Raw genomic sequence first — 44,892 nt, 5'->3', positions numbered from 1 at the left:
GAAAATAACCCAGATCTTGCTATCTCGATTCAGACCCCTTAACTTAGTGGGTGGTACGTTGGACCCGCCGGAAGGCCGAGGTCCTCAGGCGTACCGCTGGTGGCCGCCAGTTTGAGTCGACGGTTGTCGGGCCATGTGCGGGCTCATGAACGCCTGCGCCGCGGGCATTTATTCTGCGGTTCCTGACGTGCCGGCGGACCGGTATCGGCGCAATGACGCGCCGGTCACGATGTGTAATTTTGCCGCGCGAACACGTGGGAGTGTTGTATGCCCGGAAGCGAACAGGTAGGCCTCGACCATGCGCCGTCGCTGGATGAGTCATCTGCTGACCGCGGCGGCACCGACCAAGACTTCGGCAGCAATCCACTCGAAGTCCGAACCACCGACCACTACAAAGAGGAGTACGTCACCGGCTTCGTCGAGAAGTGGGATGCACTGATCGACTGGAAGAAGCGCTGGGAGAGCGAAGGCACCTTCTTCATCGATCAATTGCGCAAGCGCGGTGTTCGCAAGGTCCTCGACGTCGCCACCGGCACCGGTTTCCATTCGGTCCGGCTGCTCGAAGAGGGCTTCGAGACGGTGAGCGCCGACGGCAGTCCGGAGATGCTCGCCAAGGCGTTCGCCAACGGCCTGGAGTACGGCGGGCACATCCTGCGCGTGGTCCACGCAGACTGGCGCTGGCTCAACCGCGACGTGCATGGCGAGTACGACGCCATCGTCTGTCTCGGTAATTCCTTCACTCACCTGTTCTCTGAACGCGACCGTCGTAAAGCACTCGCGGAATTCTATGCGATGCTCAAGCACGACGGTGTGTTGATTCTCGATCAGCGCAATTACGACTCGATTCTTGACGCCGGCTTCTCGAGTAAGCACACATATTACTACTGCGGCGAAGATGTTTCCGCCGAGCCGGAATATGTGGACGAGGGGCTGGCGCGATTCGTCTACAAATTCTCGGATGACGGTTCGCAATACCACCTCAACATGTACCCGCTGCGCAAGGACTACGTTCGTCGTCTCATGCGCGAAGTCGGTTTCCAGAAGGTGGAGACGTTCGGCGACTTTCAGCAAACGTACGCCGACGACGACCCGGACTTCTTCATCCATGTGGCCGAGAAGGCCTACCGTCGCGATGACGAACTGACCGACCTGTACTCGACGGCGGTGCACACCGCTCGCGATTACTACAACTCTTCCGACGCCGACAACTTCTACGCCATCGTCTGGGGTGGCGAAGACATCCACGTCGGCACGTACGAGCACGAGAACGAGGACATCGGGGTCGCCAGCCGCCGCACCGTGGCCACGATGGCCGAGGCGGTCGAGCTCGATTCGTCCACGAAGGTGCTCGACGTCGGTGCCGGGTTCGGCGGCGCGGCGCGCTACCTGGCGAAGACGTTCGGCGTTCAGGTGACGTGCTTGAACCTCAGCGAGGTCGAGAACGACCGCAACCGCGAGCTGAACCGCGCCCAGGGTCTGGAGCACCTGATCGATGTGGTCGACGGGTCGTTCGAGGACCTGCCCTTCGAAGACAACGCCTTCGACGTCGTCTGGTCGCAGGACGCCTTCCTGCACAGCGGAGAGCGCGTGCGGGTGCTCGAAGAGGTGGTCCGGGTCCTCAAGCCCGGTGGTCAGGTCATCTTCACCGACCCGATGGCCGCGGACGGGTGCCCGACGGGCAAGCTGACGCCGATCCTGCAGCGGCTGCAGTTGGACACGATGGCCTCGCCGTCGTTCTACCAGCGTGAGTTGTACCGCCTGGGCCTCTCCGACGTCGAGTTCAACGACCAGACCGCCAATCTCGCCCGGCACTACCAGCGTGTGCTCGAAGAGACCGAGCGCCGTGCCGACGAGCTGGCCGGCAATGTGAGTGACCAGTACCTGGACCGGATGAAGACCGGCCTGCGGCACTGGGTCGACGGTGGCAACGCCGGCAACCTGGCTTGGGGGATCTTCACGGCGCGAGGCTGACCCCACGTGGTCGACGGTGGCGGCCGGCGCGAGTCACACTCGTGTCGGGTCGCCACCGGTCGACGAGTGGAACCCGCCAGCAGGCGGTGACATGAAAGCGCAACTGGTGTCGCAGGGATTGCGGCCACGGACCGCACGCCGGTCCGGACGACACGACGACCGAGCGCAGTGAGCGCCCGAGCATGCGAAGGATGACTGCCAGATGACATTTCGACGACTGTTCACCAGCGAGTCGGTGACCGAGGGCCATCCGGACAAGATGGCGGACGCCATCAGCGACTCCATCCTCGACGCGCTGCTGGCCAGCGACCCGAAGTCGCGGGTCGCGGTGGAGACCCTGATCACCACCGGGCAGGTCCACGTCGCCGGTGAGGTCACGACCGAGGCCTACGTCGACATCCCGCAGATCGTGCGCGATCGCATCCTCGAGATCGGCTACGACTCCTCGGCGAAGGGATTCGACGGCGACTCCTGCGGTGTTAACGTCGCCATCGACGCGCAGTCGCCGGACATCGCGCAGGGCGTCGACACCGCTCATGAGAAGCGGGTCGAAGGTTCGACCGACGAGATCGCCGCGCAGGGCGCGGGCGATCAGGGCCTGATGTTCGGCTACGCCTGCTCCGACACCCCTGAGCTGATGCCCCTGCCCATCGCGCTGGCCCACCGGCTGTCGCGCCGGTTGACCAACGTGCGCAAGAACGGCGCCCTGCCGTACCTGCGCCCCGACGGCAAGACCCAGGTGACCGTCGAGTACGACGGCGAGCGCGCCGTGCGCCTGGACACCGTGGTCGTCTCCAGCCAGCACGCTGCCGACATCGATCTCGAGCAGATGCTCACCGTCGACATTCGCGACCAGGTGATGGCGCCGGAGGTCGAGGGCCTCGAGCTCGACACGTCGAACACCCGCCTGCTGGTCAACCCGACCGGTCGGTTCGTGACCGGCGGCCCGGTCGGCGACGCCGGCCTGACCGGTCGCAAGATCATCGTCGACACCTACGGCGGCATGGCCCGGCACGGCGGTGGCGCGTTCTCGGGCAAGGACCCGTCCAAGGTGGACCGCTCCGCGGCGTACGCCATGCGGTGGGTGGCCAAGAACGCGGTGGCCGCGGGGCTGGCCGAGCGCATCGAGGTCCAGGTCGCCTACGCCATCGGCAAGGCTGCTCCGGTCGGTCTGTTCGTCGAGACGTTCGGCACCGAGGCCGTGGACCCGGCGAAGATCCAGCTCGCCATCGAAGAGGTGTTCGACCTGCGCCCGGGTGGCATCGTTCGTGACCTGGATCTGCTCCGCCCGCTTTATGCTCAGACAGCGGCCTACGGCCACTTCGGCCGCGCTGACGTGGACCTTCCGTGGGAGCGCACCGACCGGGTCGAGCAGCTGCGTGAGGCGGCCCGCGTCTGACGCCACCCCGGCCCCGACCGCCAGACGTGACCGTAGGCCAGACAGCCTGAGGAGGCTCGCCCGTGCGAATCGCAGTGACCGGATCGATCGCCACCGACTACTTGATGGTGTTCCCGGGGAAGTTCACCGACCAGCTCGTCGCCGACCAGCTCGAGCAGGTGTCGTTGTCCTTCCTCATCGACCGCCTCGACGTCCGCCGGGGCGGCGTCGCCGGCAACATCTCGTACGGGTTGGGGAGCCTCGGCCTGCGCCCCGTGCTGGTCGGTGCCGTGGGCGCGGACTTCGACGAGTACCGCGCCTGGCTCGACCAACACGGCGTCGACACTCGCGCGGTGCACGTGTCCGACACCCAGCACACCGCGCGATTCCTCTGCACCACCGACAGCACGAACAACCAGATCGCGTCGTTCTACTCCGGTGCCATGTCCGAGACGCGCAACATCCAGTTGACGTCGGTCATCGACCAGGCCGGTGCACTCGACCTGGTGTTGATCGGGGCGAGCGACCCCGAGGGCATGATCCAGCACACCGAGCAGTGCCGCGAGCTCGGCTTGCCCTTCGCCGCGGACTTCTCTCAGCAGATCGCCCGGATGGAGGCCACCGAGGTCGCCAAGCTCGTGCCCGGGGCGGCGTACCTGTTCACCAACGAGTACGAGGCCGGGCTGCTGCTCGAGAAGACCGGGTGGACGCGCGACGACGTGCTGGCCCAGGTGGGCACGTGGATCACCACGCTCGGTGCCGCCGGCGTGCGCTACGAGACGCGTGATGCCGACCCGGTCACGGTTCCCAGCGTGCCGGCCAAGCAGGAAGTCGATCCCACCGGTATCGGCGACGCCTTCCGGGTCGGGTTCTTCGCAGCGCAGTCCTGGAAACTGTCGATCGAGCGGTCGCTGCAGTTCGGCTGCCTCCTGGCGACCACCGTGCTCGAGACGCTCGGGCCACAGGAATACCGCATCGACGCTGACGCCTTCGTCCGGCGCCTGGCTGATGCGTACGGAGAGGAATCCGGCGCCGAGCTCAAACCGTTCCTAACAACGGGTTGATCAGCGATGATGATGAGTAGGCCCACTGAAAGGAGCACGGTGCAGTCATCGGCGTTCTTGGATGCCCTGAACGAGCGGATACTCGTGGCCGACGGTGCCATGGGCACGATGTTGCAGGCTCACGACCTGAGCCTGGACGATTTCGACGGTCTCGAAGGGTGCAACGAGATCCTCAACGTCACGAGGCCGGACGTCGTGCGTTCGGTGCACCGCGGCTTCCTCGAGGTCGGCTCCGACCTCGTCGAGACGAACACGTTCGGCGCCAACTGGGCCAACCTGGCCGAGTACGACATCGCGGACCGGATCTACGAGCTGGCCGAGGCCGGCGCCCGGCTGGCGCGAGAGGTGTGCGACGAGTTCACCACCGCTGACAAGCCTCGGTTCGTACTCGGTTCGGTCGGACCCGGGACGAAGCTGCCCACGCTCGGTCACGTCAGCTATGCCCACATCCGCGACGCCTACATCGAGCAGGTGCGCGGCATGCTGGCCGGAGGTATCGACGTCGTCCTGGTCGAGACCAGCCAGGACCTGCTGCAGACCAAGGCCGCCGTGCTCGGCGCCAAGCGGGCGATGGCCGCCGAGGGACGCACAGTGCCGATCGTGGCCCAGGTGACCGTCGAGCTGACCGGCACCATGCTGGTCGGCAGTGAGATCGGTGCGGCGCTGACGGCCCTGGAGCCCCTCGGTATCGACATGATCGGCATGAACTGTGCCACCGGGCCGGCTGAGATGGGTGAGCACTTGCGCTACCTGTCGCAGAACGCCCAGGTGCCGATTTCAGTGATGCCGAACGCCGGGCTTCCCGAGATCGGTAAGGACGGCGCGGTGTACCCGCTGCAGCCGGACGAACTGGCCGAGGCGCTCACCGGCTTCGTCAACGACTACGGCGCCCGGATGGTCGGCGGTTGCTGTGGCACCACGCCCGAGCACCTGCGTGCGGTGGTCGACGCGATCGCTGACGCGTCGCCGGCCACTCGCCAGCCGAAGTACGAGGCGTCGGTCTCGTCGGTCTACCAGTCCGTTCCGTTCCGGCAGGACGCCACTGTCCTGATGATCGGTGAGCGGACGAACGCCAACGGCTCGAAGGCCTTCCGCGAGGCGATGGCCGAGGAGCGGTGGGACGACTGCGTGGAGATCGCCCGGGCACAGACCCGCGAAGGCGCGCACATGATCGACCTGTGCGTCGACTTCGTCGGCCGCGACGGTGTCGCGGACATGTCCCAGCTGGCCTCCCTGCTCGCCACCGCCTCGACCCTGCCGATCATGCTGGACTCCACCGAGCCCGAGGTCATCGAGGCGGGCCTGGAGCGCATCGGCGGCCGGTGCGTCATCAACTCGGTGAACTACGAGGACGGCGCCGGTCCGGGCTCCAGGTTCCAGCGCGCGATGACCATCGCCTCCGAGCACGGTGCTTCGGTCGTGGCGCTGTGTATCGACGAAGAGGGCCAGGCCCGCACGGCGGAGTGGAAGGTCCGGGTGGCCGAGCGCCTCATCGAGGATCTCACCACCAACTGGGGCCTGGGGGTCGAGGACATCATCGTCGACACCTTGACCTTCCCCATCTCCACCGGGCAGGAAGAGGTTCGTCGAGACGCGATCGAGACCATCGAGGCGATCCGGACCCTGCGTGAGAAGTACCCCGGCGTGCAGACCACGCTCGGTGTGTCCAATGTGTCGTTCGGGTTGAACCCTGCCGCTCGCCAGGTCCTCAACTCGGTGTTTCTCAACGAGTGCGTCGAGGCCGGGTTGACCACGGCCATCGTGCACGCGTCGAAGATCCTGCCGATGGCGCGGATTCCCGACGAGCAGCGCGAGGTCGCGCTCGATCTGGTCTACGACCGGCGGCGTGAGGGCTACGACCCGTTGCAGAAGTTCATGGAGCTGTTCGAAGGGGCCACGGCGTCGTCGAACAAGGAGTCGCGGGCCGAGGAGCTGGCCGCTCTGCCGTTGAACGAGCGGCTCGAGCGGCGGATCGTCGACGGAGAGCGCAACGGTCTCGAAGCCGACCTGGACGAGGCGATGAAGGAGCGCAAGCCGCTCGACATCGTCAACGACACCCTGCTGTCGGGGATGAAGACCGTCGGCGAGCTGTTCGGCTCCGGCCAGATGCAGTTGCCGTTCGTGCTGCAGTCCGCCGAGGTCATGAAGGCCGCAGTGGCCCACCTCGAGCCGCACATGGAGAAGGAGGACTCCAGCGGCAAGGGCAAGATCGTCCTGGCCACCGTGAAGGGCGACGTCCACGACATCGGCAAGAACCTCGTCGACATCATCCTGTCGAACAACGGTTACGACGTCGTGAACCTCGGCATCAAGCAGCCCATCAACACCATCATCGAGGCTGCTGACAAGAACCAGGCCGACGCCATCGGCATGTCGGGGCTGCTGGTCAAGTCGACGGTGGTGATGAAGGAGAACCTCGAGGAGATGAACGCCCGCGGCGTGGCCGAGAGCTGGCCCGTGCTGCTCGGTGGTGCTGCGTTGAACCGCTCCTACGTCGAGGACGACCTGGCCGAGATCTACCAGGGCGAGGTCTCTTATGCCCGCGACGCGTTCGAGGGCCTGCGCCTGATGGACTCGGTCATGGCCCGCAAGAAGGGCGGGGTCATCGAGGCCGACCCCGAGGTCGAGGCCAAGCGGGCCGAGCGCAGGGCGCGGCGAGAACGCTCGAAGAAGATCGCTGAGGCTCGCCGCGAGCAGCAGGAGCCGGCCGACGAGCTGCCGGGCGGTCGGTCCGACGTGGCGGCCGACGTCCCCGTGCCGACACCGCCGTTCTGGGGTTCGAAGGTCGTGCGCGGCGTCCCGGTGGCCGATTACTCGGCAATGCTGGACGAGCGCGCGACGTTCCTCGGCCAGTGGGGCCTGCGTGGCGCCAAGGGCGGTGACGGGCCGAGCTACGAGGAGCTCGTCGAGACCGAGGGACGGCCGCGGCTGCGGGCCTGGATCGACGAGCTGACCACGCGGGGTGTGCTGGCCCACGCCGCCGTCGTCTACGGGTACTTCCCGGTGGTCTCCGAGGGCAACGACCTGGTCGTGCTGGAGTCGCCGACGCCCGACGCCGCCGAGGTCCACCGGTTCAGCTTCCCCCGGCAGCGCCGCGACCGGCGGTTGTGCTTGGCCGACTTCTACCGCTCCCGCGAGCTCGCCGTCGAGAAGGGCGTGGTCGACGTCCTGCCGCTGCAGCTGGTGACCATGGGCCAGCCGATCGCCGACTTCGCCGGCGAGCTGTTCGCGTCGAACTCCTACCGCGACTACCTCGAGGTGCACGGCTTGGGCGTGCAGCTCACCGAGGCGCTGGCGGAGTACTGGCACCGCCGGGTGCGCGAAGAGCTCCGCTTCGACGGCGACGTCCCGGTGTCCGCCGAGGACGCCGACGACGTCACCGAGTTCTTCCGGTTGGGCTACCGGGGTGCGCGTTACTCTCTGGGGTACGGCGCATGCCCCGATCTGGCGGACCGGGAGAAGATCGTCGCCCTCCTCGAGCCGGAACGAATCGGGGTGAAGCTCTCCGACGAACATCAGCTCCACCCGGAGCAGTCGACCGACGCCTTCGTGGTGCATCATCCGGAGGCCAAGTACTTCAACACCTGACTCGACGCGGCAGCCCGCGACCCGGGCCGGCCGAGTCCCGGCGGGCAGGTGCCACGGACCAACCACCGTCTACTCGAGGAGCCACCGACCTATGTCCACCGACAAGTTCCGCAGTCTCAACGGCATCGACTTCGCCGTTGCAGACCTGTCCCTGGCTGAGTTCGGGCGTAATGAGATCCGGCTGGCCGAGCACGAGATGCCCGGCCTGATGACGCTGCGGCGCGAGTACGCCGAGTCCAAGCCGCTGCTCGGCGCCCGGATCTCCGGCTCGCTGCACATGACGATCCAGACCGCCGTGCTCATCGAGACGCTCGTCGCGTTGGGTGCCGAGGTGCGCTGGGCCTCGTGCAACATCTTCTCCACCCAGGACCACGCCGCCGCGGCGGTCGTCGTCGGCCCGAACGGCACGACCGAGGCGCCGGCGGGTGTCCCGGTCTTCGCCTGGAAGGGCGAGACGCTGGAGGAGTACTGGGCCTGCACGGAGAAGATGCTGACCTGGCCCGAGCTGGACGGGCCGAACATGATCCTCGACGACGGTGGCGATGCCACCCTCCTGGTGCACAAGGGCGTCGAGTACGAGAAGGCCGGTGCCGTCCCGTCCGCGAACGACGACGACCCCGAGGAGTGGAAGGTCATCCTGGGCGTCCTGCGTTCGTCCATCGCGGCCGACGCCTCCAAGTGGACGACCGTCGCAGCGGGCATCCGCGGTGTCACCGAGGAGACCACCACCGGTGTGCACCGGCTCTACCAGCTGGCCGAGGCCGGCGAGCTGCTGTTCCCGGCCATCAACGTCAACGACGCGGTCACCAAGTCGAAGTTCGACAACAAGTACGGCTGCCGGCACTCCCTGATCGACGGCATCAACCGCGCCACCGACGTCCTCATCGGCGGCAAGACCGCCGTCGTGTGCGGTTACGGTGACGTCGGCAAGGGCTCGGCGGAGTCGCTTCGCGGCCAGGGCGCCCGGGTCATCGTCACCGAGATCGACCCGATCTGCGCCCTGCAGGCCGCCATGGACGGCTACGAGGTCACGACCCTCGACGACGCCGTCGACCGCGCCGACATCGTGATCACCACCACGGGCAACAAGGACGTGATCACCCTCGAGCACATGCTGAAGATGAAGCACCAGGCCATCGTCGGCAACATCGGCCACTTCGACAACGAGATCCAGATGGCCGAGCTCGAGCGGTACCCGGGCATCAAGCGCACCACCATCAAGCCGCAGGTCGACGAGTGGACCTTCCCCGACGGCAAGTCGATCATCGTGCTGTCCGAGGGCCGGCTGCTCAACCTGGGCAACGCCACCGGGCACCCGTCGTTCGTCATGTCGAACTCGTTCTCCGACCAGACGATCGCCCAGATCGAACTGTTCACCAAGCCCGAACAGTACGACCGGCAGGTCTACGTGCTGCCCAAGCACCTTGACGAGAAGGTCGCTCGCATTCACCTCGAGGCGCTCGGCGGCAAGCTCACCGAGATGACCAAGGACCAGGCCGACTACCTGGGTGTGCCGGTCGAAGGCCCGTACAAGCCGGATCACTACCGCTACTGATCTCTCTCCCGCCGGCCGCCGGCCGGCCCGCGTGATCGTCGGCGCCCTTCCCGCAGTACGCGGGAAGGGCGCCGGCGATCTTGTTGTCGCCGGTGCCAGCCGCGGTTGGGTGCGAGCACGTCAGCCGACGTACGGGCGCCACCGTCGCCTACGTCGATCAACGTAGGTCATCACCCGCATCTGGCGGACGCGTCCGGCCGGGCCGATGCGTCAGGCTCACAGCCATGCCATCCGCACCATCGCAGATGGCAGGAGCGAAGGAGCTTCGATGCCGCGCAACCAGTGGGTGCTGAGCGAGCGATGCGAGCGGATCGTCGCCGCAGAGCTCGATCGCCTGCGCCGCCGCCTACCTGAGTTGGGTCCGCAGGAACTCGACGTCGTCACCGAGACGCTCGAGCGAGTCAGCGACCAGTTGGTGATGGTCCCGGTACGGCGGCACCCGCAGTACGAGGACGCCGTCGAGGCTCTTTTCGCCGTTCCGGCCGACACGACGCGGAGAGACCATGAGCGACCCAGCTGACACCAGGACCGATACCCGCCTCGACGACACGCATCGCATCAGCCGGGTTCGCACAGCCGCGCTGGCAGTGTTCCGAGTGCTCGCCTTCGTGACGCTGGCCGCGGTGGTCGTGCAGATCGCCTTCGCCGGTCTGGGCGCGTTCGGCGCGAGTTTCGACCCGCACCGTGACCTCGGCACCGCCATTGGCGCACTCATCCTGCTCCTACTGGTCGTGATGCTCGTCGCGCGATCGAGCCGAACTGCCGTACTGCTGACCGCGCTGCTCGTCGTGCTGGGGATCGTGCAGTTCGCCTTCGCCCGCCTGGGCGACGACACCGATGCGTGGTTCGGTGCGCTGCACGCGGTCAACGCGCTGGCGATCATGGGCGTCACCGCGCGCCTGGCCACGTCGGCCCGCGGCGCGGTGTACCGGCGTGTGGCGCGACGATGACGACGATGTCGCGGCGTGGCTTCCTCCGGGCGGCCGGTGGGCTGGCGTTGGCCGGTCCTGTCCTGGGCAGCTGTTCGCTGTCCGAGGTCGGCGGGGTCACCGGTGTCGTGGTGGACAGCGAACTCGACCTACCGGAACCGTTCCAGGTGGCGTTGCCGATTCCGCCGGTACTCCAACCGGTTCGGCGCGACGAGACCACGGACTACTACGAGATCGTTCAGCGCGAAGCCGCTCGAGAGACCCTGCCCGGGCTGCAGACCCCCGTGTGGGGCTACGAGGGCAACTTCCCCGGCCCGACGATCGTGTCGCGGAGCGGGCGGCGAACCGTCGTACGGCACACGAACCGGCTGCCCGTGCCGACCGTGGTGCACCTACACGGCGGGCGCACCCCGGCCGACAGCGACGGCTACCCGATCGACCTCGTCCTTCCGCCCGGGAGCGAGGCGGAGATGTACGGCCACCACGCGGAGATGGTGGGCGAGGTGTCACACGGTTTTCGCGACTACGTCTATCCGATGCAGCAGCGCGCCGCGACGCTCTGGTATCACGATCACCGGATGGATTTCACCGGCCCGGCGGTGTGGCGCGGCCTCGCGGGGTTCCACCTCGTCGTCGACGACGAGGAAGAGTCGCTGGGGCTGCCGGCCGGCGCCAACGACATCCCACTGATGATCTGTGACCGTTCGTTCGACTCCGCCGGTGCGTTCCGGTACCCGGCCCGCGATCCGTCGCTGACCGGCGCGCCCGGGGTCACCGAGGACTTCATGGACGGGGTCCTGGGCGATGTCGTTCTCGTCAACGGCGCACCCTGGCCGGTGCTCGAGGTGACGGCGTCTCGGTACCGGTTCCGCATTCTCAACGCCTCGAACGCGCGCCGGATGGAACTCGCGCTCGACCCGGAGCCCGACGAGGCGCCGTTCATCCAGATCGGCAGCGACGGCGGGCTGCTCGGGGCGCCGGTACGGCACGAGAGCATCCCCATCGCCCAGGCCGAGCGGTTCGACGTCGTCCTCGACTTCACCGGACAGCCGGCCGGCAGCGAGTTCACCCTGGTGGACAGGCTCGGTGAAGGCTCGACCGAACAGGTCATGCGCTTCCGGGTGGCCGGCCCGGGCGACGGCGAGGGCGGAGACGTCCCGGATCGGCTGGCCGACATGAGTGACTTCGATGCGCTGACCGAGTCGAGCTCGGTCGCCACCCGCACCTTCGACTTCGACCAGGCCGGAGAACGCGACGGCATGTCGATGTGGACGATCAACGGCGAGATGTTCGATCCGCGCCGTGCGGATGCCGACCCCGTTGCCGGTACGAGCGAGGTGTGGGAACTGCACAGCGATCCCGCCCACCCGGTCCACCTGCATGTCGTGTCGTTCAAGGTCCTGTCGCGCAACGACGATGAACCCAAGCCCACCGACGCCGGCTGGAAGGACACGATCGACCTGGTCGAGGGGGAGCGGGCCCGCATCCTGATCCCCTTCGACGCAGAGCCGGGGCGATACGTCTTCCATTGTCATAACCTCGAGCACGAGGACATGGCGATGATGGCCAACATGGAGATCCGTTGATGGTGGTGGGACACCGGGCGCCCGATGTGGATTCGCGCACCACTGGTGCGACACTGACTGCTGTGCGCCAGAGTGATCAGCCGCCGGTCGTCGCCGTGGTCGGCCCCACGGCGGCCGGCAAGAGCGATCTGGCCGTCGACCTCGCCGTACGCGTCGGCGGTGAGATCATCAACGCCGACTCGATGCAGATCTATCGAGGCATGGACGTCGGTACGGCCAAGCTCCCGGTTGCTGAGCGGCGTGGCGTGCCGCACCACCTGCTCGACCTCTACGACGTCACCCGCCCGGCCACGGTGGCGGAGTTCCAGCGGCTCGCCCGCGCCGCGGTGGCCGATTGCCGGCGCCGCGGGGTGGTCCCGGTCCTGGTCGGGGGAAGCGCGCTGTACGTCCGGGCCATCCTCGACCAGTTCGAGTTCCCGGGGACCGATCCACAAGTGCGTGCCCGGCTGAGCGACGAATTGGCCGAGTACGGTGCACCGGCGATGCACGCGCGGCTGCGTGAGCGCGACCCGGCCGCGGCAGCGGCGATCCTGCCCACCAACGGGCGCCGGGTGGTCCGGGCGCTGGAGGTCATCGAGCTGACCGGCCGACCGTTCACCGCAACGCTGCCGCCGCGGCGTTACGCCTACGACGACGTCGTCCAGATCGGCCTGGACGTGCCTCGTCCGGTGCTCGACGAACGCATCGAGCTGCGGGTCCGGCGGATGTGGGAGCTCGGGCTCGTCGACGAGGTCCGCCGGCTGGAGGCCCAGGGCCTGCGGCAGGGGCCCACGGCCAGTCGCGCCCTCGGCTATGCCCAGGTGCTGGCGTTCCTGGCCGGCGAGTGCAGCGAGCAGGAGGCGCAGGACGAGACCGTGCGAGCTACGCGCCGCTTCGCCCGCCGCCAGCATGCGTGGTTCGGCAAGGACGAGCGCATCACCTGGCTGCCATTCGACGCCGCCGACCTCGTGGAGCAGGCGCTGGCTTACGATCGTCGATCGTGACCGGCGCCGTGCGGCGGGTACGGATCGCAGCCGGGCGATGCGCACGAAGGGAACCAGAACGTCGATGGCAACGAGCATCAGCTTCGTCAAGGGCCACGGCACGCAGAACGATTTCGTGCTGGTACCCGACGCCGACGACGTGCTGCGGGAAACACTCGACGCCGCGACGGTTCGGCGGATGACCGACCGGTACGCGGGAATCGGCGCCGACGGCGTCATCCGGGTCGTGCCGACCGATGCCGTCCCCGACTACGCGCATCTCGCTGATGCGGCCGAGTGGTTCATGGACTACCGCAACGCTGACGGCTCCGTGGCCGAGATGTGCGGCAACGGGGTGCGGGTGATGGCGCGATACCTCTGGGAGTCCGGATACGCCGAAGGCCCGGTGCTCACCATCGCCACTCGCGGCGGAGCACGGACGGTTCATGCGGAGACTGACGAGACGTTCACCGTCGAGATGGGGCATGCGCGCCCAGCGCCGACGCGGCAACTGCCGCTCGTGACCGCCGCGGGGCACACCTGGCCGGCCACCGCGGTGTGGGTGCCCAACCCGCACGCTGTGGTCTTCGTCGACGATCTGGCCGCGCTCGGACTGCTGACCGAGCCGCCGGGGATCCGCCCGGCGACGCTGTTCCCGGAGTCGGCGAACGTCGAGTTCGTCGTCGGCCATGGCGAACGGCACATCGCGATGCGGGTGTGGGAGCGGGGGGTCGGCGAGACTCGATCGTGCGGAACCGGTGTGTGCGCTGCCGCCTGGGCGGCGATGCGCCGCGACGGGGTCGGCGCCGGGTTGCCGTACACCGTGGACGTCCCTGGGGGCCGGCTCGTCGTCACCGAACGCCCGGACGGCGAGATGCTTCTGACCGGGCCGGCTGTCCTGGGCATTCACGGCACCATCGAAGTGTGACGCACATCACAGCATCCTGAGGCGGCTCCGGGACGTCTCCTTCAGTAGGAGGAGGGCGACGTGACGACTCGCGGCTGACGTACTCGAAGTCAGGCGGGCCTAGCGTTGTGAATGTGGCCAGGCTGGGTAGCCGACCCACATGGCACGTGCTGATGAGAGGCGGTGTGTCATGAGCGTGACACAGATCCAAAGACGTGAGGCCGTGCTCCAGGAGGTCGCCCGCCGAAGCGAGCGCCGCGCATCCGGGCGAGCCGAGCGGCGTGCGGCCACGTTGCGAGCGGCGGCCAAGTTGCGGTGGGCTGCGTCGACGGGAGCGAGCTACGGTCGGTCGTAGGACGTCGACCGACGAAAAACCGGGGTGACCTCGAAGTCCGAACATGGGATCGTGGATTCACAAGCCCACCCGAGTAGCGGGTCACGCCCGGTGAAAGCAGGAGAATGACCACCAGCCCACGCCGTACCTCTACAGACGACACCACCACATACGACACCTCGACATACGATCCGTTCGCCGATTTCGGCGAGCGCCTCCCGGACGTGGAGGCCGGCGCCGACGTGGAGACGACCGGTGATCTCGAGCTCGACGAGCGCCGCTCCCTGCGCCGGGTCGCGGGGCTGTCCACCGAGCTCGAAGACGTCACCGAGGTCGAGTACCGACGGCTGCGACTCGAGCGGGTGGTGCTGGTCGGGGTGTGGCCCGGTGGCGACAGTACCGAAGCTGACAACTCCCTCGCCGAGCTCGCTGCGCTGGCCGAGACCGCTGGTTCACAGGTCCTCGAGGGCCTGGTGCAGCGCCGGCAGCGTCCGGACCCGGCGACGTTCATCGGCTCCGGCAAGGTCGACGAGCTCCGCGACATCGTTCTGAGCACCGGCGCCGACACCGTCGTGTGCGACGGCGAGCTGTCCGCGTCGCAGCTGCGCAACCTCGAAGACCGCATCGGTGTCAAGGTCGTCGACCGCACCATGGTGATTCTCGACATCTTCGCTCAGCACGCCAAGAGCCGCGAGGGCAAGGCTCAAGTCGAGCTCGCCCAGCTCGAGTACCTCTCGCAGCGGCTCCGAGGCTGGGGTAGCAGCCTGTCCCGGCAGGCCGGCGGCCGCGCCGGTGGGGCGGGCGGCGGCGTCGGGACCCGTGGTCCGGGTGAGACGAAGCTCGAGACCGACCGCCGCCGGATCCGTACCCGGATGGCTCGGTTGCGGCGCGAGCTCGCCGCCATGCGCACGGCCCGCGACACCAAGCGCGCCGAGCGGCGGCGCAACGCGGTGCCGGCGGTTTCCATCGTGGGCTACACCAACGCCGGCAAGTCTTCGCTGCTCAACCGGCTCACCGACGCCGGCGTGCTGGTCGAGGACGCGCTGTTCGCCACTCTCGACCCGACGGTGCGGCGGACCCAGACATCCGACGGGCGCATCTACACCCTCGCCGACACCGTCGGCTTCGTGCGGCACCTGCCGCACGAGCTCGTCGAGGCCTTCCGGTCCACCCTGGAGGAGGTCGCCGACGCCGACTTGTTGGTCCACGTCGTCGACGGATCCCATCCCGACCCCGAAGGCCAGCTCAGCGCGGTACGTGACGTCCTGTCCGAAATCGGCGCCGGCGACGTTCCCGAGATCGTCGCCGTCAACAAGGCCGACGCCGCCGACCCGCTGGCCACCGCCCGGCTGCTGCGCAGCGAGCCGCATGCCGTCGTGGTGTCGGCGCGAACCGGCGAGGGCATCGACAAGCTGCGGACGCTCATCGAGAACGAGCTGCCGCGCCCGGCCGTCGAGATCGACGCGCTCGTGCCCTACGACCACGGCGAGTTGGTGTCCCGGGTCCACACGACCGGCGAGGTCATCTCCGTCGACCACGTCGCCGAAGGCACTCGGGTGCGTGCTCGCGTCCCCGAGAACCTCGCCGCGGCCCTCGAGGCCTACACCGTGTAAATGATCATGTTCACTTGGCGATTCCCTGCTGCACCACCCATGCACGCCTGGTGATGCAGCAGGTCGCCTCGTGGTGTCACGACGAGCGCCCGCCCAGGTGCTCAGCCAGGAACGCCTCGGCGGCGGCATAGAACCGTTCCCGGTTCTCCGGTTTCGCCAACCCGTGGCCCTCGTCCTCGAACAACAGGTACTCGTGGTCGAGCCCCTTGTCCTTCAGCGCGTTCACGATCTGCTCGGCCTCGGCCACCTTCACCCTGGGGTCGTTCTTTCCTTGCGCCACCAGCACCGGAATCCGGATCTGATCGGCCTTCGACAGCGGCGAACGCTCCCACAGCATGTCGGCCTCGGTATCGGGATTGCCCACCCGGGTGTGCATGAAGGCGATCTGCGGCTTCCAGTACTCCGGCACCGAGGCCAGCAGCGTCAACAGATTCGACGGGCCCACGAGGTCGACGGCGCAACGGAAGACGTCCGGGGTGAACGCAGCACCGGCCAAGGCTGCGTAACCGCCGTAGGAGCCGCCGTAGATGCCGACGCGATCGCGGTCGACGGCCCCGGACTCGACGAGGTGGTCGATGGCGTCGAGCAGGTCGGTGTGCATCGCTCGACCCCACTGCTTGTTACCGGCGTTGCCGAACGCCTTGCCGTACCCGGTGGAACCGCGGAAGTTGACCTGCACGCACACGTAGCCGCGGTTGGCGAACCACTGCGCTTCGGGGTCGTAGCCCCAGGTGTCGCGCGCCCACGGCCCGCCGTGGACGTTGAGGACCGCCGGTAGACCAGATCGCGGCACCTCCGGCGGGAACGTCAGGTAGCCGTGCACGGTCAAGCCGTCGCGAGCGGTGAACGAGAACGGCTCCATCTCGGCGAGGCGGTACTCCTCGAGTTCGGGGCGATGGGAGAACAGGTACGTCAGCTCCCGGGAGTCCCGGTCGAAGACGTAGTAACGGACCGGCCCATCGGAGAGCACGTCGGAGACGAGCCAGGTGCGATCGTCGCGTACCGCGCGCGACACGCCGACCTCGCCGTGCAGACGGGAGCGCAGGTGGTCGATCTCGGCGCCCAGCTCCTGGTCGAGGTACACCCACTCCTTGCGCTGCTTGACGAAGGTGACCGCTTGGGGCTCCAGGGTGTCCGGATGCATGGCCACGCCGCTGACGTCGTAGTCGGGGTCCTCGGCCAGCACCGTTTCGGCGCCGGAGGCGAGGTCGACGCGGATGAGGCGGGCGGCGTTCGCGTCGACGCTGGACAGGATGAACGCGGCCGATCCGTCCCGGCTGAAGCCGACGACGTCGGTGGCGGCGACGTCTTCGGCACTGATATCGAACCACGGCTCGTCGGTGCCGTCGTCACGACGCCGGTAGACCACCGCCCCGCCGTCCTCGGTCATGGTCAGCCCGCCGCGGATCTGGAGGTGGGAGTCGACCAGCCAGCCGGCGTAGCCGGGGTTCGTCTCCACCTTCTCCAGCGCTCGGGTGGTCAGGTCCACCCGGTAGACGTCGTGCAGCGCGGGGTCGTCGGCGTTGAGCCCGATGAGCATCGTCGTGGGGTTCCATCGGTTGTGCTCCAACACCCCGGCCGTGACCCCGGTCTGTGGCGTGAGCAGCGTCGACTCGCCGGACTCGAGGTCCAGTGCGTAGAGGCGCCAGTCCTCGTCACCATCGGTGTCCTGCAGGTACACGAGAGTGCGGTCGTCATGACAGAACATGAAGATGCGGATGCCGCGCCCGCGGTCATGGGTGACTGGCCGCGCCGCCGACGGATCATCGGCCGGGCCGACCCAGACGTTGAGCACGCCGTCGTCCGGAGCCACGAAGCCGAGCCGCGTGCCGTCCGGTGACAGGCTGGGTGAGATGCGCTCCGGGTTGCCGAACAAGACGTCCCGGGGAATCAGAGGCACCGCGTCGTAGGTCATACGGCCGATTCCATCATGGCCACGCGGTGATAACGGCCGCGCCCTCGGGCGTCCACGTGCCCGCGCGCGCCGCGCGTCGAGGGCAACCGTGCCGCACTCCGGCGTGGACGATGTGCGCGATCGACAACGTGTAACGTCTCATCGGTGACCCAGGCCGACCCCAACGTCGTGAAACTGCTGGCCGCGGCTGTCGCCTCGGTCGGGGGAGCCGAGCGACCCGGACAGGTGGCGATGGCCGAAGCCGTCCGCCACGCCATCGACAGCGGCGAGCATTTGCTCGTCCAGGCTGGCACCGGCACCGGTAAGTCGCTGGCCTATCTCGTGCCCGCGCTGTTGCACGCACACGAGACCGACGAACCGGTCATCGTGGCCACCGCGACGCTGGCCCTGCAGGCCCAGTTGGTCGATCGCGACCTGCCTGCTCTGGTCGATGCCGCCGGCGGCCTGCTGAGCCGGCCCCCGCGGTGGGCCACTCTCAAAGGGCGAGCGAACTACGCCTGCCTGCATCGCGTTCGCGATGGCGCGCCCGACGACCAAGGCGCGCTCGTCTCGGTGGAGCAGGCTGCGACCGGTCCACTCGGGCAGGAGGTCCTGCGGGCCCGCGAGTGGGCCGAGGAACAGGCGTCGTCCGGCGGTACCGGCGATCGGGACCGGCTGGACCCGGGCGTGAGTGATCGGGCGTGGGCGCAGATCTCGGTCAGTTCGCGTGAATGCCTGGGCGCCAGCCGTTGCCCGTACGGCCAGGAATGCTTCGCCGAACTGGCCCGGGCTCGCGCCGGTGAAGCCGATGTGGTGGTGACCAACCACGCATTGCTGGCCATCGATGCCCTCGAAGGCGTGCCGGTGTTGCCCGAGCATGATGTCGTCGTCGTGGACGAAGGTCACGAGCTGGCCGCCCGGGTGACGAGTGTGGCCACTGCAGACCTGTGGCCCGGGGTGATCGATCGCGCCGCGACCCGGGTGCGCTCGCACGTCGACGACGGCGACGCCGAGGAGTTGCGCACCGCGGGGGAGCGGCTCCGCACCACCCTGGCCGATGCTCCGCTGGGCCGGCTGGACGAGCTGCCAGAGCCACTGCGGATGGCGCTGGTGGACGTCCGCGATGCCGCCCGAGCCGTGCAGTCGGGGTTTGCCGCAACCGCCCGCGACGAGCGAAGTGCCGACGCCGAGTCGGCCCGGCGTGCGGCGAAGGCGATGGTCGACGAGATCTTCGCGACGGCCGAGCGAGTGTCGGCAGGTGGCGAGTTCGATGTCGTGTGGACCGAGGACCGCGACCGGGGCGGCCGCGTGCTGCGGGTCGCCCCACTGTCGGTGGCAGGCGTCCTGCGCGAGCGGTTGTTCGGGACGTCGACGGTGGTCGCGACGTCGGCGACGTTGGAGCTCGGTGGCACGTTCGACGCTGCCGCCGGGTCGTTCGGGCTGCTCGGCGAGGGTGCGCCGGCGTGGTCGGCCCTCGACGTGGGATCGCCGTTCGACTACGGGCGGCAGGCGATTCTCTATGTTGCGCGCGACCTTCCCACCCCGGGTCGCGATGGTCTGCGGCCTGAAGCCGTGGACGCCTTGGTCGAGCTGATATCCGCGGCCGGCGGGCGCAGCCTCGGGTTGTTCTCGTCGCGACGTGCTGCGATCGAGGCCGCCGAGGCGGTGCGCGCGAAGCTGCCCGACATTCCTGTGCTGTGCCAGGGCGAGGACGTCGTGGCCAGTCTGCTGCGGCGTTTCGCCGCGGACGAGCGCACGTGCTTGTTCGGCACGTTGTCGCTATGGCAGGGCGTGGACGTGCCGGGCGGCTCGTGTCAACTGGTCGTGATCGACCGGCTGCCGTTCCCGCGCCCCGACGAGCCACTGAGTTCAGCGCGTCAACGGGCCGTGGAGCGTTCCGGGGGCAACGGTTTCATGACCGTCGCGGCGAACCACGCGGCGCTGCTTCTGGCTCAGGGCGCAGGCCGCCTGATTCGTCGGTCTAGTGATCGTGGCGTGGTGGCAGTGCTCGACCCCCGGCTGGTGACAGCTCGCTATTCGAGCTATCTGCGAGCGTCGTTGCCGCCGATGTGGTTCACCACGGACCGCGCGGTGGTCACCGGTGCATTGCGTCGGCTCGCTGCGAGCGCTGCCTCGGACGACACGCGCGGTGACACCGGCGATGCGGCGGAAGGCTGACCAGCGGGCTCGTCACCACGTCGCGACAAGCCCTGCCTCCCGCCCAGAGGCCGCGACATGGCTCAGATTCGGCGCATCACGGCGACCACGCGTCCGAGGATGACGGCGTCGTCACCTGGAATCGGCTCGTACGCGTCGTTGTGCGGCAGGAGCCACACGTGTCCGTCGCGCTGCTTGTAGGTCTTGACGGTGGCCTCGCTCTCGATCATCGCGGCCACGATCTCGCCGTTCTCGGCGACCTGTTGCTGGCGCACCACGACCCAGTCGCCGTCGCAGATGGCGGCATCGATCATCGAATCGCCGGTGACGCGCAGCATGAACAGCGTTCCTTCGCCGACGAGCTCACGGGGCAGGGGGAACACGTCTTCGACGGCCTGCTCAGCCAGAACCGGACCACCGGCGGCGATTCGGCCGACCATCGGCACGTAGGACGGGATGGGCTTGCCGTCCTGCTCGGACTCGGGTGGCCGGGTGGAATCACCCGGAGCTGAGCCAGGCGGGAGCACTTCCAGCGCCCGCGGACGGTGTGGATCGCGGCGGATGTAGCCCTTCGCTTCGAGCACCCCGAGCTGATGCGCAACGCTTGACGGACTGGACAATCCGGCCGCCTGGCCGATCTCGCGCATGCTGGGCGGATACCCACGGTGGCCCACGGCGTCCCGGATGACTTCGAGTACCTTGCGCTGCCGCACCGTCAGGTCGGCCGGATGCACGTGGGTCTCGGGAAAGCTGTGCACCGAGGCTCCCTCGGACCCTGCCTCCCTGTCCTTGTCACCTTGCGTGGCCACCGCGCCACCTCCACATCGTCGTCTTCATGAAGTTTGAACCCGACCGCGCACTTAGTTCGAAAACGCTCTGCACCGTCGAGTAATGGCGCCAAGCGTAACCGCTTTCAGCGACACGATCAAACATCTGTTCGAAGATGTCTCGACTTTGTCAGTGCCGGGGTGTAGAAATTCGTACAGCCGTTCCATCGAACGGTTGTACGGACGATATCGGGAGGGTCAGACATGGCGACCACGACGGATGTATCGACGCTCGAGGCGCGCACGCGGGTCGTGATCGAGTCCCTGCCGGTCGATCTCGCCGAAGTCGATGGGCCGGCCGTGCGTCGGGTGCGTGTGGCACGTCCGGTGCCGATGGCCTGCCGCGGTTCGGCGGCGCCGAGTGTGCGCGGCGGGCGGTTGACGCGCCGAGGGCGTCTCGTGATGTCGGCGGCGTGGGTGGCCCTCGTGATCGTCGGCGTGCTCGGCGTCGTGCGCCCCTGGGCCGGAGCGGAGGGTCCTGGTGAGATTTCCGATCAGGCCACGGTGCGCATCGTTCCGGGGGACACGTTGTGGGACGTGGCCGGGCGGGTCGCGCCGGAGGCGGACCGCCGCGAGGTGGTGACCGCCATCGTCGAGCTGAACGATCTGAGCTCCGCTGGTGACATCCGGCCCGGTGACCGGCTGCGGCTGCCCAGCGAGCGCTGATCACGGCTCGGCCGGCGTCGCGCCGCGATCGTGGTGGCAGGTCGCGACTGTGGCGACATGGTTCGGGCGGTGGTGAAACCGGCCACCATGATCACGCCGCGCTGCAGGATCCGGGCGCCGAGCCCGGAGCGGCGCGCCCGGCCGTCTCGGCGGGTTGCCGAGTGACCTGCAGGGATGAAGTGCACTTTGGCGGGTGTCGCGAACGTGGTTGAAAACGTGGTGGCTGGGACGTACTGTTACCCCTATATCTAGTAGTTACACAGCTGTAAGTCGTCCACAGATTGTGGTTGAGGGTGCACAGGTTGTCCCCATCTCTTCCACAGGGCGTGAAAGGGGGAGTTGAGCGTGCACTGCCCGTTCTGCCGCCACGCCGACAGTCGCGTGGTCGACAGCCGAACCGCCGACGAGGGCACGGTCATCCGTCGGCGCCGGCAGTGCCTGGCCTGCGAGCGTCGCTTCACGACGGTCGAACAGCTGACGTTGGCCGTGGTGAAGCGTTCCGGGGCGACCGAGCCGTTCAGCCGCGAGAAGGTCATCGCGGGTGTGCGTCGCGCCTGCCAGGGACGCGGAGTCAGCGAAGATGCCTTGGCTCGGCTGGCGCAACGCGTCGAGGAGCAGTTCCGCGCCTCGGGCAGTGCCGAGATCCCCAGCCACGAGGTCGGGCTGGCGATTCTGCCGCCGCTGCGCGACTTGGACGAAGTCGCTTACCTCAGGTTCGCCAGCGTGTACCGCGACTTCGAGAGCCTCGCGGATTTCGAAGCCGAGATCGCGGCGTTGCGAGCAGATCGTGGCGGCCAGACCGACGTCCAGCACGGTGCTGAGCCGGACGACGACGCCCGGCCGGACTCGACGCTGACGGTGGCAGAACAGTAACCGGACCCACGGTCGGCGGGCAGGTTCCTCGACGGCACAACACATTTGACACCCGGTTCGGCCGGGCGGGGGAAAGATGAGGGAGTATTCATGACTGAGACGGTGAGCGGTCCGGCCCGCGGAGGCTCTGGCGGCAAAAGCGCCGGGCGATCCAAGGCCAAGGCGGCCACACGGGGACTCACCATCAACCGGATCTACACCACGCCCGGCGTGCATCCGTACGACGAGGTGACGTGGGAACGCCGCGACGTCGTCCAGCAGAACTGGCGTACGGGTGAGACGGTCTTCGAACAGAAGGGCGTGGAGTTTCCGGAGTTCTGGTCGCTCAACGCGTCCACGATCGTGACGACGAAGTACTTCCGCGGTGCAGTCGGCACCGACGCCCGCGAGTGGAGCTTGCGCCAACTGATCGACCGTGTCGTCAAGGCCTATCGCGACACCGGTGAGCGTGAAGGCTACTTCGCCGGGCCTGCCGACGCCGAGATCTTCGAGCACGAGCTGACCTGGATGTTGCTCCACCAGGTGTTCAGCTTCAACTCGCCGGTGTGGTTCAACGTCGGGACGAATGCTCCGCAGCAGGTCTCGGCATGTTTCATCCTGTCCGTCGACGACTCGATGGACTCCATCCTCAACTGGTACCGCGAAGAGGGGATGATCTTCAAAGGCGGCTCCGGTGCCGGCCTCAACCTCTCCCGCATCCGTTCCAGCAAGGAGCTGCTGTCCTCCGGAGGTACCGCCTCGGGCCCGGTGAGCTTCATGCGTGGAGCCGACGCATCAGCCGGGACGATCAAGTCCGGTGGCGCGACGCGGCGGGCGGCCAAGATGGTGGTGCTCGACGTCGATCACCCTGACATCGAAGAGTTCATCCAGACGAAAGCTCGTGAAGAGGACAAGATCCGTGCGCTGCGCGACGCCGGGTTCGACATGGACCTCGGTGGAAGCGACATCGTGTCGGTGCAGTACCAGAACGCCAACAACTCCGTGCGGGTCTCCGACGAGTTCATGCGAGCGGTCGAAGCCGGCGACGAGTTCGGCCTGCGCGCGCGGTTGACCGGCGAAGTCATCGACACCGTCGATGGGCGCAAGCTGTTCAGGAGCATCGCCCAGGCGGCCTGGGAGTGCGCTGACCCGGGCATCCAGTACGACGACACCATCAACGACTGGCACACCAATCCCGAGACCGGCCGCATCACCGCGTCCAATCCGTGCTCGGAGTACATGAGCCTGGACAACTCCAGCTGCAACCTCGCCAGCCTCAACCTGCTCAAGTTCGTCCGTGACGACGGCAGCTTCGACGGCGAGACCTTCGCCAAGGCCGTCGAGCTGATCATCACCGCGATGGACATCTCCATCTGCTTCGCGGACTTCCCGACCGAAGCCATCACGGAGGTCACGCGCGCCTACCGGCAGCTGGGCATCGGCTACGCCAACCTGGGTGCTCTGCTCATGGCCTCGGGCTTGGCCTATGACTCCGAAGGCGGCCGAGCCTTGGCTGCGGCGATCACCTCGTTGATGACCGGTGCTGCGTACAAGCGCTCGGCCGAGCTGGCCGGGGTGGTCGGGCCGTACGAAGGCTTTGCTCGTAATGCCGAGGCGCACGCCAGGGTCATGCGCAAGCACGCCGCGGCCAACGATGCACTACGCACGGTGCACTCGCTCGACGAAGACGTGCGCAAGCTGGCCACCCAGGTCTGGGCCGAGGGCAACAAGATCGGCGAGAAGAACGGCTGGCGAAACGCGCAAGCCTCGCTGCTGGCTCCCACCGGCACGATCGGCTTCATGATGGACTGCGACACGACCGGCATCGAGCCCGATTTCTCGCTGGTCAAGTTCAAGAAGCTCGTCGGCGGTGGATCGATGCAGATCGTGAACCTGACGGTGCCCCGAGCGTTGGAGAAGCTCGGCTACACCGGCGAGACCATCGAAGCGATCGTCGAGCACATCGCCGAGCATGGCAACGTCGTCGACGCGCCCGGGCTCAAGCAGGAGCACTACGCCGTGTTCGACTGCGCCGCCGGCCAGCCGCGTGCCATCGAGCCGATGGGGCACGTGCGGATGATGGCCGCCGTCCAGCCGTTCCTGTCCGGTGCGATCTCCAAGACCGTCAACATGCCGGAGTCCGCGACGGTCGAGGACATCGAGAACGTCTACATGCAGGGCTGGAAGCTCGGTCTGAAGGCGTTGGCCGTCTACCGCGACAACTGCAAGGTCGGGCAACCGTTGTCGCACGGTTCGTCGAAGGCTACCGAGAAGTCTGGGTCCGACGAGGTCGTCGTCGAGTACCGGCCGGTGCGCAAGCGCCTGCCCAAGTCGCGGCCGAGCACCACCACGTCGTTCACCGTCGGCGGCGCCGAAGGCTACATGACTGCCGGCTCGTACCCTGACAACGGCCTCGGCGAGGTCTTCCTGAAACTGGGCAAGCAGGGCTCCACCCTGGCCGGCATCATGGACGCCTTTTCCATTGCCGTGTCCATCGCGTTGCAGTACGGCGTGCCGTTGGAGACCTACGTCGAGAAGTTCACCAACATGCGTTTCGAGCCGTCCGGCATGACCGACGACCCCGACATCCGGATGGCGCAAAGCGTGGTCGACTACATCTTCCGTCGGCTCGCGCTGGACCACCTGCCGTTCGAGTCGCGGTCGGCGCTGGGCATCTACACGGTGGCTGAACGGACGCAGCAGATCGAGACCGGCGAGTACGCACCGGTCGATGACGTCGACGTGAACGATCTTCGGCAGACGCCTCAGCCGCAGGAGCGCTCCGAAGCTCCGAAGGCAGCGGAGAAGCCGGCACCGGCTGACGCGCACACGTCCGCGGAACTGCTCGAAGCGATCCAGGGCACCAGCACGGACGCTCCGCTGTGCTTCACGTGTGGCACGAAGATGCGCCCGGCCGGCAGTTGTTACGTCTGCGAAGGCTGTGGCTCCACCAGCGGCTGCAGCTGAGGTGAGCACCGAGAAACGCTGACGGCGATGCTCGGCGACAGGGCCGGGAGGCGAAGCGAGAGCCAGCCTCCCGGCCCTGTTCGTCAGAGGCGAGGAGCGACGCCGGAGATGAGGTCGGCGACCTTTCCCGGGGGAACATAGCGCGCACGAACAGCGCCACCGGCCAGTTTGCGCACGAGGTGGTCCTCGGGCAGCGGCTGCTGCGAGGCCACGAGCACCACGTTCCCGTAACGACGGCCCCGCAACTGCGCCGGCTCGGCGATCAATGCGACGTGCTCGAACACCTCCGACGCCGCGGCGGCTTCGACACGCGACTCCCGGACGTCTGCGGTGTCGGCCACGTTGCCAACGTAGGTGCCACCGTCGTTGAGGACCCGGTCCACCTCCCGGTGGAACGTCACCGTCGTCTGGTGCCTGGGCACCTGCTCGCCGTCGAAAGCGTCCCGAACCACGACGTCGGCGCCTCCCGGGGGCATCACCCCCAGGCCCTCCAGCCCGTCGGCGGTGCGTATGCGCAGACCCGGCACCGCCCGCAGCCCGAACGCCTGCCGCATGAGAGTCACGAGGGCAGCGTCGACTTCGAACACCGTCTGCCGCGAACCTGGCCGAGTCGCCGCGAGGTAACGCGCCAGCGTACAGCCGGCCCCGCCGAGGTGTACCGCGTCAACCGGCTGGCCCGGCTGGCCGAGCGCGTCGAGCACGCAGCCGGTCCATTGCATGTACTCGTAATCCAGGCGGGTAGGGTCGTCGAGGTGGATGTACGAGCTCGGCGCGCCGTTGACCAGCACCGACCACCCGCCCGGGTCGTCGCGGTCGGGTATCAGTTCGGCGGTGCCGGAATCGACGTCGTGGCGCCCGGCGAACAACTCCGGACGGGGACGGGCGTGAGCGCGAGAGCGGGACACAACCGGTAGGTTCGCACGTATGGCTGAGCGTCCCGCTAAGAACCTTCATGTCAATGCGCCGTTCCGGGCTGACGAGAGCCGGTATGACACGATGCCGTACCGGCGCAGCGGCCGTACCGGGATGCATCTTCCTGCCATCTCACTCGGGCTCTGGCAGAACTTCGGTGACGAAACCGCGCTGGCCGCACAGCGTGAAATCATCCGGACGGCATTCGAGCGCGGTGTCACTCACTTCGATCTGGCGAACAACTACGGCCCGCCTCCAGGGGCGACGGAGAAGAACTTCGGCCGCATCTTCGCCGAAGACCTGCGGCCATACCGCAACGAACTGATCATCTCCACCAAAGCCGGCTACGACATGTGGCCCGGGCCCTACGGCGAATGGGGCTCTCGCAAGTATCTGTTGGCCAGCCTGGACGATTCACTAGAGCGGCTCGGGTTGGATTACGTCGACATCTTCTACTCGCACCGCTTCGACCCGGACACTCCACTGGAAGAGACCATGGGCGCGCTGGATGCGGCGGTGCGCTCCGGACGGGCCCTGTACGCCGGCATCTCGTCGTATTCCGCGCACCGAACCGCGCAGGCGGTGCAGATCATGCGAGAGCTGGGTACCCCGCTGGCCATCCATCAGCCGTCGTACTCGATGCTCAACCGGTGGATCGAACCCGACCTGCTCGACACGGTCGCCGAGCACGGGCTCGGTGTCATCGCGTTCTCGCCGCTGGCCCAAGGCCTGTTGACGAACAAGTACCTGGCAGGTGTGCCCGAGGATTCCCGGGCCGCCCGCGCGGGGTCGTTCTCGCCCTCGCTGATCACCGATGACGTGATCGCCCGGGTCCGGGCGCTGAACGACATCGCCGCTGCGCGGGGTCAGACGCTGGCGCAGATGGCCCTGTCGTGGGCCTTGCGCGACGAGCGGATCACCTCGGTGCTCGTCGGTGCCCGCACGCCGGCACAGTTGCTGGACAGTCTCGGCGCGATCGAGCACCTGGAGTTCAGCGCGGACGAGCTGGCGCAGATCGACAACTACGCCGTGGACGCGGGCGTGAACATCTGGGCACGGTCGAGCGAAGCGTGAACGAGACGACGAGTGGGCGGAGTGGTCAGCGTGGCTGATCGGGTGCGCCGGCATCCCCGGACCGAGGCGATCTGGACGCAGCTCAACACCGCGATGGCCAGGTTGTGCGAGGTGTCCGGGCGCAGCCGACTCGACGTAGTCGATCTGGGCGGCGGCAGCGGCACCTTCGCCGTCCCGCTCGCCGAGCTCGGCCATCGGGTCACGGTCGTGGACCCGAGCCCGAACGCGCTGGCCACCTTGCATCGGCGTGCCTCAGATGCCGGTGTGGACGCCGAGGTGGCCGGTGTGCAGGGCGACGCCGCCGGGTTGCTGAGCGTCGTCGGTGCGAACAGCGCCGACCTCGTGCTGTGTCACGGCGTCTTGGAAGTGATCGACGAACCTGACTCGGCGATGGCCGGTGTCGCGGCCTGCCTGCGCCCGGCCGGGGTCTGCAGCGTCGTGGCAGCCCAGCGCTACGCTGCGGTGTTCGCCAAGGCACAGGCGGGCCACCTCGCTGATGCACGCAGGCTCCTCGACGATCCGGACGGGCGGTGGGGGCCGTCGGACCCGCTGCCGCGCCGCTTCGACGAGCCCGGGCTCATCTCGATGCTGACCTCGTCGGGGCTGCAGGTGGTGGAGGTTCATGGTGTTCGAGTCTTCACCGACGGCGTCGCCGGGAGTGTGGGCGACGACCCCGCCGACGTGGCGGCGCTGGCCGAGCTCGAGATCGCTGCCGCGCGGCATCCGGCGTTCCGCGCGGTGGCTGCTGCGCTGCACGTCATAGCGCGGCGGAATCCTGCTTGACCGTCCCGCGATGCGCGCTACGCCGGTCGGCTTTCGTCCTTGGCTTGGTCCGCATATGCTGGTCTGTACAGCAGGTGCCCATGTAGTTCCGCGTTCATTGGAGGGGAACGGTGCCACTCTCCGATCATGAGCAGCGGCTGCTCGAACAAATGGAGCAGGCGCTCCTCGCCGAGGATCCGAAGTTCGCCACGGCGATGCGTGGTGCGGACCTTCGGCGGCGGTACCGGCGCCGTGCCGTCGTGGCCGGCCTTGTGTTCGTCGTCGGCGTGGTCATGCTCATGACCGGCGCCGTCACGCAGGTGATCCCGCTCGGAGTGGCTGGGTTCGTCGTCATGCTCGGTTCGTCGTGGTACGCCGTGACCTCCTGGAGGCGGGTCCCACTGACCGACCCCGCTGGTGCGGTGCCTGACGTGCCGGACATCAGCCCCGGATCTGCACGCCGGCAACGTCGTCCCAAGGCGACCAAACGGCCTAAGAACAGCGGAACGTTCATGGAGCGCATGGAGCAGCGTTGGCGTGATCGGCGGGAGCGCGGCTTCGGCCAGTGAACCGCTGAACAATCTTGCGCGGGCCAGCACGCTGGCCCGCGTTTTGCTGTGTCGGGCGGGCTTTCGTTCGGCGGTGGCCGATGGCGTGGGCTTCTGGTCCCCATGTGTGCCCGTGATGTGGGCCCGAGCCGACCATGTTCTGCTGCTCGGTCAGCACACGTCAGGTTCGCGATCGCGCCCCGCCTGGCAGCACGCGATTCAGTGCCGTCCGTAGGCGTTCACCGCTGGCATCGGCCCAGTCGTATCCGTCGGCGACGGCCTTGCTCGCGGCAGCCGCAGCATCTCGCAGCCGTGACGGCACCAGGAAGGCTCGCACTCGCGTCGACAGCGACATGGAGCGAGCGAACCCGCGACGTACCACCGCGGCATCCGACCGCAGGTCTGGCATCGCCAGCGCCTGGGGAGCGTAGCGGGCGCGTTCGGTCGCCGTCACGATGTCGGCGAGCGCCGCTCGGGTGTCGTCGTCGAGGTCAGCTTCGTCAGCCAGGCGTCGCGCACTCGATCGCGGCGTGTCGGCCGCATTCCACCGCAGTCCGGCGTCGCGTACCGCTTCGCGGAACTCCGCCCACGCGGCCTCGGCTGCAGCTGCCGGGTCCGGGGCCTCGCCTTCGGTCTGCCGCCACCGCCAAGCGCGGACCACCTTGGAGTGCAGCCACGGAGTGCTGACGAAGGCGACCATCAGGACCAGGCCGAGCACGGCCAGCGACCACGGGGACGACGGCCCGTCACCCGACGACCCGCCGCCACCGGCGACATCGTCGTCGGGCGTGACACCGGGTTGCGACGCAGAAGGCCGCGGCGTCGGCGACGCAGACGAGATGGACGTGTCGGTGGGCGCGTCGTCGGCCGGGATGAAGGTCCAATCCGGTGCCCGGCCGGTACGCGATGGGGGAGTGGGCTCGAAGCGCACCCAGCCGATGCCGTCGAAGTACAGCTCGGGCCAGGCGTGAGAGTCGTGAGCACGGACGAGGTAGGTGGCATCACCCTGGTAGTCACCGCCGGTGAAGCCGACGGCGACGCGAGCGGGGATGCCCAGAGCTCGAGCCATGATCGCCATCGATGCGGCGAACTGCTCGCAGTATCCGCGTCGGTCGGTCAGGAAGTCCGCGAGCGCCGTCGACGAGTGTCCCGGCTGGGACTCGATGTCGTAGATGAAACCGCCGTCGGATCGGAACCAGCTCTGCAGGGCTGCCGCCCGGGCGAAGTCGTTGCTGGCGTCCTGGGTGACCTCAGCGGCCAGGTCGGTGACGATGCCGGGCAAGTCGCCGGGCAGCTGCAGCAGCGGATCGAGCTCGTCACCGGGTTTGCCGGCCGAACGCAGCGCCTCCACGCTCGGCGCGATGTTCAACCCGGTGACCTGGTAGGTCATCGAGCGAACATCGTCCTCGGGTGACACCACGTCCAGCGTTTCGGCGTGGTATCGCCAGTCGCCTTCGATCTCGATCGCACGCGGCGGGTACGGCAGGGGGAGCCAGCGCGAGCTGTAGTTGTCGGTGACGTCGATGGTGTAGTCGACCGTCGAGGGGTCGGCCACGTCGAGTCCTTGCGGCCACGGTAGGCCGCTGTTGACGGAGTCGGGGACCGGGCGCTCGGAGGTCTTCCACTCCTGGCCGTCGAAGATGTCCAGCGCCACTGTCCGGATGTACTGCGGCTCGTCGACGGACGAGGTGTACGTGAGGACATCGACGTTCTCGGGGCGTTGCAGGTTCTGCTGGAGGTCGACGATGGGGTTGTCGGTGCGGATGGTCTGTCCGCCGCCTCCGCTGCCGCCCCGGCCGCTGTCGAGCACGCCCTCGCTGAGGACGGGTACCACCCCGGGCACGAGAATGGCCGCAGTGAGGGCGACCGCGCTGACGCGACGTCCGTTGCGGGCCAGCGAATCGGTCTCCGGAATGCCCGAATGCGCCGCGGACGGGCTCGCCGCCCGGCCCCACGCCATGATCCGGCTGCGGCCCTCGGAGATCAACAGGGCGAGGAACGCCGCTGCCGGCGGCACGAACCACCACCACGCCAGACCTCCCGGGGTCACCGAGGCCGCGACGGCATAGCACGTCGCCAGGGGAAACCCGGTCAACGCGATCCGCCGCAGCCCCACGGCCACGACGTCCACCAGGAGCGCGACGAGCCCGGCACCGCCGACGAGCATCAGCGAGATGCCGCGCGGAACCGGGATGGGCTGCACGTAGGACGTGATGGCGTCCAGGCCCTCACCGAACACATCGACCAGGCGCGTGGCCCACGCCGTCGTGGGGATGAACCCCAGCAGGGCGACGTCACCGGCGAACAGCACGCCCAGCCAGAGCACCAGCACCGCGAGCTGCGCCACCGGAACGACGACCGCCGGAATGCCGAGCCGGCGCATCAGGAACCCGCTGGCGGCGACCGCGGCCACGGCGACAGCCGCCGGAACGAGCCAGCTGTCGTCGATCGTGATCGCCATCAACGGCAGCACCGAGGCGAGGGCCGCACCTGCAGCGATGATCACCGTCCGGGTGGAGGAGCGCGGTGTCATCGTCGTCCTCCCTCGGGCTCGTGCTCGCGTCCGGCTCGTACGGTCTCGGTCACGCCACACCCGCCTCCGGCTGGCTCGCTGCTGCTGATGGCCGCTGCAGGCCGAGGTGCTCCCACAAGGCCGCCAGGTGATCGCCGCGACGGGCGGTGATGACGTTCCAGCCGGCGCTGTTCAAGATCTGCGCGTGGTTGTGCAGCCGGGCCTGCTCGCTCTCGCGCGCGGCCATCGACGTCCACGACATGGTGTCGAGCATGACGGCCAGCGCGGCGGTCGAGCCGTGGCGGAGACTGGCCACCAGCCGGGCCTCCTGCTCGTCGAGCCGGCCGATGACGGCGATCAGCAGCCCGGTGGCGGAGTTGGCACCGGCGAGCAGATCGGGCCAGCTGCCGACGGAGGCCTCGCGTTTCGGTGCGACGACAGCCAGCGCTTCGAGCAGCGACGCGGTGGCATCACCTGCACCGCTGGCCGGGTCGTGCCACGCCGTGGAGACCGCTGCGCCGTGATCGGTGGCCAGGCGGACGGCGTAACCCCGATCGGACAGGTGGACGCCGATCGAGGCCGCGGCGGTCACGGCCCATTCCAACGAGGAGTCGACACCTTCGCCGGCGTGCCCGGCGGTTCGGTTGTCGAGCAGGACGGTCGCCCGGCTCTGCCAGGGCTGTTCCTCGCGGCGGACCATCAGTTCGCCGTGATGGGCGGTGGCGCGCCAGTGCACACGGCGCATGTCGTCGCCGGTGCGATAAGCGCGGATGGTGGCGTCCTCCTCGCCGGCGCTGGCGATGGCCCGGGGCCGGCTCTCGCCACTGCCGCTCCATTCCCCGACCAGCCGGACCGGCGGCAGCCGGTGGACGGCGGGGGTGACCACCAGGTGGCCGACCTCGCTGAACGGACGGTGGATCTCGACCATGCCGAACGGATCGGTGACCCGGACGGTGAGCGGGCCGATGCTGTACCGGCCGCGCACGACCGGGCGCACGGTGTAAGTGACGTCGCGCCGGAACAGCGACCACACGTGATCGAGGACGAACCGCGGCCGGGTGCCCAGGGTGAACGGGATGCTGTCCTCGACGAGCAGGACCCCGGTGGCGATGCGGGCTCGATTGGAGATCTCCAGGTGCACGGTGGCCGTTTCGTCCACGGCGATGCGCGCCGGCTCGACTCGCCGCGACGCTTTGAGACGGACCCGGCTGCGCAGCGCGATCACCAGGCTGATCAACGGGACGAGCAGGAGCAGGATGCCGGCGCGGAGCAGATCACGCTCGCCCGCGAGCACCGCGGCCAGAGCCGTCCCAACGCCGATGGCGACGAAGGTCCAACCCCGCCGGGTCAGTCCGGACAGTGCGTCGCCCACGCGACTACCTACCTTGGCTCGGTTCCGGCTGGGGCACCTGCTGGACGAGGTCGGCGACGACCTCCGCCGCGCCGCGCCGCCCGATCTGCGCCTCGGCCGTGGGCAGGATGCGGTGCGCCAGGACGGGCACGGCGAGAGCCTGGAGGTCGTCGGGCAGCACGTACTCGCGGCCGTCGAGACTGGCCCAAGCCTTGGCCGCGCGCACGAGGTGCAGGGTCGCGCGCGGGGACGCGCCCAGGCGCAACTCCGGTGAGGTACGGGTCGCGGCGGTGAGGGCGACGGCGTACTGCTTGATCGGTTCGGCGACGTAGACGTGCCGGACCAGGCGGACCAGCTTGTGCACGTGAGCGGCGTCGGTGACGGGCTCGAGCGGGTCGAGACCGAGGTTGGAGCCGTGGGTGTCGATCATGTCGATCTCGTCGCTGGGCGACGGGTACCCCATGGACAGGCGCATCATGAACCGGTCGCGCTGCGCCTCGGGCAGCGGATAGGTGCCTTCCATCTCGATGGGGTTCTGGGTGGCGACCACCATGAACGGGGGCTCGAGGTGGTACGTGGTGCCGTCGACGGTGACCTGGTGCTCCTCCATGCATTCCAGGAGCGCCGACTGGGTCTTCGGGGACGCGCGGTTGATCTCGTCACCGACGACGATGTTGGCGAAGATCCCGCCGGGCTTGAACTCGAACTCGCGGCTTTCCTGATTGAACACCGACACGCCCGTGACATCGCTGGGCATGAGGTCCGGCGTGAACTGGATGCGCCGGACCGAGCAGTCGATGGCCCGCGCGATGGACTTGGCCAGCATCGTCTTGCCGACGCCCGGGACGTCTTCGATGAGGATGTGGCCCTCGGCGAGTAGGGCGGTGAGGGCGAGGCGAGTGACCTCGGGCTTGCCTTCGATGACCGAGCCGATGGCGGCCTGCACCTGCTCGGCGGTCTCGACGAGATCGGTCAGGGCGAGTTCGGCCGGGTGGTCTGCTCCCGGTATGGCCCGGTGCCGGTGGATCAACGGTTCAGGCACGTTTCCTCCCAATGTCCCGATCTCGCCGGCGAGGTTACCCGGCTGATCGCTGAGCCCCCCGACGTGCCCTGAGTCTCGTCAGTATGACGCGAGCCAGAGGGTCAGGTTCCAGCCGACCTTCGTGAGCTGTTGCACAGAAGCCTATGTCGGCCTCGGTGGCCGCGCATCTGCCTGCCGGCCCGGATCTCGGGGGCGGGTGGGGCGTTGTGGAGCTGGATTTCGAGCTGCGAGAGCGGCCGCCGACCTCGTCTCGTCCTCGGTCTTCGAGTGTGTTCGAGCGCGCTCAGGTGGGGCGAGTGGGGCGCGTCAGGGTGCGATTGTGGTTGCAGGTGGGGGAAAGTGGCGTATGGTGGTGCCCAATGGAGTACAGCGGCCTGATCGATTCGTCCGCGAAGACGCGGCCTGGGGAGTCGGCCGGCGGGGAGGTGGGCCATGTTCCTTGGCACCCACACCCCTCGCCTGGACGACAAGGGCCGGTTATTTCTCCCTGCGAAGTTCCGGGACGATCTGGCGGAGGGCGTGGTGATCACACGAGGACAGGAACGCTGCCTCTACGTGTGGCCGCGCGCGGAGTTCGTGCGGTTCACCGAGCAGTTGCGCGCGGCGCCGTTCACCCACAAGGGCACCCGTGATTTCGCTCGCATGCTCGCGGCGGGAGCCAGCGACGAGGTTCCCGACAAGCAGGGCCGCATCACCATCCCGCCCGGGTTGCGGACCTACGCCGGCCTGGAGCGTGAGTGCACCGTCGTGGGTGCGATGACCCGCGTGGAGATCTGGTCCGAACAGGCCTGGGAGGACTACCAGGCCGAGAAGGAGCCGATGTTCGCCGACATCTCCGAGGAGGTGTTGCCAGGGATCTTCTGACCGCCGCAGGTCAGCGACCAACGGACGTACGGCGAGGTCTCCGGCCGCTCACGCCCGGTTGGCGCCACTTCCCCGGCGCCAAGCGGTACGGAGCTGGCAAGCCCGAGCGGGCGGAGACCTGGCCGTACGAACGGCACACGGGACAGGAGACGAGGGCGGCCGATGCCACAGACGGGGTACGTGACATTGGCCGGGGTCCTGTCGCCACGACTGCACGAGACACGGGGGTGTCGATGACCGAGAAGGGGCCGGTGCAGCCGCACGGGGCGTCGCACGTCCCGGTGCTGCTCGAGCGCGTCGTCGGTCTGCTCACGCCGAGCCTGGAGGCCGAAGGCAGGGTCGTCGTCGACGCGACTCTGGGCCTCGGCGGGCATGCGGAGGCGATCCTCGAGCGCAGCCCGAAGGCCAGGTTGATCGGTATCGACCGCGACGCGGCGGCGCTGGCGATGGCTGAACAGCGGCTGCGCCGGTTCGGTGAGCGCTTCACCGCGGTGCACGCCGTCTACGACCGCATCGCTGACGTGCTGGCCGACTTGGGGATCGACCGGGTCCATGGGGTCCTGCTCGACCTCGGTGTGTCGTCCCTGCAACTCGATCAGGCCGAGCGGGGATTCGCCTACGCCAAGGACGCGCCGCTGGACATGCGGATGGACCAGTCGAGCGGTCCGACGGCTGCGGACGTGCTGAACACCTACGACGCCGCGGAGCTCACCAGGATCCTGCGCACCTACGGCGAGGAGCGCTTCGCCTCCAGGATCGCTGCTGCCATCGTGCGCGAGCGGGCCAAAGAGCCTTTCGTCACCAGCGCGCGCTTGGTCGGCCTCGTTCGCGACGCCGTCCCTGCACCGGCGCGCCGCAGCGGAGGCCACCCGGCGAAGCGGACGTTCCAGGCTCTGCGTATCGAGGTCAACGGCGAGCTCGCGACACTGGAACGAGCCCTGCCGGCGGTTCTGGCGGTCCTGGCGGTGGGTGGGCGAGCCGTCGTGCTGTCGTACCACTCACTCGAGGACCGGATGGTCAAGCGGGTCTTCGCCGCCGGTGCCGCCAGCACCGCGCCGCCCGGGTTGCCCGTGGAGTTGCCCGAGCACCGTCCCAGGTTGAAGCTGCTCACCCGTTCCGAAGCGCCGACCGAGGACGAGATCGCGGCCAATCCGCGGGCGGCGTCGGCTCGCCTGCGTGCTGTCGAACGAATCCGGGAGGCTGCCGCATGAGTGCCGATCGCGCCTTCGTTCCTGCTGGCCGCCGGACGATCCCGGCGACGCGCCGCCCGACCCTGCGCAGCGTGCCCGGGGGAGTCACCCGGATGCCGCGTGCGCCGTTCGTGGTGCTGGTCCTGTCCGTGCTGGGCGTGGGGCTGATCGGGCTTCTCCTGCTGAACACGGCCATCCAACAGGGTTCGTTCGCGCTGGACGAGCTCGAGGCCGAGACCGCGGAACTGCGCGACCGGCAGACCACGCTCGCCGACGACGTCGCCCGGCGCGCCGCGCCGGACTCGTTGGCCGAAGCCGCACGCCGACTGGGCATGGTCCCGGCCGAGAATCCGATCTTCGTCGAACTGCCGCCGGCCCAACCGGCTGGTGGACGCCCATGACCGACGAGCGGTCCGGCGCGCGGCGCGGCGGCCGTACGCCGGAGGGTCGAGGCCGTCCCCGTTCCGCCGCCTCTGAAGCGTCCGGGGCGCGCTCGCGTGGCGGGACGAGCACGCCCCGGTCGGCGCGGAGCGCGGGTGGCACGACCACGCCGAGGCCACGTCCCAGTTCGTCGCGCGCGACCCCGAAGTCGCGCGCGACGCCGAAGTCGCGCCCCGCGCCGAAAAGCGCACCCAAAGCCGCACCCAAAGCCGCGCCGAAGGCGTCGTCCACGAGCAAGCGGACCACACCGAGCGGCGGACGCGGGACATCGCAGCGACGACGTGCCACGCCAGCGGCCCGGCGTGCGGCACCGGAGAATCGGCGTACGGTCCCCACGGACGCGCGGACACCGAACCCGAGAACGGCGACACGCGCTCGTGCCATGCCGACGTCGAAGCCCAGCGTGCGGCGCCGACCCCGGGAGGAGGCCGGCGCGAAGGCCGGGGCCGGCCGCAAACCCCGGGCCCGGGCCGCGAAGCCGAATCCACCCCGGGCGCCGAAGCCGCGGCCCAAGCCGGCCCCGAAACCCAAGGTGCCCAAGCCCCCGCGGCCGGTCCGGCTGGCCGATCCGCGCAAGCGCCTGCGCGTCAGCCTGATCGGCGTGTGCGTGGTGCTGTCGTTGTTCGGCGGGCGGCTGGTCCAGCTGCAGGGCTTGGACGCCTCGACGTATGCGGCCACAGCCAGCGAGATCGGCCGCGACCGGTTCTCGATCAAGGCCGAGCGCGGCGAGATCCTCGACCGCAACGGCGCGGTGCTCGCGAACACTGCCGAGGCCTACGACATCGCCGTCGACCAGACCCAGGTCACCAACCCGGCCGCGTACGCGCTCCAGCTCGAGGAGCACCTCGACATCGATGCCGGCACCCTGCAGCAGAAGCTCACCGGCGACGACCGGTTCGTGTACCTGGCCAAGGCCGTGCCCGGTGCCACGTGGCGTGACATCAAAGCGCTGGGTCTGGCCGGGCTGTACGCGCACGACGCGGCCGCTCGTGACTATCCGGCCGGTGGGGTGGCCGGGAACATCGTCGGTGTCCTCGGTGCGGACGGCGTCGGGCTGACCGGCCTGGAGCAGTCGATGAACGACCTGCTCGCCGGTGAGGACGGACAGGCCTCTTATCAGTACAGCCCAGCCGGGCAGCGCATCCCCACCAGCGCCGAAGACAGCGTGCAACAGCCCGTCCCCGGTACCGGCCTGCGCCTGACCGTCGATCGTGACCTGCAGTGGTTCACCCAGCAGGCGCTGGCCGAAGCCGTCGATCACGCCGGTGCCGCGGGGGGAGCAGCGGTGGTCATGGACGTCGACACCCAGGAAGTGCTGGCGATGGCCGGGACGCCGGATTTCGACCCGAGCGAACCGGGCCGTACCGATGCCGAGGACCGCGGCAACAAGGCCGTCGAGGACTCCTACGAACCCGGCTCGGTGTTCAAACCGCTCACCCTGGCGGCGGTGGTGGAGGAAGGGCTGGCCGACGCTTCCACGGTGTACTCCGTGCCGGACCACATCAGGCGCAGCGGCGAGACGATTCACGACTACTACAGCCACGGCGAGGACCAGATGACTCTCGCCGGCATCATGGCGAAGTCGAGCAACGTCGGCACGGTCCTGGCTGCCCAAGATCTCGACAAGTCCACGTTCCGCAGCTACCTGGAGAAGTTCGGTCTCGGCACGCCGCCGGGGATCGGCCTGCCCGCAGCCACCGGAGGCATCCTGCCGAAGGAGTGGGCCGACCTCACCCGCGACAACATCGCGTTCGGTCAGGGCGTCTCGGTCAGCGCCCTCCAGATGGCCTCGGCCTACGCCACGATCGCCAACGGCGGCGTGCGTGTGGAGCCCAGCATGGTGGCGGCCACCATCGGTCCCGACGGTGAGGAGACCCCCGCCGAGCCGGGCAAGACGACCCGCGTCATCAGCGAGGAGACCGCGGCTGAGATCACGATGATGATGGAAGCCGTGATGGGCGACGACGGCACCGGCGAGCCCGCCCGGGTGGAGGGCTACCGGGTGGCCGGCAAGACCGGTACCGCGCAGCGAGTCGATCCCGATTGCGGGTGCTACGCGAAGTACAACTCGTCGTTCATGGGTTTCGCGCCGGCCGACGACCCGCAATACGTCGTGGTCGTCTCCCTGTTCGCCCCGACCAACGGAAACTCCGGCGGTGGCCTGGCCGGTCCGGCCTTCGCGGACATCATGCGATTCGCGCTCGAACAGGGTGGCGTGGCACCGTCGGGTACCGAGCCCCCGCAGGTACCACTCTTCGCCGAGTGACCGAGTAGATTGCTCTGTCGTGCCCGACCGCCCAGGACTGCGTCCCCGTCACGTGCCGCCGCGCCCGCTGGCCGAACTGCTGGCCGAGGCCCGCGTCGTCGCGACGGGCAGCGACGACAGCGTGCCGCCGGGCGCGGAACTGCCGCTGGTGACGGGCATCACGCATGACTCGCGCCAGGTCCGCCCCGGCGACGTCTACATGGCGTTGCCGGGAGCCAAGACGCACGGCGCGCGATTCATCACCGCCGCGATCGAGCTCGGCGCCGTCGCGGTGATCACCGATCCGGTCGGCGTCGAGCACGCCGACGCCGCGGCGGTGCCGACGGTCGTGGTCGACGACCCACGGGCCCGGATGGGCGAGCTGGCAGCGGCGGTGTACGGGTACCCGGCCCGCGAACTGCTGATGCTCGGTGTCACCGGGACCAACGGCAAGACCACCACGGTGTACATGCTCGACGCGGGCCTGCGCTCCGCCGGCCGGCGGACGGGGCTCATCGGCACCGTGGGCACCCGCATCGGCGACGATCAGCTCGACAGCGTGCGCACGACGCCGGAAGCCACCGACGTGCATGCGCTGCTGGCCGTGATGCGCGAGCAGGGCGTCACCGCTTGCGCCATGGAGGTCTCCAGCCACGCCATGGCCTTCGGCCGGGTCGACGGCATCGTGTTCGACGTGGTCGGGTTCACCAACTTGAGCCAGGACCATCTGGACTTCCATGCCGACCTCGAGGACTACTTCGCGGCGAAAGCAGCGCTGTTCACCGCCGACCGAGCGCGGCGAGCCGTCGTCATGGCCGACGACGAACACGGCCGGCGGCTGGCCCAACAGACATCGATCCCGACCGTCGTCGTTCGGTCCGGACCAACGGGAGCGCTGCCCCCGGACGACTGGCACGTCGAGCGAGACGGCGACACGGCGGTCCTGATCGGTTCCGACGGCAGCAAGCTCGAACTCCAGGTGCCCCTTCCCGGTGAGTTCAACATCGCCAACGCCGCGCTGGCGGTGGCGATGCTGGTCGCGGCCGACGTGCCGGCGCCGACCGCCGTGGCCGGGGTCGGCACGTGCTCGGGCGTTCCGGGCCGGATGGAACGAGTGCGCACTGACGACCCCCGTGCGCCGGTGGGGCTGGTCGATTTCGCGCACACGCCGGACGCGATCGAGAACGTCCTGCGTGCTCTGAGCTCGCGGGGGAAGCTGATCGTCGTGCTCGGCGCCGGCGGCGATCGCGACCGGGGCAAGCGGCCGCTGATGGGCGAGGCCGCAGCGCGGGCCGCGGACGTCGTCATCGTCACCGACGACAACCCCAGGTCCGAGGACGCCGCGACCATCCGCGCCGAGGTGCTGGCCGGCGCCCGGGCCGCGGCGGCGCCGGGACGGACTCGAATCGTCGAGGTCGGGGGTCGTCGCGACGCGATACGCGCGGCGGTAGGCATGACCGAGGGGAGCGACGACATCGTCGTCGTCCTCGGCAAAGGGCACGAGCAAGGGCAGGAGATCGCAGGCGTGGTGCACCCCTTCGATGATCGTGCTGTACTCCGTGACGAACTGCGGCAGTGGAGTGAGGAGAACTCCCGTTGATCCCCCTGACCCTGGCCGAGATCGCAGCGGCCACCGGCGGAAGCCTGGACTCCGTCCCCGATCCCGAGGTCCGCGTGAGCGGCCCGGTCGTCGTCGACTCCCGCGAGGTCGCGCCCGGTGGGCTGTTCGTCGCGCGAGCCGGCGAGCAGCGTGACGGGCACGACTACGCGGCGACGGCCGTGGCCGCCGGGGCGGTGGCCGTGCTGGCCGCGCGGCCGGTGGGGGTGCCGGCCATCGTCGTCGACGACACCGAGCACGCCTTCGGCCGGCTCGCCCGTACCGTCGTCGACCGGCTGCCCGAGTTGGTCGTCGTCGGCGTGACCGGATCGTCCGGCAAGACCACGACCAAGGATCTGCTCGCCCAGGTGCTCGAACCCCTCGGTCCGCTGATCGCGCCGCCGGGTTCGTACAACACCGAGGTGGGTGTCCCGCTGACCGTGCTGCGCGCCGATGAGTCGACCCGGACGCTGGTGGTGGAGATGGGCGCGCGAGGGCTCGGGCACGTCGAGTACCTGTGCGGGATCGCGGCGCCGTCGATCGGCGTCGTGCTCAACGTCGGCAGCGCGCACCTGGGTGAGTTCGGCGATCGCGACACCATCGCCCGGGCCAAGGCGGAGCTGGTCGAGGCGCTGCCCGACGACGGCACCGCCGTCCTCAACGCCGACGACCAGGTCGTGCGGCGGATGGCCGAGTCCACCGAGGCGAAAGTGGTGATGGTGGGGGAGTCGGTGCACGCCGACATCCGCGCCGAGGACGTCACGATCGGCGCCGACGGCCGCGCGTCGTTCACCATGGTGGCCCCGGACGGCACCGCGCGTGTCGCGCTTCGCCTCGCCGGTGCGCATCAGGTCGCGAACGCGTTGGCCGTGGCCGGGGTGGCCCACAGCCTGGGCCTTCCCGTCGCCGACATCGCTACGCGTCTCACCGCAGCCGAAGCGCGTTCACGATGGCGCATGGAGATCACCGAACGCGCCGACGGCGTCACCGTCGTCAACGATGCGTACAACGCCAACCCCGAGTCGATGCGCGCCGCACTGAAGACGCTGGCGGTGATGGGCGGCGATCGGCGGACCTGGGCGGTGCTGGGGGAGATGCTCGAACTGGGCGAGTCGTCGGCCGCCGAACACGAGGCCATCGGGCGCCAGGCCGCGCAGTTGGGCATCGCCCGCGTGGTGGCCGTCGGCGCGGGGGCAGCGGGCATCCATCAGGCAGCCCGGCGCGAACCTTCCTGGGCGGGGGAATCGGGTGCAGTGCCGGACACCGACGCGGCGTTCGAGCTGCTCCGCCGCGAGCTTCGAGCCGGCGACGTGGTGCTGCTGAAATCGTCGCGCGACGCCGGGCTGCGTCACCTGGGTGACCGCCTGGCCGAGGCCGGAGGAGCGTCGTGATCTCCATTCTGACCGCAGGCGTCGTCAGCCTGGTCGTCTCCATCCTCGGCACCCCGCTGGCGATCCGGCTGCTGGTCCGGCGCGGGTACGGCCAGCTGATCCGCGACGACGGTCCGACCAGCCACCACACCAAGCGCGGAACACCCACGATGGGCGGAGCGGTGATCATCATCGCCGCAGTGCTCGGGTACTTCGTGGCGCACCTGGCCCGGCTGTCCCAGCCCAGCGTGTCGGGGCTGCTGGTGCTCTTCCTGGTCGTCGGGCTCGGGATCGTCGGGTTCCTGGACGACTACATCAAGATCTCCAAACAGCGCAGCCTGGGCCTGCGCAGCCGGGCGAAGATGGGTGGCCAGGTCGCCGTCGCGGTCGTCTTCGCGTTGCTGGCGATCCGCTTCCCCGACGAGCAGGGGTACACGCCGGCCTCGCAGGCGCTGTCCGTGCTGCGCGACACGCCCTGGGTGCTGCCGACGGCGGTGTTCGTGCTGTGGGCGCTGTTCCTGATCTCCGGGTTCTCCAACGCGGTGAACCTCACCGACGGCCTGGACGGGCTGGCCACCGGCGCGGCGGTGATGGTCTTCGGCGCGTACACGATCATCGGGGTCTGGCAGTTGAACCAGAGCTGTGCGGTGGCCCCGGGACCGAGCTGTTACGAGATCCGCGACCCGCTCGACCTCGCGGTGGTGTCGGCGGCGCTGGTGGGCGCCTGCTTCGGATTCTTGTGGTGGAACGCTGCGCCCGCGAAGATCTTCATGGGTGACACCGGTTCGCTGGCGTTGGGCGGCGCGCTGGCCGGACTGGCCATCACCACACGCACCGAGCTGCTGCTCATCCTGCTCGGCGGGTTGTTCGTGGTGATCACGCTGTCGGTGATCCTCCAGGTCGGCTGGTTCAAGCTCTCCGGTGGCAAGCGGCTGTTCCGGATGGCGCCGCTGCAGCACCATTTCGAGCTCAAAGGCTGGGCCGAAGTCACCATCGTCATCCGGTTCTGGATCATCGCCGGCATGTTCGTCGTCCTGGGCCTGGGCGTGTTCTACGCCGAATGGGTGGCCGGATCGTGAGTGGCAAGATCACCTGGCTCGACGACGCCGACCGGCACAGCCCCTGGGCGCAGTTGTCCGTCGTGGTCGCCGGGCTCGGCGTGTCCGGCTACGCCGCCGCGGACGCGTTGATGCAGCTGGGCGCCCGGGTGACGGTGGTCGACGAACGCGACGGCGACGCCGAGCGCGAGCGCGGCACCATCCTTGAGGTCCTCGACGTCGACGTCCGGCTCGGCCCCGGATCGACAGCCACGCTGCCACCCGGCACCGATCTCGTCGTCACCTCGCCTGGTTGGCGCCCGAACGCGCCTCTGCTCACTGCCGCGGCCGCGGCAGGGACACCGATCTGGGGCGAGGTGGAACTCGCCTGGCGCCTTCGTGACCCGGCCACGCCGTGGCTGGCGCTGACCGGCACGAACGGCAAGACCACCACGGTGCGGATGCTCGCGCAGATGCTCAACGCCGCTGGCCTGCGGGCTGCGGCTGCCGGAAACGTCGGCGAGCCGATCGTCGCCGCGGTGCGCGATCCGGCCGGGCACGACGTCATCGCCGTCGAGCTGTCGAGCTACCAGCTGCACTGGACGCATTCGATGACGGCGCACTCGGCCGCGGTCCTCAATCTCGCACCCGACCACATCGACTGGCACGGGTCGCTGGAGGCTTACGCCGCGGCCAAGGCCCGCATCTACCGGGGCGTCAGCAACGCGTGCGTCTACAACGTCGCCGACCCCGCGACCGAGCACATGGTCCGTGAGGCCGATGTGGCCGAAGGCGCCCGCGCCATCGGCTTCACCCTCGGCGTACCTGATGTCGGCATGGTCGGCGTGGTCGACGGCGTCCTGGTCGACCGCGCGTTCGTCGCCGAGCGCCAGACGTCGGCGGCCGAGCTCGCCGCCGTCGACGACATCCAGCCGACCGCGCCCCACAACATCGCCAACGCGCTGGCCGCGGCCGCGCTGGCCCGATCGGTGGGCGTGCCACAGAGCGCGGTCCGAGACGGGCTGCGCCGGCACCGTCCGGAACCGCATCGGATCACGACGGTGGCCACCATCGACGGCGTCGATTACGTCGACGATTCGAAGGCGACCAACCCGCACGCCGCGGCGGCGTCGTTGTCCGCCTACACCGGCGTGGTCTGGATCGCCGGCGGCCTGGCCAAAGGCGCCACCTTCGACGAGCTCGTGCGGGCCGTGCGCGGACGGCTGCGCGGCGTGGTCCTGATCGGCGCGGACCAGGACGTGATCGCCGAATCACTGGGACGACACGCGCCCGAGGTCCCGGTGATGGCGATCCCGGCAGCCGACAATCGTCCCGTGGACGACATCATGACGCAGGTGGTCGACGCGGCCGCCGGGCTGGCCGAGCCTGGCGACACCGTCCTGCTCGCCCCGGCGTGTGCGTCCATGGACATGTTCACCGACTACTCCGCCCGGGGAGACAGTTTCACCGCGGCCGTGCGACGACGGCGCCGCGACGCGTAGGTGCGGACATGAGGAGGGTCAGTTCAGTGGCCGATCATGCCGACCGTGCGAGCCGGGCCAGCGGCGATTCGGGCACGGCGACCCACTCGACCTTCGCCGCGGCGAACGAGGCGCTGCGGCGCCTGTTGCGACGCCCCTTGGCCTCGTACTACCTGGTGCTCGGTTCGGCCGGACTGCTTCTGGTGCTGGGCCTGGTCATGGTCTTCTCCGCGTCCAGCGTGATGTCGCGTATGCAGTTCGGCTACTCGTACTACTTCTTCGCCCGCCAGCTCGCCTGGGTCGTCGTGTCGCTGCCGATCGCCTGGCTGGCCTCGCGGATGTCGCCGCGCCTGATCCGCCGGTTCGGGCTGCCGGCGCTCGTGCTGGCCGTGGTGTTGCTGGCGCTGACGTTCGTTCCCGGCCTCGGCGTGACCCGCGGCGGCAACCGCAACTGGCTCGACTTCGGCGGGCCGTTCCTCCTGCAGCCGTCCGAACCGGCCAAGCTCGCCTTGATCATCTGGGGTGCACAGGTGTTCGCCCTCAAGGGCAAGTTGCTCAACCAGTGGAAACACCTGCTGATCCCGTTCGTCCCAGTGTCGGCGGCCATCGTCGCGCTGACCATCGGGCAGCACGACCTCGGCACGGCGCTCGTGCTCATGGCGATCGTGCTGACCCTGCTGTGGGTGGTCGGCGTCCCGACGTGGCTGTTCACCTTCGCTTTAGGCGTCGTCGCGGTGATCGGCACATACTTCGTCACCGCGTCGGAGAACCGGATGGCGCGGGTGGTCGGCTTCCTCGACCCGTTCTCGGACTTCTCCGGCACCGGCTACCAGGCCGCCAACTCCATCTACGCCTTCGCCACCGGCGGCTGGTGGGGGACCGGTCTGGGGGCGAGCCAACAGAAGTGGGGCCAGCTGCCCGAAGCGCACACCGACTTCATCTTCTCCATCCTCGGCGAGGAACTGGGTCTGCCGGGTGCGCTGATGGTGCTCCTGCTGATCTTCACTCTCGGTTACGCTGGCATCCGGATCGCGATGCGAACCCGCGACACGTTCACCAGGCTGGCCGCAGCAGGGATCACCGGCTGGCTGACCGTGCAGGCCGTCATCAACCTCGGCAGCGTGCTCGCGGTGTTCCCGGTCATCGGCGTACCGTTGCCGCTCGTGTCGTACGGCGGTGCGTCCATGGTCGTGGTCGTGGTCGCGGTAGGCATCCT

The 44,892-nt window shown here is 68.7% G+C and carries 33 protein-coding genes (1 of these 33 cut by a window edge); 27 read left to right on the top strand and 6 right to left on the bottom strand.

The window, feature by feature from the left end; genetic code table 11:
* Positions 1–267: 267 nt before the first annotated feature.
* The 11 genes from M6444_RS10940 (at position 268) to hflX (ending at position 15,887) form a co-directional block, all read left to right on the top strand.
* Positions 268–1,971 carry a class I SAM-dependent methyltransferase gene (locus M6444_RS10940; RefSeq protein ID WP_298326843.1) on the top strand — a complete coding sequence of 568 codons (1,704 nt, stop codon included), beginning with the start codon at positions 268–270 and terminating at the stop codon, positions 1,969–1,971.
* Between the two features lie 202 nt (positions 1,972–2,173).
* Positions 2,174–3,370: a methionine adenosyltransferase gene (gene metK / locus M6444_RS10935; protein WP_298326841.1), complete on the top strand. Its 1,197-nt coding sequence runs from the start codon at positions 2,174–2,176 to the stop codon at positions 3,368–3,370.
* 62 nt (positions 3,371–3,432) lie between these two features.
* The gene (locus M6444_RS10930; RefSeq protein ID WP_298326839.1) at positions 3,433–4,413 is read left to right on the top strand and encodes a carbohydrate kinase family protein; all 981 of its coding nucleotides are present in this window, start codon (positions 3,433–3,435) and stop codon (positions 4,411–4,413) included.
* A 39-nt stretch (positions 4,414–4,452) separates the two neighbouring features.
* Complete coding sequence (metH, locus tag M6444_RS10925; protein ID WP_298326837.1) at positions 4,453–8,001, top strand: methionine synthase; 3,549 nt, start codon at positions 4,453–4,455, stop codon at positions 7,999–8,001.
* A 91-nt stretch (positions 8,002–8,092) separates the two neighbouring features.
* Entirely contained in the window at positions 8,093–9,556 is a 1,464-nt protein-coding gene (ahcY, locus tag M6444_RS10920; RefSeq protein ID WP_298326834.1) for an adenosylhomocysteinase, read from the top strand.
* A 268-nt stretch (positions 9,557–9,824) separates the two neighbouring features.
* On the top strand, positions 9,825–10,076 hold the full coding sequence (locus M6444_RS10915) for a hypothetical protein (protein WP_298326830.1): 252 nt from the start codon (positions 9,825–9,827) through the stop codon (positions 10,074–10,076).
* Positions 10,060–10,506: a DUF6220 domain-containing protein gene (locus M6444_RS10910; RefSeq protein WP_298326827.1), complete on the top strand. Its 447-nt coding sequence runs from the start codon at positions 10,060–10,062 to the stop codon at positions 10,504–10,506. The genes M6444_RS10915 and M6444_RS10910 overlap by 17 nt, the downstream gene beginning before the upstream one ends.
* A 5-nt stretch (positions 10,507–10,511) precedes the next feature.
* Positions 10,512–12,071, top strand: coding sequence for a multicopper oxidase family protein (locus tag M6444_RS10905; RefSeq protein WP_298326825.1), 1,560 nt, complete (start codon positions 10,512–10,514; stop codon positions 12,069–12,071).
* Between the two features lie 62 nt (positions 12,072–12,133).
* On the top strand, positions 12,134–13,054 hold the full coding sequence (miaA, locus tag M6444_RS10900) for a tRNA (adenosine(37)-N6)-dimethylallyltransferase MiaA (protein WP_298326822.1): 921 nt from the start codon (positions 12,134–12,136) through the stop codon (positions 13,052–13,054).
* 64 nt (positions 13,055–13,118) lie between these two features.
* Entirely contained in the window at positions 13,119–13,961 is an 843-nt protein-coding gene (gene dapF, locus M6444_RS10895) for a diaminopimelate epimerase (RefSeq protein WP_298326819.1), read from the top strand.
* A 438-nt stretch (positions 13,962–14,399) separates the two neighbouring features.
* The gene (gene hflX, locus M6444_RS10890; RefSeq protein WP_298326816.1) at positions 14,400–15,887 is read left to right on the top strand and encodes a GTPase HflX; all 1,488 of its coding nucleotides are present in this window, start codon (positions 14,400–14,402) and stop codon (positions 15,885–15,887) included.
* Between the two features lie 76 nt (positions 15,888–15,963).
* On the opposite strand, the gene M6444_RS10885 is transcribed toward hflX, so the two are convergent.
* Positions 15,964–17,802, bottom strand: coding sequence for a S9 family peptidase (locus M6444_RS10885; RefSeq protein WP_298326812.1), 1,839 nt, complete (start codon positions 17,800–17,802; stop codon positions 15,964–15,966).
* A gap of 144 nt (positions 17,803–17,946) precedes the next feature.
* On the opposite strand from M6444_RS10885, the gene M6444_RS10880 reads away from it, so the two are divergent.
* Positions 17,947–19,959: an ATP-dependent DNA helicase gene (locus tag M6444_RS10880; protein ID WP_298326809.1), complete on the top strand. Its 2,013-nt coding sequence runs from the start codon at positions 17,947–17,949 to the stop codon at positions 19,957–19,959.
* Between the two features lie 62 nt (positions 19,960–20,021).
* Here the strand turns inward: M6444_RS10880 and lexA are convergent, their stop codons facing one another.
* The gene (gene lexA / locus M6444_RS10875) at positions 20,022–20,696 is read right to left on the bottom strand and encodes a transcriptional repressor LexA (RefSeq protein WP_363326323.1); all 675 of its coding nucleotides are present in this window, start codon (positions 20,694–20,696) and stop codon (positions 20,022–20,024) included.
* Between the two features lie 273 nt (positions 20,697–20,969).
* Here lexA and M6444_RS10870 point away from each other — a divergent pair, with 273 nt between their 5' ends.
* The 3 genes from M6444_RS10870 to M6444_RS10860 all read left to right on the top strand — a co-directional run bounded on the left by M6444_RS10870 (position 20,970) and on the right by M6444_RS10860 (position 25,250).
* Entirely contained in the window at positions 20,970–21,431 is a 462-nt protein-coding gene (locus M6444_RS10870) for a LysM peptidoglycan-binding domain-containing protein (protein WP_298326803.1), read from the top strand.
* A gap of 345 nt (positions 21,432–21,776) precedes the next feature.
* A complete protein-coding gene (gene nrdR, locus M6444_RS10865) occupies positions 21,777–22,304 on the top strand; it encodes a transcriptional regulator NrdR (protein WP_298326800.1) in 528 nt (175 codons plus the stop codon).
* Between the two features lie 90 nt (positions 22,305–22,394).
* Entirely contained in the window at positions 22,395–25,250 is a 2,856-nt protein-coding gene (locus M6444_RS10860) for a vitamin B12-dependent ribonucleotide reductase (protein ID WP_298326798.1), read from the top strand.
* Positions 25,251–25,333: 83 nt separating this feature from the next.
* Here the strand turns inward: M6444_RS10860 and M6444_RS10855 are convergent, their stop codons facing one another.
* The gene (locus tag M6444_RS10855) at positions 25,334–26,155 is read right to left on the bottom strand and encodes a fused MFS/spermidine synthase (RefSeq protein WP_298326795.1); all 822 of its coding nucleotides are present in this window, start codon (positions 26,153–26,155) and stop codon (positions 25,334–25,336) included.
* A 19-nt stretch (positions 26,156–26,174) separates the two neighbouring features.
* On the opposite strand from M6444_RS10855, the gene mgrA reads away from it, so the two are divergent.
* The 3 genes from mgrA (at position 26,175) to M6444_RS10840 (ending at position 28,567) form a co-directional block, all read left to right on the top strand.
* Positions 26,175–27,236 carry an L-glyceraldehyde 3-phosphate reductase gene (gene mgrA / locus M6444_RS10850; RefSeq protein ID WP_298326793.1) on the top strand — a complete coding sequence of 354 codons (1,062 nt, stop codon included), beginning with the start codon at positions 26,175–26,177 and terminating at the stop codon, positions 27,234–27,236.
* Between the two features lie 30 nt (positions 27,237–27,266).
* A complete protein-coding gene (locus M6444_RS10845; RefSeq protein ID WP_298326790.1) occupies positions 27,267–28,019 on the top strand; it encodes a methyltransferase domain-containing protein in 753 nt (250 codons plus the stop codon).
* Positions 28,020–28,129: 110 nt separating this feature from the next.
* The gene (locus M6444_RS10840; RefSeq protein ID WP_298326787.1) at positions 28,130–28,567 is read left to right on the top strand and encodes a DUF3040 domain-containing protein; all 438 of its coding nucleotides are present in this window, start codon (positions 28,130–28,132) and stop codon (positions 28,565–28,567) included.
* Positions 28,568–28,727: 160 nt separating this feature from the next.
* Here M6444_RS10840 and M6444_RS10835 read toward each other — a convergent pair whose 3' ends face one another.
* From M6444_RS10835 to M6444_RS10825, 3 genes are read right to left on the bottom strand one after another with little or no spacing between them, the layout of a single operon-like run.
* A complete protein-coding gene (locus M6444_RS10835; protein ID WP_298326784.1) occupies positions 28,728–31,079 on the bottom strand; it encodes a DUF3488 and transglutaminase-like domain-containing protein in 2,352 nt (783 codons plus the stop codon).
* A gap of 49 nt (positions 31,080–31,128) precedes the next feature.
* Positions 31,129–32,430, bottom strand: a complete 1,302-nt coding sequence (locus M6444_RS10830) for a DUF58 domain-containing protein (protein WP_298326782.1) — start codon at positions 32,428–32,430, stop codon at positions 31,129–31,131.
* A gap of 4 nt (positions 32,431–32,434) precedes the next feature.
* A complete protein-coding gene (locus M6444_RS10825) occupies positions 32,435–33,418 on the bottom strand; it encodes a MoxR family ATPase (RefSeq protein WP_363326322.1) in 984 nt (327 codons plus the stop codon).
* A gap of 465 nt (positions 33,419–33,883) precedes the next feature.
* On the opposite strand from M6444_RS10825, the gene mraZ reads away from it, so the two are divergent.
* From mraZ to ftsW, 9 genes are all read left to right on the top strand, one after another.
* Positions 33,884–34,315 carry a division/cell wall cluster transcriptional repressor MraZ gene (gene mraZ, locus M6444_RS10820; RefSeq protein WP_298326776.1) on the top strand — a complete coding sequence of 144 codons (432 nt, stop codon included), beginning with the start codon at positions 33,884–33,886 and terminating at the stop codon, positions 34,313–34,315.
* A 233-nt stretch (positions 34,316–34,548) separates the two neighbouring features.
* Positions 34,549–35,526: a 16S rRNA (cytosine(1402)-N(4))-methyltransferase RsmH gene (gene rsmH / locus M6444_RS10815; protein WP_298326774.1), complete on the top strand. Its 978-nt coding sequence runs from the start codon at positions 34,549–34,551 to the stop codon at positions 35,524–35,526.
* Positions 35,523–35,906, top strand: a complete 384-nt coding sequence (locus M6444_RS10810; protein WP_298326771.1) for a hypothetical protein — start codon at positions 35,523–35,525, stop codon at positions 35,904–35,906. Before rsmH ends, M6444_RS10810 begins: the two co-directional genes overlap by 4 nt.
* Positions 35,907–36,328: 422 nt before the next feature.
* A complete protein-coding gene (locus M6444_RS10805) occupies positions 36,329–38,212 on the top strand; it encodes a penicillin-binding protein 2 (protein ID WP_298326768.1) in 1,884 nt (627 codons plus the stop codon).
* 19 nt (positions 38,213–38,231) lie between these two features.
* Positions 38,232–39,791, top strand: a complete 1,560-nt coding sequence (locus tag M6444_RS10800; RefSeq protein WP_298326765.1) for a UDP-N-acetylmuramoyl-L-alanyl-D-glutamate--2,6-diaminopimelate ligase — start codon at positions 38,232–38,234, stop codon at positions 39,789–39,791.
* The gene (murF, locus tag M6444_RS10795) at positions 39,788–41,179 is read left to right on the top strand and encodes a UDP-N-acetylmuramoyl-tripeptide--D-alanyl-D-alanine ligase (RefSeq protein ID WP_298326762.1); all 1,392 of its coding nucleotides are present in this window, start codon (positions 39,788–39,790) and stop codon (positions 41,177–41,179) included. The genes M6444_RS10800 and murF overlap by 4 nt, the downstream gene beginning before the upstream one ends.
* The gene (gene mraY / locus M6444_RS10790; RefSeq protein WP_298326759.1) at positions 41,176–42,237 is read left to right on the top strand and encodes a phospho-N-acetylmuramoyl-pentapeptide-transferase; all 1,062 of its coding nucleotides are present in this window, start codon (positions 41,176–41,178) and stop codon (positions 42,235–42,237) included. Before murF ends, mraY begins: the two co-directional genes overlap by 4 nt.
* An 8-nt stretch (positions 42,238–42,245) precedes the next feature.
* The gene (gene murD, locus M6444_RS10785) at positions 42,246–43,697 is read left to right on the top strand and encodes a UDP-N-acetylmuramoyl-L-alanine--D-glutamate ligase (RefSeq protein ID WP_363326321.1); all 1,452 of its coding nucleotides are present in this window, start codon (positions 42,246–42,248) and stop codon (positions 43,695–43,697) included.
* 26 nt (positions 43,698–43,723) lie between these two features.
* Positions 43,724–44,892, top strand: the 5' portion of a protein-coding gene (gene ftsW / locus M6444_RS10780) for a putative lipid II flippase FtsW (RefSeq protein WP_298326754.1). Its footprint extends 112 nt past the window's final position; 1,169 of the gene's 1,281 nt are visible here — the first part of the coding sequence; the start codon lies at positions 43,724–43,726; its stop codon lies beyond the right edge, outside the window.

It is taken from the genome of Haloactinopolyspora sp., assembly GCF_027324685.1.
Lineage (GTDB): Bacteria > Actinomycetota > Actinomycetes > Jiangellales > Jiangellaceae > Haloactinopolyspora.
The sequence above is the reverse complement of the archived record's forward strand: the minus strand, read 5'-3'. Positions and strand labels throughout refer to the sequence as shown.

Coding starts and splice junctions, on each gene's coding strand:
- dapF (WP_298326819.1), top strand. CDS start 13,119: ATGGCAACGAGCATCAGCTTCGTCAAGGGCCACGGCACGCAGAACGAT.
- M6444_RS10805 (WP_298326768.1), top strand. CDS start 36,329: ATGCCGACGTCGAAGCCCAGCGTGCGGCGCCGACCCCGGGAGGAGGCC.
- hflX (WP_298326816.1), top strand. CDS start 14,400: ATGACCACCAGCCCACGCCGTACCTCTACAGACGACACCACCACATAC.
- mgrA (WP_298326793.1), top strand. CDS start 26,175: ATGGCTGAGCGTCCCGCTAAGAACCTTCATGTCAATGCGCCGTTCCGG.
- M6444_RS10835 (WP_298326784.1), bottom strand. CDS start 31,079: ATGACACCGCGCTCCTCCACCCGGACGGTGATCATCGCTGCAGGTGCG.
- M6444_RS10885 (WP_298326812.1), bottom strand. CDS start 17,802: ATGACCTACGACGCGGTGCCTCTGATTCCCCGGGACGTCTTGTTCGGC.
- M6444_RS10910 (WP_298326827.1), top strand. CDS start 10,060: ATGAGCGACCCAGCTGACACCAGGACCGATACCCGCCTCGACGACACG.
- M6444_RS10860 (WP_298326798.1), top strand. CDS start 22,395: ATGACTGAGACGGTGAGCGGTCCGGCCCGCGGAGGCTCTGGCGGCAAA.
- mraZ (WP_298326776.1), top strand. CDS start 33,884: ATGTTCCTTGGCACCCACACCCCTCGCCTGGACGACAAGGGCCGGTTA.
- M6444_RS10940 (WP_298326843.1), top strand. CDS start 268: ATGCCCGGAAGCGAACAGGTAGGCCTCGACCATGCGCCGTCGCTGGAT.
- M6444_RS10915 (WP_298326830.1), top strand. CDS start 9,825: ATGCCGCGCAACCAGTGGGTGCTGAGCGAGCGATGCGAGCGGATCGTC.
- M6444_RS10905 (WP_298326825.1), top strand. CDS start 10,512: ATGTCGCGGCGTGGCTTCCTCCGGGCGGCCGGTGGGCTGGCGTTGGCC.
- ahcY (WP_298326834.1), top strand. CDS start 8,093: ATGTCCACCGACAAGTTCCGCAGTCTCAACGGCATCGACTTCGCCGTT.
- rsmH (WP_298326774.1), top strand. CDS start 34,549: ATGACCGAGAAGGGGCCGGTGCAGCCGCACGGGGCGTCGCACGTCCCG.
- M6444_RS10810 (WP_298326771.1), top strand. CDS start 35,523: ATGAGTGCCGATCGCGCCTTCGTTCCTGCTGGCCGCCGGACGATCCCG.
- M6444_RS10870 (WP_298326803.1), top strand. CDS start 20,970: ATGGCGACCACGACGGATGTATCGACGCTCGAGGCGCGCACGCGGGTC.
- metK (WP_298326841.1), top strand. CDS start 2,174: ATGACATTTCGACGACTGTTCACCAGCGAGTCGGTGACCGAGGGCCAT.